The organism is Ferruginibacter sp., assembly GCF_031391665.1.
Taxonomy (GTDB): domain Bacteria; phylum Bacteroidota; class Bacteroidia; order Chitinophagales; family Chitinophagaceae; genus Ferruginibacter.
The window spans coordinates 1-57,671 of record NZ_JANMUN010000235.1 but is presented as its reverse complement, the minus strand read 5'-3'; the positions used below and the strand labels follow the sequence as shown (position 1 = coordinate 57,671).

Genomic DNA, 57,671 nt, shown 5'->3' with positions numbered 1-57,671 from the left:
CCAATTCCCCAACTGCAAAAATAGAATTCACTAATAACTTTAATGAGTTTACCAATAACAATACCGTGGTGGCTATTAATATTTGCCACATGCAGCAAAATGCGTTTTGCAATCATGCACACGGTATCCAGTTTTTTACACCTTCGTTTTTTTATCCCACCCGTAAAGGCATTACAAAATGGGGAGAAGAAGTAATACAATTAATGATAAATAAAAAAATACTGGTGGATATTAAACACATGAGTTTAAAAACCCGTTGGGAATTATATACCTGGTTTAAAGATTTTACCGATGATACAAAATTTATTCAGCCCATTATTTGTACGCATGCAGGCGTAACAGGTTTATCTATTGCACACCGGGCAAAATATTTATTGCATACCCCGGCAGATAGAGGTTCGGTGTACGAAGTAACTTATTTAAAACCCAAAAGCAAACACGATACAGAAACCTATTACAATTGCAGCAGCATTAATTTATATGATGAGGATATAGCAAACATATTTTTATCGGGAGGTATAGTTGGCCTTTCTTTCGATCAGCGCATTTTGGGTTTTGCAGATGAAAATGTATTGCTGAATGTTACTATACCGCATGATATGGAATACATCAGCAACCTGGAAGCCGATTTCTTTTTGGGGCCCAACCCCACTGCGTTACCGGCATGGACAGACGATAGCGAAGTATGGGCAAGCGAAGATTTTGAAAACTTAGATCCTTCACTTTATGTAGAAATGCACCGCCGCTTTTTAATAAACAATATTGTGCATATTTTATGGGTAGCCAATAATCATCCTTTAATAGATATAAAAAAAGCAATAAAACAAATTTGTATTGGTACCGATTTTGACGGATTAATAAACGCCATCGACTGCTGTAAAGATGCTGACGGTTTAATACAATTGAAGGAAGATATGAGAGATGGCTTAATTGATTTACTAAATAGTGAAGGATTAAATACTATTAATGTTGATACGCTGCTGGAAAATATTTTTTACAACAATGGAAAAAACTTTATGCTGGGCAGGTTAAAAGTGATGAAGGGATAGTGTAACTGTATTATTTACTTTTGGGAATTTTATAAACCAACACTCCTTTTATACTACTTGTGTTTTGTATTTACAAAACACCAACGATATAATTATAATATCAACTACTTTATTATAATTAATAAATATACCAAGCCTAAAAAAGGTGTTTTCACCCCCAAAAATTACCACTTTGTGGTATTGTTTACCTGCGCAAACTGTCTTCTCTTTGTATAACAAAAAATTGAACCCTTTCAAACTTATATATTTCGACAGATTTTTAAGGGCCCGTATTTAAGCCTAGCCTGAAAACTCGAGAATAACTTTAGTAGATTTTTCTCATGCTTGAACAAATCCTGTCCCGGTTCTCCGGGATGGGTTTTTTTATTTAGAAAAGTATGCACTAAAAAAATTATCAAAAAAATACTAAAATAATTAGTGTTGATAAAATAAAGTTATTATCTTTGAATCACCATTTACATTTACAACACAAAATCAGATACATCACATAAAAAAACAAAACACATGAGTAACGCAGCAGACAAAATGGAAAAAACAGAAAAATTTAAGGCGCTGAAATTAACGATGGATAAAATCGATAAAGATTTTGGCAAAGGCTCGGTAATGATGATGAACGAAAAGACCAACATGGAAATAGAAGTTATTTCCACCGGTTCTATTGGTTTAGATATGGCACTGGGTATTGGCGGTTTACCTAAAGGAAGAGTAGTGGAGATTTATGGCCCGGAAAGCAGTGGTAAAACAACATTGGCAATACATGTAATTGCCGAAGCACAAAAAAAAGGCGGCATGTGTGCATTTATTGATGCCGAGCATGCTTTTGACAGTGTATATGCAAAAAAATTAGGCGTTGATATTGATAATTTACTGATCTCTCAGCCGGATTATGGCGAGCAGGCTTTAGAAATTGCGGATCGTTTAATTCTTTCCGGTGCATTGGATGTGGTAGTGATAGATTCTGTTGCGGCATTGGTACCTAAAGCTGAACTGGAAGGCGAAATGGGCGACAGTAAAATGGGTTTACAGGCAAGGTTAATGAGTCAGGCTTTAAGAAAATTGACTGCTACCATTCATAAAACAAATAGTTGCTGCATATTTATTAATCAGCTTCGTGAAAAAATTGGTGTAATGTTTGGCAACCCCGAAACTACAACCGGTGGTAATGCGTTAAAATTTTATGCTTCAGTTCGTTTAGATATCCGCCGTATGACGCAAATTAAAGATGGCGACGAGGCAATAGGTAACCATGTAAAAGTAAAAGTGGTAAAAAACAAGGTGGCACCACCATTCCGCCTGGCAGAGTTTGATATTATTTATGGAGAGGGTATTAGTAAAGTGGGTGAAATTATTGACATGGGTGTTGAGCTGGGCATTGTACAAAAAAGTGGTAGCTGGTTCAGTTACAACAGCGATAAATTAGGCCAGGGAAGAGAATCGGTAAAACAATTAATGTTAGACAATCCGGAAATGGCGAGTGAAATAGAAGCCAAAATAAGAGAAAAGGTAAAAGAAATGCAAACTGCGTAGTTTTAGTTTTCACTTATTAGGGTTAGTAAGTATAAAGTCGTTATGTGTAAAAGCATAACGACTTTTTTGTTTGCCACGGATTGCACAGGTTAACACAGATTAAATGCATTTTACTTTAATAATGTAATGATTTGCCGAAAGCAAAAAAAATCCGTGTTAATCTGTGCAATCTGTGGCAAACCGACTTGGGCGTTAGCTCAAAGTATATCGAAAATCCTTTTTGACTTTTGTTTTAGCGGGCCGAAATAAAATTTCGGCGTACAAAATCGGCAAGTAGTATATTATTACTTTTGCATTATCAATCATGCTATCTAATAAAAAAACTACTGCCCACTTAGCGCTCCTGTTTACCAACCTGTTTTTTGCAATAAACTTAAGTGCTGCAAAACATTTAACCAATTTACAACTTGCAAAACCCTTTGGATTAAATGTGGTAAGGGTTGGCGTTAGCGTAATTTTATTCTGGCTATTATTTTTATTAAAACCAACTCCTGTAAAAATAGAAAAGCAGGACAGGATGCGTTTTGTATTATGTGCACTAACCGGAATTGCCATTAACCAGTTACTTTTTTTAAAAGGCCTTTCTTTAACCTATCCAATACATGCATCGCTGCTGATGCTTACTACACCTATTTTAATTGTATTTATTGCGGCATGGTTTTTAAAAGAAAAGATTGGTGTATTTAAAATTGCAGGATTAGTTTTGGGTATTACCGGTGCTGCAGTTTTAATTTTGGCAAAAGGCGGTACTGCAAATAAAAGCGAAGTTATCTGGGGCGACATATTAATTATTATAAACGCCATTTCTTACACTATTTATTTTATACTTGTAAAACCATTGATGCTTAAATACAGTCCGGTAATGATAATGCGATGGATATTTACCATTGGCCTGGTGATGATATTACCTTTTGGCTGGAATGAGTTTACAGCAATACAATGGAGTAATTTTACAGCTATTGATTTTACAACAATGGCTTTGGTTGGTTTTACAGGCACTTTTTTGGCGTATCTTTTTAATGTGTATGGTATAAAAATCCTCGGGGCTTCTGCAGCAGGTTTTTATATTTACACACAACCATTTTTTGCAACTTTTATTGCTATGATCTTTTTAAATGAAAAATTGGAGTTGTATAAAATTGCAGCAGCATTTTTGATATTTACAGGTGTTTATCTTGCAAATAAACCACCGAAAAATACCTGATTTTATAAATGCAAAATTTTTCCTGAAATTATCATTTTTTGACTTTTGTCAAATTTTATTAAAAGAATTACAAGTAGGTTTGTTGAAATAATAAGTATGACAAAATCATCAGTAGTTCTATCTGTAAATTAAAGTTTATGCTAAATGTTTATAGTAAGTCCGTAAGTAAATTATTAGCTAAAAGAGAAAAGTATATTCTCCTCTGTTTTATTTTTCCTTTAACACTTGCAAGTTGTGATAATAGCGAAGGATTATTTGGGCATAGCGAAACAAAAGAGCAAGCAAAAGCAAACGGATCAACTGTAATTGAATACGTGCCGGACAAAGTAACTTTTGATCTTTTGGATGGTACCCAAATGAAAATTGATACAGCGTGGACGGAAGTTAGTTTTACTTATCACAATGGCAATGAAATTCTTGATTCAGCATATGGATTTCATTTTGGAATTCCCTTTAAAATAAAGGATGAGAAGAGCTTTACTTTTAATTTTCAGCTTTTAGATACTACAAATCGGGTATTTACAAATGGTAGAGGAAGGAAAATATGTTATTTATGCCCAAGAACTTTACATGATACCATGAAAATAATTTTGGAACAAAAAACACCTGATACTTCCATAGGTTGGTTAAAACCTATAATAACTGACACTATAATTTTTACAAGAATTAACGTAAACGGACTGTAAAATTTAATCTTAATTTTATGAAGAGCGTAAATTAATTGTAAAAATGCCTGATTATATATTAGTTCAAACAGATGAAGAATATGATGCAGCAATAAAGCTGTTTAAAGAATATGCGGAATGGTTGAATATTGATCTCGGGTTTCAGCATTTTAACGAAGAGTTAAAAAATTTAAAAACAATGTATAATTCTACAAATGGTGGAATAATACTTTGCAAAGAGAAAGATGATTTTATTGCCTGTGTGGCAATAAGAAAAATTTCAAAAGATATTGCAGAATTGAAACGGATGTTTGTAAAACCAGCTCACCAGCATAAAGGCGTAGGGAAAATTTTGTTGGAAAAAGCTATAACTCTTGCTGTAAACTGTAATTACAAATACATAAGACTAGATACATTAAACCACATGACACCTGCAATAAATTTGTATAAAAAATATGGGTTTTATGAAATTGAGGCTTATTACAATAACCCGGTTAGCACTGCGGTTTATTTTGAAAAGAAATTGTAGCTAATTACAATTATTATACTGTTTAATCAGTTTTTTAAAACTGTAATCTCTGTAATCTAATAGCTCCCATGCAGTTTCTGATATCGTGTTACAATTACCCATGGCATTTTTAAGCTGATTAACATAACCCTTATCAATCTCAATATGAATTCTCGACTTTTCTCCACCGTAGCCAGCCCTGTTATTATAATAAGAGTCTAAACCACCGCTAAGAAAATATCTAACTACTAATTGTACGGGTAGAGCATCAGAAGGGGTTTTATAAAAATAATATTGTGTTTTTAAATCGTCTGTTCCAAAATATAAATTCATTTTCTCCGTAGTATAAATTTCTTTTAAAACCATTACAGTGTCTTTTTGTTTTATGGGCATATACCCAAGTTCAAGATCTGAGAGATTATCGCTGTATAAATTTAAGTTGCAATGTAAAACTATTGTTCCCTTAAATTTCTTATCATAAATCTTTCGTACATTATCTGCATTTATTTGGTTTTCACCATTTTTACCTGAAATCAAAAAAACACCATTCCTTAATTTAATTTCTCCATATAAGCTATCACCTGTATCAGTAACCAAATAATTTTTTGTTTGGCCTGAAACTGTAAAACTAATTAGTACAAATGAAAAAAGAAATACAATTCTCATAACGATAATTTTTTATAATCATTACAGTAAAAATTAAAGTAATCCGGTATGGTTGATAATTAACGGAATTTGCAGTCATTTGGTTGTGTTTAAGGAAAAATATTATTACTAAGCCCCATTTTTTGGATAATCAAAAAACAAAAATTCCTTTTTTTCTTTTTTAAAATCTTTCCAGCTGCTTATAGCTGATTGTATTGCAAATACAGCGCAAGTGGGCATATTATCAATCCGCACATCTGCAACTAAACCATTTACAAAATAACTAATACCGGGGTTGTGTGCAAAAACGGCAACGGTGTTAAAATTGTCGTCTAATTGTTTTATTACTTCGTAAAATACATCTGCAGGCGCATGGTAAAGGGAGCTGATGAAAATTATACCTTCTTCATTTTTTTTGTAAGTCTCACAAAATAATTCGGCTGTTTTTTTTGCCCTTTTGGCCGGGCTTGCAACAAATGCATCAATTGCAATATTCCTGTCTAACAATCTTTTTGCAACTAGAGGCGCATCTTTTTTGCCACGGTCATTCAGGGGCCGCTCAAAATCATTACCAAAAAAACTCTGATCGCTTTTGGCGTGGCGTATGATGAGTAATGTTTTCACTAAATTTATTTGTATAAAAATAAATTATTTTTTACATAAACACAGAAATAACAAAACATATCCAATTCTTTTGCCAAATTTGTACACTAAAACAGTAAAGGCAAATGTTCAAATCAACAATGTTGTTTTTTGGTTTCATTGTAGTAATGATATCACATGTCAATTCTCAAAACATAATTACAACACCTTCTGCAAAAAATATAAGTGCAATAAAATTTTTGGGGGAGTATGATATTCCTTTTAACCTGAAGTATAAAAACACCACTGTTGGCGGCTTATCCGGCATTGATTATGATGCACAAAATAAATTGTATTACATGATTTGTGATGACAGGAGCGAAAAAAATCCGGCAAGATTTTATACAGCTAAAATTTTTATAACCGCAAAAGGAATAGACAGCATGCGTTTTACAGGAGTTGTAAATATGCTGCAACCGAATAACACTGTTTATCCAAATAACAAACAAGATGCATGGCACACGCCAGACCCCGAAGCGATACGCTACAACCCTGTTACAAAACAATTGGTATGGAGCAGCGAGGGGGAACGAATTGTAAAAGCAGCCGATACGCTGCTGGAAAATCCTTCGGTAATTGCCATAACTGTAAAAGGAAAATTTAAAAATAATTTTCAATTGCCGGCTAATCTTACCATGCATCCAACTGAACAAGGGCCAAGGCAAAATGGTGTACTGGAAGGAATGAGCTTTGCAGATAATTATAAAACACTTTATGTAAATACAGAAGAGCCCCTGTATGAAGATGGCCAGCGTGCCGGGCTTGAAGATGTTGATACCTACATCCGCATTTTTAAATTTGATGTTGAAAGTAAAACCAACACTGCTCAGTATGCTTATAAATTAGAACCCATTGCATATGCTGCTAACCCGGCAAACGGATTTAAAATAAATGGTGTAACGGATATTTTAAGCGTTGGTAATAATAAGTTATTGGTTATGGAAAGATCCTTTTCTACCGGAAGATTGCCATCCACAATAAAACTTTTTATTACCACATTAGATACAGCTACAAATATTAAGGATGTGCAATCGCTTAAGGAAAACAATAATTTTGTACCGGTAACAAAAAAATTATTGTTGAACATGGATGATTTAGGTATTTATATTGATAATATTGAAGGGGTTACTTTTGGCCCTGTATTGCCTAATGGCCATAAATCTTTACTATTTATAGCAGATAATAATTTTTTTCCGTTTGAAAAAGCACAACTGTTATTATTTGAAGTGGTGGAATAAAAAGTGCTGAACAAGAAAAAAATAGTTGTTATATTTATTGCTCTAATAATCTTTATTAACTAAAACTTTTAGAATAAATTTTTTACAATGAAATTATCAGTAATAAAAAAAATACTACTGCTTTGCGCTTTCTTCTATTTGCCTTTTACCAGCATGGCCTGGGGCGTATTAGGGCATCGTATAATTGGACAAATTGCCGACAGCTATCTTACAAAAAGTACAAAAAAAGCAATTGCAGAAATTTTAGGAACAGAGTCGGTTGCTATGGCAAGCAACTGGCCCGATTTTATAAAGTCGGATCCAGCGTATAATTATTTATCTAACTGGCATTATATAAATTTAAAAAGTGGCCTTAGTTACGATAGCGTAAAGGCGTTTTTAGCTACAGATACTGCAACAGACGCTTACACCAAAATAAATTTTTTAGTTGCCGAATTAAAAAATAGAAATTTGGAAAAAGAAAAGAAAATACTTTATCTGCGGTTACTGATACATATTGTTGGCGACATACACCAGCCACTGCATGTGGGCAGGCTGGAAGATTTAGGCGGTAACAGGATAAGAGTTTTATGGTTTAGGGATTCTACAAATTTGCATACGCTGTGGGATACGCATCTTATAAATTTTCAGCAATTGAGTTATACAGAATATGCAACAGCCATTAATTTTACAAATAAAGATCAACGCAACAGTTTACAGCAACAGCCACTTACCGAATGGCTATTTGAATCGTACCAGATTGCAGATAAAATTTACGGAGATATAAAAACGCCCAATCAAAAATTAGAGTACGCCTATAATTTTAAATATGTGGATATACTAAACAACCAATTATTAAAAGGTGGTATAAGGCTGGCTGGTTTGTTGAATGAAATATTTCGGTAGGAATGCGCCTGTGGCGCATTCTATCTGAACGTGCCGTAAAGGCACCTTCCTATGTTAATAACCCCTTACATTTTTCCCTTCCATATAATTCATAAATGCTTTATTGCAAACCCTGTTGCCGCCGGGTGTAGGATAGTTGCCGGTAAAATACCAATCGCCGGTATTGGTGGGGCAGGCTTCATGCAAACTTTCAATGGTTTGGTAAATAACCTGTATAGGAATATCAATATCTTTTGGAGTAATTAATTCTGCAATTTTTTTGCTCATTTCTTTTAATGCAAATGGCTTATAAATTTCACGAACTACATTTTCGGTATGCAGCTGATTATTGCGCTGTAACTCTTTGCATCTTTCTAAAGTATCAGTTAAAATATGTTCCTGTTTAGTATCATGCAGTAATTCAATAGCGGCTCTAAAAGCAATAAAATCTCCCAGTTTGCTCATATCAATACCATAACAATCGGGGTAGCGTATTTGCGGAGCCGAAGAAACTATAATTATCTTTTTTGGCTGCAGCCGGCTTAGCATACGAATAATACTTTCTTTAAGTGTAGTACCTCTTACAATACTGTCATCAATAACGACCAGCGTATCTTCATTTTTTTTAACGGTGCCGTAAGTAATATCATATACGTGTTGCACCATTTCGTTTCGGCTGCTGTCTTCGGTAATAAAAGTACGGAGCTTAACATCTTTTATAGCAATTTTTTCAAACCGTATCTTACGGGTTATCATTTCGGTTAACTGCTCTTCATCAAAATCTTTTCCCCAGCTGGCAATGCGTTCTATTTTTATCTTGTTTAAATAATCTTCTGCTCCTTTTAATAAACCATAAAAAGCAGTTTCGGCTGTATTAGGTATAAAAGAGAAAATAGTATTTTTTAAATCGTACTTAATAACTTTTAAAATAACATCGCTTAAATTATAACCTAACGCAATTCGCTCCCTGTAGATTTTTTCATCGCTGCCACGGCTGAAATAAATACGCTCAAAACTGCAGGCCTTTCTTTCTTTTGGTTCTAAAATTTCTTCAATGGTATAACTGCCATCTGCTTTTACAATTAATGCATTGCCGGGCATTAATTCCTGCACTTCATTTTCACCCACATTAAAAGCAGTACGTATAGCAGCTCTTTCGCTTGCTGCAACAATTACATCATCATTTATATAATAGTAAGATGGACGGATGCCATGTGAATCTCTCATTACAAATGCATCGCCATTGCCAATTAATCCGCTAAAATTAAAACCACCGTCAAATAAAGGCACGGCTTTTTTTAAAACTTTAGCAATATCCATATGACCCGGAAATGCTTCATCAGCTTTTACAATAAAATGATGCACTACTTCCATCATGGCAGCAAGATCACTCTGGCGCTGAAACACACCCGGATCAATATTTACCAGTCCGAATAATTCTTCGGTATTAACTAAATTAAAATTGCCGGCCAGTGCTAAATTTCTTGCAGGTATGGTGTGGCGTTTTATAAATGGGTGACAAAACTCTGCATTGTTTTTCCCCTGTGTACCATATCTTAAATGCCCCAGCAAAACTTCTCCTAAAAAATTAACGTGGCCTTTCATCAAACCCGGGTGGTTTTTAATATCGGGCTGATACTTTTCTATTTCATTTATTTCTTTTCCAATCTGACTAAAAATATCGGCAATGGGCTGGTTGGCACAACTACGCAGGCGGTGTAAAAAAGGGTAACCAGGTTCGGTATTTAATTTTACGGTAGCAACACCTGCACCATCCTGGCCACGGTTATGCTGCTTTTCCATAAGCAGGTACAGCTTGTTAAGCCCATACATTACCGTACCATATTTTTGTTGAAAATGACTGAAGGGCTTGCGGAGGCGAATAAAAGCCAGGCCGCATTCGTGTTTAATTTCTTCGCTCATGATTAGGAGTGAGGCGCAAAGTTAATGCATTGCAAAACAGCGGCAAACTAAAATCAAAGCTGATGATGTGAAATAAAAATATTGCTTCAAATATTATTAAGATTGATAGCGTGTAAAAGAGAAGCTGTTATCCTCACCCTCGAGACAAGAGGGTCGCTGCCATTAAGGAGCACAAAAAAGCCTATGCAAAAAAATGCAAAGGCTTAAATAAATTAAAGCTGTAGGGGGAGGGATCGAACCTCCACGAGGCAGTTAGCTGCAGTACAAAGTTCGGTGGTCGACCCCGGTCGCATCGGTATTGCTACTAATACGGCTCTATGCTGCGTTTATCCTGTTATCCTCACCCTCGAGACAAGAGGGCATGTCTGCCAAAAATTTCATCACCCCACAATTTTTAAGAACTTGATAGTGCAAATCTACACTTTTAACCATTACTTTAAAAATAATTCATAAAAAATTTGGAAAATATAGAAATAATTCAAATATTTGTGTGTTATATTGAAATTAAACTAAAATAAAAATTAAAGATGGCTGCTAAATTGAATCTTGACAAATTAGATCTTCAGATTATCCACGAGATGATGGAAACTGCAGAAATATCTTATGCTGATCTTGGAAAAAAATTGTTTGTCAGCGGAGGTACCATACATGTGCGTATAAAAAAGTTGCAGGAGTTTGGTATTGTTAAAGGTACACGATTAAATGTAGATTTAAGACAACTGGGTTACGACATTACCGCATTTGTTGGTATTTACTTAGAGAAAAGTTCTTTATACGATAGTGTTGCAAAAGATTTAATGCAGATACCGGAAATTGTAAGGCTGAATTACATTACTGGTAATTACAGCATGTTTATAGAAATAGTTTGTAAAGATATTAACCAGCTGAGAAATGTTTTGCATGATGAATTGCAAAAAATAAAAGGGATTGAACGAACTGAAACTTTTATTTCTTTAGAAGAAGGCTTTAGCAGAAATGTGCAGGTGGCACCGAAGGAGTAAAGCAGCTCAGGCCCCTCCTATCCTCCCAGGAGGGGAGGGAAATGAAGAAGAATAAAGCGAAGATTAATTTTACAAAAAAAAATTTGTTGAAAAAAAAGCAAGCCTAAAATATTTTAGTGCTTAAAGTCCTCCCTTCCGGGGAGGATTTAGGAGGGGCTGGTTCTCACATCCACCGCATCCCTCAACCCATTGCCTAATAAATTAAAAGCAAGCACCAATAACATTATAGCAAATCCGGGTATTAAAGCCAGTAAAGGATTATGAGTAATAATGAAATTGTAATTCTCCTTTATCATTAAACCCCAGCTGGGCTGAGGCGGTTGTACACCAATACCCAAAAAACTTAAACCGGCTTCTACAATTATAGCAGTTGCAAAATTGCTGGCAGCAATAACTAAAATTGGCCCCAGTATATTGGGTAAAATATGTTTAGCAATTATTCTAAAATTGGTGTAACCCAAAGCTTTTGCCGCTTGTACAAACTCCAGTTCTTTTATGGCCATTACCTGCCCACGGACCAAACGGGCCACACTAACCCACATGGTTAGCCCAACAGCAATAAATATTTGCCAAAACCCTTTGCCCATAGCCAAAGTAATGGCAAAAACCAAAAGTAAAGTAGGAATACTCCAGGTAACATTTACCAGCCACATTACCACTTCATCTATCCAGGCTTTAAAATAACCTGCAATTGAACCTAAAATAATACCCAATGTTAAGGAGATAAGCACTGCAATTAAACCAACCGCTAAACTTACCCTTGTGCCAATAATTAAGCGGCTTAAAATATCACGGCCAAATTTATCGGTACCCAGCCAGTATTTTTTAACAATAATATTTTGTGTAGTAAAATTTTCCGGATGCTTATTAGTAAGCTGATTAACCGAAAAATATTGAACCACTGAAGTATCCTCATCAATAAATTTATTTATAAAAAGACTGTCGTTTTTTACAGCATAACCACTTACAGGAATTAAACGGTAATTATTTTTTTTGCCGGATAATAAAATAGTAAACCAATTTTCATAGCTGCTGTTTTTAAAATCTGGAACTTTTAAAAACTGTTGTGTATATCCCGGTTTCTTTGCCTGTATCTCCACATTTTGTAAATCGGCATTGGGAGAATTATCAGGAGCAACTAAATAACCAAACATTGCCAGAAGCACAGCAATGCAGATAATGAACAAACCAAACAAAGCGCTTTTATTTTTTTTAAGCCGCTTCCAGGTTTGCTGGTTATAAGAAAGAGATTGCTGCATAATGTAAAAGTAGCAAGAATAATAAGTAAACCCTAAACATCTAAACCATCAACTTCTGCACTAATTTAATTCCAGCACATCATTAGTCCATTCTCTTATTTCCTGGCAAAGTATTTCATAATCTTCCCAGCGTTTTCCAAAAGTGGGCAATAGCTCTTTTAATTTTAATTGCCAGTCATCACTTTCAAAACTTTCTTTAAAACAATTTTTTAAAACATTTATCATTACTGCAACTGCTGTTGAAGCACCGGGAGAAGCACCCAGTAAAGCGGCTAACGATCCATCGGCAGCACAAACTAATTCGGTTCCAAATTCCAATACGCCACCTTCTTTTTCATCTTTTTTAATTACCTGCACCCGCTGCCCTGCAATTACTAATTCCCAGTCTTCCATTTTTGCATGAGGATAATATTCTTTCAACGCATTCAACCTGTCTTCGGCAGATTGTGTAACCTGTTGAATTAAATATTTTGTAAGCGGCAAGTTGTGCCAGCCTGCAGAAAGCATCGGCACCATATTATGCCACTCCATACTTTTAGGTAAATCGAAATACGAACCATTTTTTAAAAACTTAGTACTAAAACCTGCAAAGGGGCCAAAGAGCAATTCTTTTTTTCCATTGATGATTCGTGTATCTAAATGCGGCACACTCATAGGTGGTGCATTTACACCGGCTTTGCCATAAACTTTTACATCATGCTGTTGAATAATATTTTCGTTGGTGCAACGCAACCATTGTCCACTAATGGGAAAACCGCCATAACCTTCTGCTTCTTCAATATCCGATTTTTGTAATAATGATAACGACCCGCCACCTGCGCCAATAAAAACAAAATCGGCATTCATTTTTATTTTATCATCATTCAATAAATTTTTTACAGATAATTTCCATTTTCTATCATCCTGTTTTTCCAAATCTCTTACCTCGTGATTTAAATACAACGTTACATTTTTTAAACTTTCTAAATGTGCAAACATGGCATCAGTGAGCAATCCAAAATTTACATCGGTACCCAAGTCCATTTTTGTAGCGGCAACATTTTCTGCAGGGTATCTTCCTTCCATAACCAAAGGCATCCAGTTTTGCAATTGCTTTGCATCGGTGGAAAACTGCATGCCATTGAATAAAATATTTTTTGTGAGCGCATCAAAACGATTTTTTAAAAAAAGTACATTCTCATCGCCCCAAACAAAACTTAAATGTGGTACATGATTGATAAAATTTTTTGGAGATGAAATATATTTTTGCTGCACCAGGTAAGCCCAAAACTGTTTCGACATTTCGAACTGCGATGCAATTTTTAAAGCTTTGCTGATATCTATTGTACCATCTTCTTTTACCGTGGTATAATTTAATTCGCAAAAGGCAGAGTGGCCGGTGCCGGCATTATTCCATGCATCGCTGCTTTCTTCGGCAGGTTTGTTCAACCTTTCAAAAATAGTGATTGAAACATCGGGCATTAATTCTTTTAAAAATATAGCCAGGGTTGCACTCATTATACCTGCGCCAATTAATACAACCTCAGCACCCATGTTATTCTTAAAATTCATCTTATTTATTTTACGTTTCTATCTTTCCATTTATAACTTCCGAATTTACCCAGCCAACCTGCAATAACCGTATAGAGAATATGGGAAGGCTGCATCAAAGGAAATAACCATAACAGCGTTTGTTTATTAAAGAATTTTGCAACAGGAAATAAAAAAAATAGTTCTGTAATTATTTTTAAAAACAGTAAAAACAACCATGCACCAAAAGTTGAATATTGAATGTTGAACATTGAATATTGAATATTCATTATCAAAGCCAAAATTGGTAATATCACCAACAACATGTTAAAAAAATAAACCACCAACAACACCCCAAAAATTCTTTTATCATCGTATTTATCCGCCTTGCTTGCCCATCGGATGCGTTGGTTAAAAAACTCTGCAATAGTTTTTACAGGTGCGGTATGTACAATTACGTCCTTGCTTTTTAAATAGGCTATACCATAAGGATATTGTTTATAAATTTTATGCATCAGCAGCATATCATCGCCGCTGGCGATATTATCAACACCTGAAAAACCATTTACTTGTACAAATGCTTTTTTGGTGTAAGCCAAATTTGCACCATTACACATGCTGTGCATTTTTTTATATACTGCTGCGCCGGTTATTCCCTGCAGCGTCATAAAATCTACCGCTTGGAACATTTCTATAAATCGAAAACTGCAATCAATTGCAACAGGCATTACAATAAACTCCGTTTTTTTTTCCTGATAAAATGCAGCAATAGTTTGCAACCAGTTTTGCGGTACAAAACAATCGGCATCGGTTGTAACTATTAAATCACCTGTTGATTGCTGTACAGCAATTTCAATAGCTTTCTTTTTGTAAGAATTTATTGCTGCAGGCGCAACAAAATCTTTTAAAGAAATGAGTTTTACATTTTGTGATGCGTAACTTAAAATTATTTCGGTGGTGGTATCGGTAGAGTGATCGTCAACTACCAATACTTCAAATAAATGTTTGGGGTAAGATTGGTTAACTATGGAATCAAGGCAATTTTTTATATTTTCCGCTTCGTTACGGGCTGGGATGACGATTGATATTTTTGTGGTTGGTTGAAAATCTGAAATTGAAAATTTATAATCAGAGATTGACATCCAGCTTTGACGGTAGTAAATAATAAGTGAAAAATAAATGCCGAATAATATTATTGAAATGAAGACTAAAGCCTGTTGCATATTGGTATGCCGTATCCCGCCAACTGCGGAACCGGTTACACAAAAATAAATTTTTACGGGTCAAAATAATTATTATCTTTGTTTAGTTGCATAAACAACTATATGCCCAACAACCAATTTAAAAAAGGCGAACTCTACAGCTTTATTACCGGCAAGGCAAGCACTGCAATTGGGCGGCGTTTGCAAAAAAATTTTAAGCAGGCTAATATTGAAATAACGATTGAGCAATGGAGTGTGTTATATCATTTATGGAAAACTGATGGCATGAGCCAGCAGCAATTATGCGATTTTACATTTAGAGATAAACCCAGTATTACAAGACTGGTGGATAACCTGGAGAAAATAAAATTAGTAAAGAGAAATGCATCGAAAGAAGACAGGCGGATAAATATGATTGTGTTAACCGATGAAGGAAGAGAGCTGGAAGAAAAATGTATGGAAGTTGCTAATACCACTTTAAACGAAGCTTTGCAGGGTGTTACCAATGGGCAAATTGAAATAGCGAAGGAAGTTTTGCAGATGGTGTATGATAACCTTGCCCCCTAAATCCCCCGAAGGGGGACTTGACCTTAGCGAAGATTGAAATGTAAAAAGAGCTATAAATAATAACACTCTAGTTCCCCTTTAGGGGTTAGGGTTTTAAAACAAATTTTATGAATACAACAACTTCAACCACTACACTCCTTAAAGGCGGCGAATGGTTAATTAAAGAAAGCAATGCTTTTGAAACTTTTACTCCCGAAGATTTTAACGAGGAGCAACTGATGGTAAAAGATATGTGCCTGCAGTTTTTAAATTCGGAAGTGCTGCCCATTGTGGACAGGATTGATAAAATGGAAGCAGGCCTGATGCCATCACTAATGGTAAAAGCAGGTGAGCAGGGTTTATTGGGTGCAAGTGTGCCCGAGGCTTTGGGCGGACTTGGAAAAGATTTTATTACTTCTACTTTAGTAAATGAAGGCCTTGGCGGTGGTTTTTCTTTTAGTGTGGCTATTGCTGCACACACCGGTATTGGTACATTACCCATATTATATTTTGGCACAGAGGAACAAAAGAAAAAATACATTCCAAAATTGGCCAGCGGCGAATGGAAAGGTGCTTATGGACTAACGGAGCCGAACAGCGGCAGCGATGCATTAGGTGCAAAAACAACTGCAGTGCTTAGTGCCGATGGGAAAAATTATATTTTAAACGGGCAAAAATGCTGGATCACTAACGGAGGTTTTGCAGATGTTTATACGGTGTTTGCAAAAATTGACGGTGATAAATTTTCTACGTTTATTATAGAAAAAGGAATGGAAGGTTTTACGCAGGGCCCCGAAGAACATAAGATGGGTATTAAAGGATCTTCAACGGTGCAATTATATTTTCAGGATTGTAAAGTGCCGGTTGAAAATTTATTGGGAGAAATTGGTAAAGGCCACATTATTGCATTCAACATTTTAAACATTGGCCGGTTAAAATTATGTGCTGCTGCTTTGGGCGGCGCAAAAATGTCGGTAACAGATTCTATTGTATATGCAAAAACAAGAGAGCAATTTAAAACAGCCATTGCAAATTTCGGTGCTATAAAATATAAACTGGCAGAAATGGCTGTACGCATTTTTGCAAGTGAAAGCGCTTTGTACCGCACCAGCAAATGGGTTGATGATAAAGAAATTGAAATGCAAAATGCTGGTAAACCTTTTAACGAAGCGTTATTAGGAGCCGCAGAAGAATTTGCAGTAGAATGTGCTATTTTAAAAGTACATGGCAGCGAAGTGCTGGATTATGTTGTAGATGAAGGGGTACAAATACATGGGGGCAATGGTTTTAGTGATGAATACTCGGCCAGCCGAGGTTACAGGGACAGCCGCATTAATCGTATTTACGAAGGCACCAACGAAATTAACCGTTTGCTTACCGTTGATATGATTTTAAAAAGAGCCATGAAAGGTAAATTAGATTTAATGGGGCCAGCCATGGCTGTTAGTAAAGAGCTAATGAGTATTCCTGAATTTGGTAATGATGATGAAAGTGCATTTGCAGCTGAGCGCAAGACAATTGTAAATATGAAAAAATGTATTTTAATGGTTGCAGGTGCTGCTGTGCAAAAACTAATGATGAAGCTGAATGACGAACAGGAAATACTGATGAATATTGCTGATATGGCTATTGAAACTTTTGAAGCCGAAAGTACTTTGTTACGTGTAATAAAAATGGCAGATAAACAGGGCGATGCTCCTGCGCAACTACAAATTGATATGATGCGCTGTTATTTAAATGACGCAGCAGATAAAGTTAACAAAGCCGGTAAAGAAGCAATTAATGCTTTTGCCGGGGGCGATGAGCAACGCATGATGCTGCTGGGTTTAAAACGTTTTACAAAAACTGCACCTTTTAACAGCAAAGATGCCAGGAGAAGAATTGCAGATAAGATGATTGCAGAGAATAAATATCCTTGGTAATATTTTAATAACTGATTACTTTTTAGTCATTGCCTAAAGCAATGACTTTTTTTTAGCAAATAATTTTGCACTTATACTTTAATTTCTGTTTAACTTTCAGTAATGAAAATTACCCTTACATTTCTGCTTTTATGTACTGCATGTATTGCATATTCTCAAACAGTTGATAAGCCTTTTATAAAATTGGTGGAGCCCGGCAAAGAAAAAAATGCAGTGCGATCGTCACGTAATTTTTTAATTGGCAGTACCTGTAAAAGCTGCAACCTTACCATAAATGGCAATCCTGTAAAAGTTTTTGCTACGGGTGCATTTGCTTACGAAGTAAATTTACAACCTGGTGATACCGCATTTAATTTAATTGCATTTGCAACACCCGATAAATCTGTCAATAGAAAAATTATTTACAACTACACTTTACCTGCGCCGCCGGATACGGTTAAGGTTTTAGATATTGCCAGCATAGAAACTTTTCCCGAAGGAAATTTACTGCTGCAACCCGGCGATAAAATAAAATTCAGGATAAAAGCTTTAAAAGGATGCACAGTTATTGCAGGAAAAAATATTAAGCTGTACGAAATGCCGGTTGCAATGCCCGGTATTTACCAGGGGGAATATGTAATAAAAGAAACAGATAGCTTTTTGATGGAAAAAATTCCGGTTACCATTGCAGATTCAACAGGTAAGACTGTAACTAAGCAAACTAAAAATACCATCTCCATGTTTTCTCCTTTTAATCCAACTATTGCTGTTACAAAAGGAAGATTGGCACATTTACTTTTTGGTTTGGGAGAAGACAGATTGGGCGGCGCAAAAATTGGTTATGTAGATTCGATGGTGCAATTAAATATTGTGGGCAAGGTGGATACCAAATATAAAGTGCAGCTAACAAAATACCGTACGGCATTTATTGATGATGATTTAATAAAATTTTTACCTAAAGGAAATTTTACACCTGAATCGCTTACCAGTAGTTTAAGAGCCTACGGCGATTCGCTGTATGATTATGTTACGGTAGGTTTGTTTGCAAGATTACCTTATCAGTCTTTTCAATTAATTAAACCTTCAAAAATTGTGATAGATATTTTTGGTGCAACTAACAATACCAACTGGATAACTCAATTGGAAAATGTAAAAGAAATAAAAAATGTTTATTACGAACAAAACGCCGAAGATATTTTCAGGGTTACAATAGAATTAAAACATCCGCAGCATTGGGGCCATCAAATTTATTACCGTGGCAATAATTTAATTATAAAAATAAAAAGACAACCAGAAAATTTATCATTGAATAAATTAACCATTGCTGTTGATGCTGGCCATGGCGGCAGCAATACCGGCGCAGGTGGGCCAACTGGTTCATCAGAAAAAATGCTTACGCTTGCTGTGGCACTTAAGCTGCAAAAAACTTTAGAACAACAGGGTGCAAAAGTTATCATGAGCAGAACAACGGATAAATTTTTTGATAACAAAGAACGAATCCTATTTTACAGGGATAGTATGCCCGATCTGTTGATCAGTATACATTTAAATTCTGCTGGCGACCCGATTAGGGTTAGCGGCACCAGCACTTTTTACCGCTATATTGGTTTTAGAAATTTAAGCCACGATATTTATAAACGTATGCTGGAACTGGGATTGAAAGAATATGGCAACACCGGCAGTTTTAATTTTATGCTTAACAGCCCTATTGAATACCCCAATGCATTAGTAGAAACTTTATTCATCAGCAACCCCGAAGACGAAATGAAAATACTGGACGAAAATTTTCAACAGCAAATTGCAGATAAGATTGTATTGGGGGTAAAGGATTTTTTGGAAGGATGTAAGAACGCAGATAATTTGTAACAGTTTTGTTTGTAACAACTTTGTTTGCTGCATTTTTATTCTTATAAAATATAAAAAAATTGCAATGAGGAAAAACAATTTTGGAAAGATGAGGAATATGCATATTGCCTCTACCATATTATTATTATCTTCTTCTCTGCAATTAGCTGCACAAAAAAGTGAAATTGTTTACAGAGAAAAAAATGATTCCACTCAAAATTATTACATGGCTTTATTACCCGACTCAACATCAAAAGGCCTTTTATTAATTATTGGTGGTTTTTGTGCATCACCGGCCGTTGTAATTAACGAAACAACACTTCCCGTAACTGCATGCAAAGCAGGTTATACGGTAATAATTCCTGCTTTATATAATTGCGACAGTATTAACAGCAATGCAATTGCTCAAAAAAGATTGATTGAAATAATTCCGGAACTAATAAAAAAGTATAACATTCCTGCAAATAAATTTATTATTGGCGGGCAATCTATGGGTGGCCACCAGGCTTTATTTTATGCAGAACAGGCTTTTAAACTGAATGATAAAAATATCATTAAACCTGATTTGGTTTTTGGTGTTGACCCACCATTAAATATGAAACGTTTGTGGAATAGTTTTATACATTCGGTACAACTTAATTTTTCGGATGTTGCTGTTGCAGAAGCTACCGAACAATTAAGAAGGTTTAAAATTTTATATGGAGGAAGCCCATCACAGAACCCCAAAAAATACGAAGCCTTTTCATCTTACTTTGCCGATGCAAAAGACGGAGGTAATGCAAAATATTTAAAAAATGTTCCGGTAAGGCTTTATTGCGATCCGGATATTAGCTGGATAATTGAAAAGAGAAGAGGCAGTGCTGAATTTATGAATATGTCAGATTTATCAGGCTGCATTTCTCAACTTAAAATTTTAGGCAACAATAATGCTGAGTTTATAAATTGTTTAGGTAAAGGTTTTAAACCTGACGGCACAAGGCATCCACATTTTTTTTCTATGCTGGATGCAGATGAATTTGTGCTATGGGCAAATAAAATGTTTTATAAAAAATAAATATCATTTCAGCAACTCCAGTACCTTCTGCATTGCATCCTGGTTAAAATTATTTTTAAAAGATAACATGATATCTCTTTTCTCTCTTGCAGTTAAATGAAAATTAAGTGCGGCACCCTGTTCTTCTTTTTCGGGTACATACATAAACGTTATGCGGTGCAATACGGAATCTAATTCGTCGTGCATGTAACTGTATTTTTCAGTTTCAGAATAATCCTGCAGCTTGAACCAGTTATGCTGCAGCATAGTGGCAGGTTTAACTAATACATCTGTCATGCCAACACTTTCAAAAGGCTGTTGCCAGTTATCTTTTGTACGATCCCTCATTTGCAGAATTAATATACCGCCGGTGTTTTGTGTTAACCAGTCTTTAAAATTTTCTATAAAACGAAGACTGGTTTCCTGGCCAAAATTATCACGTAAGCCTGCATCCATCACATCAATAACGGGCAGGCTTGGCAGCCAAACATTGGGTAACACATAAGGGAAAGTTGCATTCATCCTCAATACCGTAAGTAACCGGATATTTTGCGGATCTTGTTTTGCGAACAGCGCATTAAAATCAACGGCATCGGGGCTTACAGAGGTATCATTTGCATACAGCAACGGCTTCATCATAAAGCTTAAAGGCTGCGATGCAATCATCATTTTTCTTCCATCACGGGAAATAGTACTGTTAAAAATTATCAGCGGAACTTTTGCTGCTTTTTCATCTGCCGCAAAATCTTTTATTTGAGTATTAAATAACCCGGCACTGTTTTCATTTAATTTTTGTTCAAAGGCATAACCCCTGTCTTTTACATATTTATAATTGCCTACTGTAAATTTTTGTGCAGGAGAAAAAATATCTCTTGCCAGCATAGATGAAAAAACGGGGTTCAACAGATCTTCGGCAATATTATTGGTTAAGTTGGGATGATGCAGGTTTTGTTTTATAGCAGCAGTTAAATTATTTCGGTACAACTCACGGTAATAGGTGGCCGCAAGCATACCGCCACTGGCACCACTTATGAGCATGGTGTGCTGCATTAATTTTCCATTGGTAATACTGTCTAACTGCTGCAGCGTATTCATTACAAAAGTGCCGCTGCGTAAACCGCCGCCGCTAACATTAATAAAAATCATTACCGGCTTTGGGCTGGTTTGTTTCTTTTTCCAGTTTTCTAAAACTTCAAGCATAACGGCTTTATCTGCAGCAATTTTACCTGGGGTACATAATTGCAATAATGATTGTTTACCATAAACCGGCCTTTCATCTTTATTGGTATAATTTAAACCGTATGCTTTGTTGCGGGGGTCAATAATATCGTTTTCGTATAAAATATCTACAAAAAAAATAAGTACAATCATAAAAGGTAAACTCCAGCTTTGTAAAAAATAAGTAAGGGCACCAATAAAAGCCGTCATTACTGCAAAAAAAATAAAAATACTTGCGGCTGCCGGTACCTGAAAAATTTTACCATCTAAAAAAAAGCCAATGACAGCTAAAAAAATAAAAGCCAGTACAATACTTATTATTGCAGAAATATGATGGCGCTTAAATATCATATCCAAAAAATCCTGGCTGTAGTGCGATACGTTCCTCGCTTTTCTAAGACGAAATCTTCCCGTAAAATAATAACCCACCTTCATTCCAAATCCTTCTTTTTGCGGATTTTCGGTAGGATTATATGACTGGTTAAATTCTTTTGGATTGCCGATAATGGGAACAATACTCCGGAGTATTGTTTTTTCGGCACCAAAAAAATATGCAAATGAAACGGCGAGCAATAGAATAAAACCACCAAGCATGCCGGCTATAACTATGGCAATTTCTCCCGCATTCATCAACTCTTTATTTTGATTAAAAGGTATTAATCTTATAAGATAAAATATAATAAATAACAGTGGCAGTACTGCATTATTAATGCAATATTTTAAAAATGGTTTTGATGTGGTGGCTAAAAATTTACAGCGTTTGCTGTGCAGAATAAAAGTGGTAATATTCCAGCTCATCATAAAAACACCCATAGCAATACCCACAATTGCAGCACCCAATGCATTTACATTACCTAAATATTCCGGTGCAAAAAATAAGGCATCGGCGCCAAAGTTTTTCATAAAGCCGCTGTTGATAGTGCTGCCCAGCACATACCAAAACACCAGCAACACCTGGTATTTTCTAAAATGAAGAATAAAAAGTTGTACAGGGAAAGAATAAAAAATATTATTCAACAACTGTTTCATATATGAGGCAGTTTTTAAATGTACTGAAAAACAAACGCACCAGTAAACAGGTTTGTTGTTATCGTATTAAAAAATAATTCTTTAATAATTATATCAGCTTGTCCGGTGTAATGGGCAATTGCCGAATTCTTTTTCCAGTAGCATTAAATACTGCATTAGCAATAGCTGCAGCTGAGCCAATTAATCCCACTTCGCCCAAACCTTTGGAGCCCATAGCATTTAAATACGGGTCGGGTTTGTTTACGAAAGTCACATCAATTTCGGGTACATCTGCATTAACAGGAATGTGATAGCCTGCAAAATCGTTGGCAATTATTCTTCCATAACGATGATCAATTTGCTGCTCTTCCATTAATGCATGGCCAATACCCCAAACCACCGCACCTTTTATTTGACTGGCAGCAGTCTTTTCACTTACAATTTTTCCTGCATCAACACAACTAACAAAACGTTTTACACGTACCACACCTGTATATGCATGTACATGCACTTCGGCAAAATGCACTGCATAGGAATTAAAAGAATATTTTTTACTTTCATCGCCGCTTTCAGAAGCTTGGGTAATATCAATTTCGGTTACATTTTTGTTACGCAGCAATTGTGTGTAAGAAATTATAACAGATGGATTATTTTTTAAAGAAAGATTTTCATCTTTAAAAATTACGTCTTCAAATTTTACTTCCTTAAAACTGGTTTCTGTTTCAGTTGCTATGGTAAACAATTTTTTTGCAATCGCTACGCAAACATCATTAACAGCAGAGCCTACCGACGCTAAAGTAAAACTTCCGCCCTGCGCAGGCGCATCGGGTAAAGTGGAATTACCTAACTGAAATTTTATTTTTTCTTTGGCAATACCTAAAACATTATTTGCAATGGCCACCATTGCTGTTGCAGTACCAGGGCCCATATCGCTGGTAGCACTTTGCAGTAATAAATTTCCATTGCTGTCTAATTTACCTCTTGCACTTGCTTTTAAACGCCATGCACCCCATGTGCCCACGCCCATGCCATAACCCACCCACCAATCGCCATTTTTTGTACTTCGTGGTTCCTGCTTTCTTTTTTCCCAACCAAATTTTGTGGCGGCTGTTTGATAACACTCTTTTAAAAAATTACTCGACCAGGGCAAGCCACTGTCAATATCTTTTTCGGCATAATTTTTTAACCGCAATGCTACCGGATCCATTTTTAATGCATGCGCCAGTTCATCCATTGCAGATTCTAATGCAAAAGAACCGGTGGCTTCTCCCGGTGCCCTCATCCAAATGGGTGTAGCAAGATTTAAGGAAAGGGTTTTATATTTTGTTTGCAGGTTAGTAAAATTGTAAAGTGTTCTGGTAATGCCGGTACTGTTTTCGCCAAACGCTTCGTAAGCAGAAGTATTGGTGATGGCTTCGTGAACTGCACCAGTAATTGTTCCATCTGCAGCTGCACCCATGGCCACCCTTTGCCATGCCTGCGGACGGTAGCCCACCATAGTAAAAGCCTGTGGTCTTGTAATAGTCACTTTAACCGGGCGGCCTAATTTTTTTGCGGCAATAATCGCCGCAAATGTATGTGGCCACACTCTAAGGCCACTGCCAAAACCGCCGCCAATAAACTCCGCCTGTATTTTTACATTTTCTTTTTTAAGATTAAAGGCATTTGCAATAGTACCCTGCACATCTTTCACTGCATGGTTTTTATCATACACGGTCAGTTTATCATCGCCTTCCCACACAGCAATGCTGGCATGCATTTCTATAGTGCTGTGTACTTCTACTGGTTGTGCATATTCCTGCTCAATTTTTATGGTGCCGTTTTTCCATGCATTGGCATCGCCTCTTGTTTTATCTTCTTCGTATTTTGTAGTTTTTTCTTTTTCAACTGCTGCAGTAAAGTTGGTAACGTGTGCTGCTTTGCTGTAAGTAATTTTTACAAGCCCTGCTGCATATTGCGCCTGCTCTAAATGACCGGCTACAACTAACGCCACTGGCTGGCCGTTACTAAATATTTCATTGCTGTAAAAGATGCGTAAGCCCAGTTGTGCTTCTTTGGCTTTCTTTTCATCACTAAACTTTTCAAGGGCAATAGTATTTTCGTGGGTGATAATATCAATTACACCGGGGGCATTTTTTGCTTCTTTTACATCTATTGATTGTATTGTTCCCTTTGCAATAGTGCTGCCCACCAATACGCCGTACACCAAATTTTCAATTACATATTCTGCAGCAAACTTTGCAGTGCCGGTAACTTTTTGTTTGCCATCAACCCTGTCATCGGCTGTTGGCGTATGTAAATTATCATTATCAAAAAAGCCCATGGTAATTTTTTTAGAGATTAATAATTTTATGCCATTGCATTTTTCAATGCCAGCTCAATACCATTCTGCAGCATTTTTATTTTAAAACCATTGTGTTGTAAAGGCTTTGCGTTTTTAATGGCAATTGCTGCAGCCTGTTTAAATATTTCTTCGGATGGTGTTTTACCTGTTAAAAATTGTTCTGCTTCATACAAACGCCAGGGCTTGTGAGCTACGCCGCCTGCTGCAATTGTTGCAGCTTTAATTTTTCCACCTTCAATATACAAACCAACTGCAACAGAAACCAGTGCGAATGCATAAGAAGCCCTGTCACGTATTTTTAGGTAATGAAAATTTTTATTGAAATTATTTTTAGGGATAACAATTTTTGTAATTAAACTTCCTTTTGCAAGGTTGTTATCTTTATCGGGTGTGTTGCCCGGCAGGCGGTGAAAATCTTTAAAAGGAATACTGCTTTCTTTGACATCGGTTTGTACCACAACTTTTGCATCTAATGCAGCCAGTGCAATACAAAAATCGCTGGGGTGAACTGCTACACAATTTTCGGATGCACCAAAAATTGCCGACATCCTGTTTAATCCTTCCTTAGCACCACAACCACTTCCCGGCTGCCTTTTATTGCAGGGCATAGCAACATCATAAAAATAAGGACATCTTGTTCTTTGTAAAATATTACCACTGGCGGTGGCCATATTTCTTATTTGCGCCGAAGCGCCAGCCAGCAATGCTTTTGCAACTAAAGGATAATTATTAATAATTTCTGCATGCTCTGCAACAAAACTATTTAATGCTAATGCGCCAATACTAATGCTGGCAGTATCTGTCTTAATTTCTTTTATAGCAATTTGATTAATATCAATAACGTTGCCGGGCAAAGCAATTTCTTTCTTCATCAGATCCAACAGGTTAGTACCTCCTGCAATAAATTGTGACGCTGCATTTTTTTTGTAGCCTGTTTGTGCAGTTTTTATATCCGCCGCTTTTAAAAATATAAATGGTTTCATTGTGCAACTTCTTTTATAGCGTTAGCAATTCCGTTGTAAGCACCGCAGCGGCAAAGGTTGCCACTCATAAATTCTTTTATTTCTTCTTCATTTTTAGCATGACCTTCCGCAATACATGCCACCGCCGACATTATTTGCCCCGGTGTGCAGTAGCCGCACTGAAAACCATCGCATTTAATAAATGCTTTTTGCATCGGGTGCAGTTCATCTCCATTAGCCAGGCCTTCTATTGTAGTAATTTTATTTCCGTTTTGCATTACAGCTAATGTTAAGCAGGCGTTTATTCTTTTACCATTTATATGTACAGTACATGCGCCGCATTGCCCGTGATCGCAACCTTTTTTTGTGCCGGTTAAATGCAATTCCTCTCTTAATAAATCCAGCAATGTTGTTCGGGTATCTACTTTAAATTTTTTTTGTACGCCATTAATTTCAATTGATAAAGGCATTTGCTCCAGCTGGTAAGCATATTTTTCATCCAGCCTTTGTTTAGCAGCAGTATCTATCGCAGCAGGTATAACAGCTACAGCAGTTAGTGCTGCAGATTTTTTTAAAAAATCACGGCGGGAAGAACCGACCGGCAATTCTTTTTCTTCTCGATTAATCATACAAGGAGGTTAAGAGAATAAATAAAAGATTATCTCTTTCAAATATACAAATTTGATTTGCTAAAAAGCATTACTATTTTGTAACAGGAAAATTTAGCTGGTAAATATTTTTAAACCTACTTGCTGCCTGGTTTTATTTGCAGTAAAACCGCAACAGTTTGGGTAAGGGCTAATGCAGCAAGTAATAAATGAATGGGTTGTGCTACGGCAGGCATGTTGGCATAAAATAAAACTACACCTGTTATCATACTGAGCACAATAATTGCAGCCAGTACAAATATTTTATTTTTTATCGCCTGGATATTTCTGCAATGCCAGGCTATAAACAAAGCACTTACTAAAATCAGCCACGAAAAACTGCGGTGAATTAAAAATGCTACCGGACTTTGTGCCAGCCAGGTTTCTCTTTGTTCGTAATGCAGTGTTTTTGAAACATCATCAACATACATGCGTACCATTGTGCCCAATACACTTTGGCAAAACAAGAGTATTAAAAAAATAAATAGTAATTGTCTTACTTTATTGTCAACTCGTATTGAAAATAATTTTTTATTAAGAGAAAGTAATAACGCCAGTTGAACCTGCACTAATATTATTGCAAATAATAAATGAACAGAAATGCTTGCATGAGCAAGGTTTAATTTTACTACAACTGCGCCAAACAAACCGGTAAGTATTACAGTAACTAAAAAAGCAATGGCTAATTTGTAAGGCTTATTAAACTCTTTTCTTTTAAAAAATAACATTGCAAACTGAACCAGTCCAAAAAAACCTAAAAGCACTCCCAATAAACGGTTGATATATTCTATCCAGGTGTGCAGTGCATTAAAAGTGTGATCAATATCCTGTTTGCGTAAATATTTTTCAAAGTCGGCAGGCAGTTCGCTGGCATTGGTAGGCGGTATCCATTTGCCAAAACATTTTGGCCAGTCGGGGCAGCCCATACCGCTTTGTGTAGTGCGTACTACGCCACCGGCAATTATTACTAAAAAACAAAGAATAAAAGTGGCGAGTGCCCAGCGTTTGATATTACTCATAAATAGATGCCACAAATTTACTGCAGTAAAAATTGTTATCGGTAAACAATTAGTTTTTTATTCTTTTAGCAGATATTTGTTTAACAAAGATGCTGTTATCCCACTATCAAACTAAACTTACCGAAGCCGGCCTTGACGAAGCCGGACGTGGTTGCTATGCCGGGCCTGTGTTTGCGGCTGCAGTAATTTTACCTGCCGATTTTTTTCATCCTTTATTAAACGACAGTAAACAGCTTAAAGAAAAAGAAAGGGATTTGTTAAGGCCCGTAATTGAAAAAGAGAGTATTGCCTTTGCTGTAGCCTCAATTGATAATAATGAGATTGACAAGATAAATATTTTACAGGCAAGTTTTAAAGCCATGCATCTTTCTTTAGATAATTTAACAACAGTGCCGGAGTTTTTATTAATTGATGGCAACCGTTTTAAATCCTACAAAAAAATAAATCATCAGTGTATAATTAAAGGCGATGGTAAATATGCATCTATTGCAGCCGCAAGTATTTTAGCAAAAACCTACCGGGATGAATTTATGCAACAAGCCCATACCGCATTTCCTTTTTACGGCTGGGATAAAAATAAAGGCTACGGTACAGCGTTACACCGAAAGGCTATTGATGAAAATGGATTATGTGTACTGCACCGTAAAAGTTTTAATATTTTGCCCTACTCAAAAGAACAGGTAACGCTGTTATAATAAATACACCGGAGAATTAAAATACTATCCTAATAATTTTTTCGTTACTACCAGATAAAAATAATTTTATCTCCCATTAAACTTTTATTATCACCCACCGTCTATGTATGTATAAAACGTATTTATTCACCTTTATTTAAAAACTTAAAACAAATTTTATGAAAGCAACAGTATTAGCCGCAGCAGTAGTATTAGGTGCATTTTTTACAAGTGCAACTGCACAGGTAAAACCAAGTACAAAAAGCCAGCACCACCGCATTAAGCAAGGTGTAAAAAGTGGCGAGTTAACCAAAGCAGAAACAAAAAATTTGGTAAAAGATCAAAGAGAAATTCGCCAGGATGTAAAAGCTGCAAAAGCTGATGGTACAGTAACCGGCGCCGAAAGAAAAGACATTCGCCAGGATAAAAGACAGGCCAGCCGTAAAATCTACCGCAAAAAACACAATAAAAGAGATAGAAATTAATTTTTACCAGCTCAGATAGATAGAAAAAAAATTCCACCGTACAAAGTGGGATTTTTTTTATGCTTCCCACTCACCCAAACCCTGGCGTATAATTTCCCAGTTATCTGTTGTGCAATCCACAACAGTAGAACCTATCATGCCGCCACTGCCACCATCAATTACAAAATCAACCATGGCGCCAAATTTTTCCTGCATCACTTCGGGGTCTGTAAATTCTTCCACCATATCGCCGGGTAGCGAAGCACTTAAAATTGGGTTACCCAATGCATCTAAAATATGGCGGCAAATATTATTATCCGGTATCCTTAAACCCACAGTGCTTTTTTTACTCTGTAAAATTTTAGGTACCTGCTTACTGGCAGGTAAAATAAAAGTATAGGGGCCGGGCAAATAATTTTTAAGCATGCGGTAAAGCGGTGTATCAATACTTTTTGTGTAATCGCTAAGGTGGCTTAAATCCCTGCAAATAAAACTCAGCTGTGCCTTTTGCGGATCAATATTTTTTATTTTGCAAATCCGCTCTACGGCTTTGTGCTGCATAATATCGCAGCCCAGCCCGTAAATAGTATCGGTGGGATAAATAATTACGCCACCATCTTTAAGGCATTCGGCAACCTGCTTTATTAATCTAGGTTGCGGATCATCAGGATGTATTTGTATAAGCATATGCCCCTATCCCCTGAAGGGGACTGATTATGTTTTATTAAAATTTTGTTAAGCCTTATCGTTTCTTATACTAAAATTATAGAAAGATTTAAAGTCAGTAATAGTTATTTATTAATCAATATTATTTAATCTTCTTTATTGTTCTGCTTATACCTCCCTTTTGGGGAGGATAGGAGGGGCTTTTTATAAATTTACTGCCAATCATCTTATATTAATCTATTACTTTTGCACTTAAAATTATTTTACCCAAACATCTAACACTAACATTTAATTTATGGCACTTATTACCGTTGGCACCATGGCTTTTGATGCCATTGAAACCCCTTTTGGAAAAATAGATAAAATTGTTGGCGGCTCAGCAACTTATGTAGCTTATGCAGCCTGCAATTTTGTTACCCCTATACAGCAGATATCTATTGTAGGGTACGATTTTCCGCAGGAGGAAATGGACGAAATGAAAAGCCGTGGCATACAATTAGACGGTGTGGAAATTGTACCGGATAAAAAATCTTTTTTCTGGAGCGGTAAATATCATATTGATATGAACACCCGTGATACGCTGGTAACAGATTTAAATGTACTGGCCGATTTTAACCCTGTTGTTCCTGAAAGTTTTCAGGGAGCAGAGTTTTTAATGCTGGGCAACCTGATGCCTAAGTTACAAATGAGTGTGATTGACCAGTTAAGGGTGAGGCCTAAATTAATTGTAATGGACACCATGAATTTTTGGATGGATATTGCGATGGATGATTTAAAAGCAGTGTTGAAAAAAATTGATGTGCTTTTAGTAAACGATGGTGAGGCAAGGCAACTTAGCGGCGAATTATCTTTAGTAAAAGCAGCCCGTGAAATATTAAAGATGGGCCCTAAATATTTAATTATAAAAAAAGGTGAGCATGGTGCTTTGCTGTTTCACGAAAATCATGTGTTCTTCGCCCCGGCCCTGCCGTTAGAAGAAGTATTTGACCCCACCGGCGCAGGAGATACTTTTGCAGGAGGTTTTATTGGCCACCTTGCAAAAACAAAAGACATTAGTTTCGACAATATGAAAACTGCTATTATTATCGGCAGTGCTATGGCAAGTTTTTGTGTAGAAAAATTTGGCCCCGAAAGATTAAAAGAAATTACTAAAGAAGATATTGATACCAGGTTAAGTGAGTTTGTACAATTGGTAAATTTTGACATTGATTTGGTGTAACACATTATCAATACAAAAGTGAATTAAAGTATTTTAAACAAAAAATATGCTGGAAATAATTGCATTAATATTTATTGCAAAAGACATTAATAAAATAGCTATTCAAAAAGGTCTTAAGCCACTTGCATGGAAAATTTATGCCATTGCCTGCTGGTTTGTTTTAGAAATTATTGGTATTGCACTAGGGGTATTTGTTTTTAAACAAGTTGATCTTATTGAATTAATGTTTTTAGGATTGGTTTTTGCATTTGGAGGTTTTTTAATAATCCGTGCAATTTTATCAAATAAACCCGATAATACTTCCAGTGAAGATATTAACAGGATTGGTGTAGATGATTTAAGACCTTAAATTTATTCCCTATAAAATATTTTTCTTCTCTATGATAAAAAAAAATATTTTGCTGCTGGTATTAATTACTGTGTTTTGTAATTGCAGCTATGCACAACTTCGTATAGACAGTTTAGTTAACCAGTTAGGCGAAAAATATCCGCAGGAAAAAATTTACCTGCACCTGGATAAAAGTTATTATAATGCCGGCGAAACAATCTGGTTTAAAGCTTACTTAGCCGCTGATAACTTAATTAAACCATTAAGTAAAACGGTATATGCAGAGTTAATTGATGACAAAGGTTTTATTCTTCAAAAAAAAATAATGCCGGTTTATGCATCAGGCGCTGCCAGTAATTTTGATTTACCCGATACAATAAATTCTCCAAAACTATACATCAGGGCTTACACTTCGTGGATGCTGAATTTTGATTCTACTTTATTGTATGTAAAGCCGGTTCAAATAATTTCTTCTTCTGCTGCTGCAAAAAAATTACCGTCGCCAGTGGTTACATACAGTTTAACTCTTTTTCCTGAAGGGGGCGATATGGTGGAAGATATTGGTTGCCGCATTGCATTTAAAGCCACCGATCAGGAAGGTATTCCATTTTTTGTTAGCGGTAATATTGTAAACGAAAGTGGAAAAAAAATTAACTCTTTTACTGCTGCACATGATGGCATGGGCTTTTTTTTAATTATGCCTGTTGCAGGAGAAAAGTATAAAGCCATTTGGAAAGATAAAAAAGGGGTGCAGCATGAAACTGCTTTACCAGAAGCAAAAAAACAAAGTGTGTCGCTAAGCATTAGCAATACAACCGATACCATGCGTTATACTTTAAAGCGGCCACAAAATGCTGATGAAGTTTTTACTGCTTACACTGTAGTTGCGCAAATGCAGCACCAAATGATGTACAGTGCAAAAATAAATATGAAGAACAGAACAGAAGTTACTGCACCTATAGCAACCGAAAGTTTTGGCGACGGTGTTTTACAACTCACTGTTTTTAATGCCGCACAAATACCTGTTGCAGAACGGTTGGTATTTATAAATCATAACAATTATTATTTTGCTACCGACCTGCATGCGGTAGAAAAAAATATTACTAAACATGGCCACAACGCTTTGCAAATAGATGTTGGCGATACGTTACTCAGCAATTTATCCATTGCAGTTACAGATGCAGGCATTAACCCCATAACCGAGAATGAAGAAAATATTTTTTCAAATTTATTAGTTACCAGCGATTTAAAAGGCTACGTTTATAACCCTGCTTATTATTTTTCAAATGATGCAGATTCTGTAAAGCAACATTTGGATTTAGTGATGATGACCAATGGCTGGAGAAGATTTAAATGGGAAAATTTATTAGCGAAACAATGGCCTAAATTAAATTTTCCGGTAGATAATTATATTTCATTAAGAGGAAATATTTATGGTTTATCTAAAACCCAGCTTGCCGGAAAAGATTTAACAGCTTTGATTAAAACCAAAAATAAGAACAGTGAATTTTTGAGTATCCCCATTACTGCCGACGGGCAATTCAGGATAACAGGCATGTATTTGTTTGATACAGCAAAATTGTATTATCAAATTAATAATGATAAAGACAAAAAATTAACTTCAAGCGCCAGCTTTAAATTTGTAAATGAAATTGCGGCGGCTGCTTCGCCTTCTTCAAATTTACTTTCGTCGCTTTATTTTAATTTAAAAAGAGATAGTTCTTATTTGCAAAAAAACGCAAAGCTGGCAGCATTGCAGCGTTCGTTTTTAGAAAGTAATAAAACAAAAACATTAGATGCAGTAAGAGTTGTGGGCAAAACAAAATCGTTAAAACAAAAATTAGAAGAAGAATATACCTCCGGTTTTTTTGCCGGTGGCGATGGCTATACATTTGCGGTAGATGATGATCCGTTTGCAAAAACCGCCATTAGTATATTGGATTATTTAAGAGGCAAAGTTGCAGGTTTACAAATTGGCAGCGATGGCCAAAGCGCTACCTGGCGTGGCAGCAGCACCAGTATTTTTTTAGATGAAAATAATACTGATATTAGTTTGCTGCAATCGATACCAATGAGTAATGTGGCTTTAATAAAAGTTTTTCGTCCCCCGTTTTTTGGAGCATCAGGTGGTGGTGCCGGTGGTGCCATTGCAATTTATACAAAAAAGGGTGCCGATAATTCTGCTGTAAAAGGGTTGGACTTTACCAATATTTATGGTTACTCTGCCATTAAAGAATTTTACATGCCCGACTATGAAAAAACTACCACTCCAGATTTGCCCGACTACCGCAGCACACTTTACTGGAGCCCGTTTTTAATATTTGATAAAAAAACAAGGCGCATAAAAATTCCTTTTTATAACAGCGATAACTGTAAAAAAATAAGAGTGGTAATAGAAGGCATTAATCAGTTTGGACAGTTAACCAGAGAAGAAAAATTATTTGAATAGATTTTTAAATCAATAAAAAAAACCGAAGTCATAAGCTTCGGTTTTTTATTTGCAAATAAATTTTTATTCTGCTATGCCTTCCAGCGCAAGAAAAAATGCAAACTCTCTTGCCCGGTCTTTCAATGCTTTAAATCTTCCACTTGCTCCACCGTGGCCTGCTTCCATATTGGTATAGAGTAATAATTTATTATTATCAGTTTTCATTTCTCTAAGTTTAGCTACCCATTTTGCAGGTTCAAAATATTGTACCTGGCTATCATGCAGGCCGGTTGTTACCAGCATGTTGGGGTAGGCTTTCTTTTCTACATTATCGTAAGGGGAATAAGTCTTCATATAAAAATAACTTTCCTTATTGGCAGGGTTGCCCCACTCATCGTATTCGTTTGTGGTTAGAGGAATAGATGCATCACTCATTGTATTTATTACATCTACAAAAGGTACGGCAGCAATTACGCCATGCCATAAATCGGGCCGCATGTTTACCACTGCACCCATTAATAAACCGCCTGCACTTCCCCCGCTTGTATATAAATGTTCTTTAGTTGTAAATTTATTAGCCAGTAAAAATTCGGCACAATCAATAAAATCGGTAAATGTGTTTTTCTTTTTCATCATCTTACCATCTTCGTACCAGTAACGCCCCATCTCCTGCCCTCCACGTATATGTGCAATGGCAAAAGCAAAACCACGGTCGAGTAAACTTAATCTTGCTGCACTAAAGCTGGCATCCATACTTGCACCATAACTTCCGTAGCCATATAAATGTAATGGTTGCGTACCATCTTTTTTAAATCCTTTTTTGTACACTACAGATATAGGAATTTTTGTACCATCTTTTGCAGTAGCAAATAAACGTTCGGTAACATAATCGCTTACTGTATAGCCACCCACCACTTCCTGCTGCTTCATTAATTTTTTTTCTTTACTGCCCATGTTATAATCAAATACTGATGATGGCGTGGTTAAAGAAGTGTAATTAAACCGTACCACATCCGAATTATAATCGGGTGTATAAGCAAGGTTAGCTGTGTAAGCAGGTTCATCAAAATCAAGGTAATGGCTTTCGTTATTTTTTGTGTTGATGATATGCACCTGTGTTAAACCATTTTTTCTTTCGGATACAGCTGCAAAGTTTTTAAACACATCAATACCCTGAATTAAAATACTGTCGTTATGCGGCAGCATAGCTGCCCAGTTGCTGCTGTCGGTTTTATCTTCGGTGCAGGTTACTACTTTAAAATTCTTTGCATTTAAATTAGTGCGGATATAAAATTTGTCATTGGCATGATCCACATCATACAACACTTCTTTCATCCGTGGTTGAAATACTTTAAAGGCATCATCGGGTTTATTGGCATCAATATATTTGTATTCAGAAGACAGCGTTGCGCTTGAACCTATCAAAATATATTTATCCGATTTTGTTTTACCCACGCCAATATAATTACTGGGATCTTTTTCTTCGTATACTGTTTTATCACTTGATGCATCAGTACCCAGTTTATGTTTTTTTATTTTTTCAGATAAAAGAGTAATTAAATTTTTTGCGGTATAAAAAAATGTTTGGTTATCATTTGCCCATATCGCTTCGCCTTCTGTATTTGCAATTACATCTTTATAAACCTCTCCGGTTTCTAAATTTTTTACATAAATATTATACTGCCTTCTTGATAAAGTATCAATACCATAAGCCATTAATTTATTATCCATACTTATACTAAACCCAGTGGCAGAAAAATAATTATGTCCTTCTGCCATTTTATTTACATCAAGCAATACTTCTTCTTTTGCATCCAGCGTTCCTTTTTTTCTGCAATACACAAAATAATCTTTCCCTTCTTCCACCCTGCTGTAATAATAATAACCATTTTTAAAAACCGGTACACTTTCATCTTTCTCTTTTATCCTTGCTTTCATTTCGGTGTACAATTTTTCCTGCAGGGTTTTAGTGCCCGACATCATAGTATCGTAATATTTATTCTCGGCTGTTAAATACTCCACCACTTTATTACTGTCGGGCCCTTTTTTAAAAAAGTCATTCAGCCAGTAATAATTATCAATTCTTGTATCGCCATGTGCAGTTAATTCTTTAGGTTTTTTTTCGCAAACCGGTGCAGCAATACTGTCGGGCCATTTGTAAGCAGTTTGTTTCATTTCTGTTTGGTTGTTGCATGATGAAATGATTACAGCAGTTGTTGCAATAATCATTAGAGGTTTAAGTTGCATTAGGTTTAGTTTATGATGATGGAATTAATTTTTTATAGTACCCGTCTTCGGCGAGCTAACGCCTTGCCAGCACAATCGTATTCTTAAACTGCTTTTTCTTTCCTTCCAAATTAAAAATTTCGGTATAAATAATATAAATACCCACAGGCAGTTTTTGATTTTTTTCTCCCAATCCATCCCAGCGAAAATTACCTTTGCTGCCACATAAAGCATTACGATGTAAATTTCTAACCACTCTTCCTGCAGCATCAAATATAATAATATTGGCAACATAACCTGGCGAAGGAAAACTGTAATCAATGGTTGCAAAATCATCCATACCATCATTATCAGGCGAAACAATTTCTGGTGTAATTTTTATTTCTCCCTGAACGCCATCATTAATTTTGTATTGAGAATTTTTGTATGTAGGTGTGCCGTAACCAACACTTGTTGCTGCACTATGCCAGTTATCGGATTGTTGCGTGGGTGCGTTGTAATCAATTCTTTCCAACGCAACACCTTCCCGATTATCAATTAATTTAAAATGCCATTTTTCATCATACTCCAATTCATCAGTAACATTGCCCTGTGCATTTAAAATAATTACATTGCCTTTATCATCGTTAAAAGATGGCATGGAGGCAACAGTTACAAAGGCATCCATATTTTTTGTGATGAAATCTCTTTTAATAATTGCTGCATCTTCTGTTATCACCATAAAATCTTGTGGAAAAAATAAATAATTTTCTGCACTCAATGGTTTAATGCTGCTGATTACACCGGCAGTATTTCTGTTAGCAATATAAGTTTGTTTAAGGTCAAAAATTTTATTGCTGCGGTTATAAATTTCTACATAATCTGTTCCATTGCTTTTTGGGTTGAATAAAATTTCGTTGATAATAATATTTAAACTGTCTGCAATTTCTGTTAAGCCCACCCTTGCCATATTTTTTGCAGTAATCGCATTGCCTGCACAATCTGAAATAGCAGTTGATGTAACGGTATAAACTTTATTATGGCTTAGCGGCGCATTTAATTTTAGATTGACTTTATCAAATGCAGGTGAAACAGTAATGGCTTGTTGAGGTATAGCAATGCCATCGCTGATGGAATAATTATTTGCTGTGGCAGCTTTTAAACTATCCAATGGTTCATCAAAAACCAAAACAATATTTACACTATCTGTTGCAAATGCCCGTAATAATTGTGGAGCTGTTGCATCTGCATTTATTGCATCAACCGAATTTTTTTTACCTGGTGTACCACCTTTTAAATCAATACTTGCTTTCCAGTTGCTGAAACCGCTGCAGGGATTTTTAGTGTCGATCATTTCTATTGTCCATCCGCCATCTTTTTTTAATACATTCTGGTACCAGGCATCGGTATAATTTACGGTATGTATAATTTTATTTTGTGGACTGCGTAAATAAATAATATCGCCTGTGTTATCTAAAGATGGAAAACTTGTAACGGATATTGCTGGTCCGTATGCACTCATTGCGGCTACGGCGCTTGCTGTACAAACAATAACAAAACTATCGGGCAATAAATTGTAAGAGGGCATCGGTCCGCTGGTTCCTGTTGCATCAGCAATGCGCCAGCCGGATAAATTAATAGCAGTTGCAGTGGTGTTTCGCAATTCTATCCATTCGTTATTGGGTAAATTTATTTGCGGTGTTGGGTCGGCCATTATTTCTTCAATTACTATATCAAAACGGTTGACTACTTGAGCTTTACCAAAAAATACTGCAACACAAAAAACAATAAGCAAACAATATTTTTTAAGCATTTAAACCTGTTTTAATATTTATAAATATAAATAATTTGGATGGAATTATACTTTGTGTTTACTTTGTGCCATCAATGAACGCAATAAAACACATAAAACATTCTAAAAAATCTTTTTGCAAAGAGAAGGTGTGATTGTTTTATTTTAAAATAAGTACAGGCCTTCCTAAAACGGGAAGGCTTTTTTTTAACCAAAAAAATCTCTTTAAAAAAGAGAATCGGGGGGAACAAAATATGAAAGTTGCAGTAGTAGGTGCCACTGGTTTAGTAGGCACAAAAATGTTACAGGTATTAGCAGAAAGAAATTTTCCGGTGGATGAATTAATTCCGGTTGCATCGGAAAGATCCATTGGTAAAGAAGTGGAGTTTAAAGGGAAAAAATACAAAATTGTTGGTTATGCCGATGCTATTGCAGCAAAACCGGATGTAGCTATTTTTTCTGCTGGAGGAGGAACATCACTGGAACTGGCACCACAGTTTGCAGCTGCAGGTATTACTGTTATTGATAACTCCAGTGCATGGCGCATGGATGCTACAAAAAAATTAGTGGTACCGGAAGTAAATGCCAATGTATTAACTGCAGCTGACAAGATTATTGCTAACCCAAATTGTTCAACTATTCAAATGGTGGTGGTGTTAAAACCATTGCATGATAAATATAAAATTAAAAGAGTGGTGGTAAGTACTTACCAAAGTGTTACCGGCACCGGTGTAAAAGCGGTAGAACAGTTGATGAACGAAAGAAAAGGCGTACAGGGAGAAATGGCTTATAAATATCCCATTGATTTAAATGCCATTCCGCAGATTGATGTGTTTTTAGATAATGGTTATACTAAGGAAGAAATGAAGATGACCAATGAAACCGTAAAAATTATTGGTGATGCCAGTATAAAAGTAACTGCCACAACGGTTCGTATTCCTGTAATGGGCGGACACAGCGAAAGTGTGAATATTGAATTTGAAAATGATTTTGATTTAAATGAACTTAAAGATTTGTTAAGTAAAGCCCCTGGTGTAGTGGTGCAGGATGATATCGCTAACTTTATTTATCCTATGCCATTAACGGCACACGAAAAAGATGACACTTTTGTAGGCAGGATACGCAGGGATGAAACACAGCCCAACACGTTAAACTGCTGGATTGTAAGTGATAATTTACGCAAAGGTGCAGCTACCAATGCGGTGCAAATTGCGGAATATTTGATGGCAAATAATTTACTCAACAAAGAATGATAAAAACGTTTCTAATATTGCTCAGTTTTTTAATTGCCCATAATATTAATGCACAGCAAAACATTACTGTGCATTTTTTATATGGTTCCAAGCCGGCTAAGGGCTTTAAGCATGAAGAAAAAAAATGGTTTGGCGGTAAAAAAGGCGGCCATGTAACTATTGAGGCAGGTGATAGCATTATTGGTTTTCAGCCGGGAGGGAATTGCCATGTGTTTGGTAAAAAGAAAAATGCCAATGGTTATTTTAATGCTAAACAAAAAGAGATTTTTATTAAAGACACCGTTGCATTAAAATATACCTCCATCATTATTCCACTTAATGAAGATGGCTATTCAAAAATAAAAAATACACTAAATAATTATCTTAAAAAAAGCCCGTACGATTATGCCTTTTTGGGTATGCGCTGTGCAGCGGCTACTTATGATATTTTAGAAGAAACCGGTGTAGTTAAAAAAAGAACCCGGATGGGTAAATGGGTATCGTTTTTTTATCCGCAATTATTAAGAAGAAGAATACTTAAAGCAGCTGCTGAAAATAATTATGCAGTAGTAAAAACTAAGGGCAGAGCAAGCAGGGTTTGGGAAAAAGAGTAAATTTTTACTGCCAGTAAATATCTTTTGTTTTAGAAGAAAATGTACTCCCATTTGCAAATGTTGTTTTAAAATTTATTTGATGCCCTAAAGTATTACCCGGTTTTGTAGTAGTGTAAAAACTTAAACTGCTTAATTCTCTCTGGTTAAGATTAATTAAAGTAACCATAGAGTCGATAGAAAGAAAAACTCCTGTTGGTGGGTTATACTTGTCGTATGTTTTAAAGAAATTATTTAATGATGTACCGGCAGGTATTCCTTTATAAACATTATCACTTGTAATTTCTACAAGGGCCAATTTACTTTTAAGCCCACTAGCACCACAATTATCATTGCATTTGCAGGCACTTGCAGTATTTATTAAAAAAGAAAAATTGTTTTTACCTGACACTACACAATTAGTATAAAATAAACAGTCCAAATACAAGCTATCCATGTTAACAGATGTACCTGTATCTACTACTATCTTATTAGAACCATAAGGTTTTAATAAAACGTTTATTGCTTCGTAAAATTTTTTATTTGTTGGCTTACAATCGCAGCAGGCGATGTACATAATATTTGTAAGCAAAAACGCAACCGGTAAAATCAATATCTTTTTCAAATTCATATTACTCATTTTTAAGAAGGTACTTTATTGAAGCAAAACGCTGCTTAAAAAAACAGCGGCAAAATATTTGCCGCTGAAATTATTTTTATACGCTTAGGTAAAAGTTCAATAAAGATATTCAGTACAAGAGTGCGACGCCAATGAAGCTAGTTAAAGAAAAAATGCCGGGCTCAAAAAAATATACAACTTTAGTGCTATTGGTTCGCCAGTATAAAAATGTTGTAACAATCTAAGTTCCCCTTTAGAGGACAGGGACTAATTTATCACCCACGTCTCACTTCCCTTCAGCAATTTATCCAGATCACCTTTGCCTCTTTTTGCAATTACATCATCAATCTGCATTTGCATACTGTCTTCGTAACAGGCCCTGTCGGTTTCGTAAAAAACACCAAATGGCCTTGGTAAATGCCCGGCTAATTTAGGATCGTCGAACATGCGGATCAAAATCTGTGCTTTGTAAAAATCTTTATCATCATGCACCCACAACTCATCGGTGCTGGCACCTTCGGGCAAATCAACAATCACGGGTTTAAAACCATCTAACTTAATACCTTTATTTTGTGTGGCGCCAAAAATTAATGGCTTGCCCTGTTCTAAAAATAATACTTCGTCGGCCTTGCTGCTTTTTTCGGTAAATGTTTCAAAAGCGCCGTCATTAAAAATATTGCAGTTTTGATAGATCTCTAAAAAAGAAGCGCCTTTGTGTGCCTGGCTACGCAGCAACATCGCTTGCAAATGTTTAGGATCCCTGTCCATTGTACGTGCAATAAAACTTGCATCGGCACCCATGGCTAATGCTAAAGGATTAAAGGGATGATCGATACTTCCGAAAGGTGTTGATTTAGTTATTTTATTTTGTTCGGAGGTAGGCGAATACTGCCCTTTGGTTAAACCATAAATCTGGTTATTGAATAATAAAATATTGATGTCGAAATTGCGGCGCAGCAAATGAATGGTATGGTTACCACCAATGCTTAAACTGTCGCCATCTCCTGTTACTACCCACACACTCAGCTCGGGCCTGGCTGCTTTTAAACCGCTGGCCACCGCTGTTGCCCTGCCATGAATACTGTGCATGCCATACGTATTCATATAATACGGAAAGCGGCTGCTGCAACCAATGCCGCTGACAATTACAATATTTTCTTTGGGTATGCCCAGTGTTGGCATTACCTTTTGTACTTGTGCTAAAATGGAATAATCACCGCAACCGGGGCACCAGCGAACTTCCTGGTCGGTTACAAAATCTTTTGCGGTTAACGGGGCGGGTGTTGGGGTTAAAACTGTATCAGGCATAAAATAGTGAATTGAGGGCTAAAGTTAGTTAAAAAAAATGTTCAATAATCAATTTTCAATGTTCAATATTCAAGTTTAGCACCCTGCTAACATTGTAATTTTTTTATCTATAGTGAGTTATTCTTTTTTGGGGTGGAAATAGTTTTTGCAAGTATGACTAATACGATACAGATTTCATGCAGATTAGGAATTGGTATTCCGTCCACGCAATTTGTATAAAAAACCCATGTTAGCGAGTTTTGCTATAGCAAAGATTTTATGTCACTATGTAACAAATATTCCTTGAGTCTTTCAAAAGATTTATGTTCTTCACTTGTAGAATCGTTTTCCCGAATGTCAATTTGCTTTTCAAAAATCTCAAGAAGGTAGTTGATGTTTAGTTTGTCAAAATACTTTGCTAATAAGATACCTGCAATAGATTTAAATTCGTCTTGATTATAATCACTTTCTAAGCTTTCATACTTTTTAAAGTGGTTAAAGTAACTCGGAACATATAACTCGTAGGCCTGAATGAATTTTTCAGCAGCCTTATTTATTGATAAATCTGTATAGATTAATGTATTCTCATCATAAAGATTCCAAGTGTGTTCATAATTTTTTTCCCAGCGTGTATGAATTGCCAAGCCTGCAGGCATATACATTAGTTTTTTATAAGACTTAGGTCTTCCAAGTATATTGGCATGTGTTTTTGCAAGCTTCTCAAAAAAAAGCCACCAAGAAAATGTCACATTTGTTAATGCGCCAATTCTAAACCACAATTGGATTACATTATGCCCTTTGTCAAATGGTTTTTCAAAGGACTTTTGGCTTTTCTTAAATGTGTAGCCTTCTTTAAAGAGGTATTCTGAAATAACCTGAATAAATCTTTCACTAGGCCTTAAGGAATTATCTGTTAATATCAAGTTTCTATATTGTTTTAAGGATTGTGTCCACTAAAATTGCATTTAACTCTTCAGTTTCTTTATACACGCCATTTAATTTAGTAACCAGTTTTATCATCTTCTTTTTATCATCCTCTTTAAAGTCGTTCTGTATTCTTTCTATTCTTTTAATACTATTACTATTTTATGTATAAAGTCCTTTGTTGATTCTGTTGCATGTGCCAGGCTTTATCTTACTAAAAATAGAACAAATCCTGTAATCAGCATAAGGTTCAACTTGAATATTGAGCATTGAAATTTGATTATTGAACATTTGCACTCAATTCCTCCCAGTACTCTGCCGCTCTCCGTGTATGCGGTATTACAATGGTGCCGCCAACAATATTTGCTACCGCAAACACTTCATACATTTGTTCGGTGGTTACTTTTAATTCGTGTGCTTTACCCAAATGATATTTTATACAATCGTCGCAACGCAATACCATGCTGGCCACAAGGCCCAGCAATTCTTTGGTGGTTACATCCAATGCGCCGGCGGCGTAAGTGTTGGTATCTAAATTCCACAGGCGTTTTATTACCAAATTATCTTTTGCTAAAATAACCTCGTTCATTTTAGTGCGGTAACCGTTAAATTCATTTACTAAATTGCTCATAATTATTATTTATTGGTTGAAATGCAAATTTAGTTTTAAGCAGGCTTACGATATTGCCCAAACTGTTTTAATTTGGCGATTGTATAAAAAAATCTATGATGGAGTTTTTTAAAAAGTACAGGAAAGAAGCGGCTATGCTTGCAGGCGTTTTACTGTGTTTAATTTTCTTTTTTGCAAATCCTTTTGCCCTGGTTTTTAAAGCCAAATTAGTTTTGTGCATTGCGGTATTAATGATAAGCTGGTGGGTTTTAGATGCCATGCCGCTGCCGGTAGTAGCATTAGTGCCCATTGTTTTATTTCCTTTACTTAACATCAGCACCCTTAAAGAAGTAACAAAATCATATGCCGACAGTATCATCTTTCTTTTTATGGGAGGTTTTTTTATTGGTATTGCCATCGAAAAATGGAATTTGCATAAACGTATTGCACTGGGCATAATTAACATAACCGGCACCAATGGAAACCGCATTATTTTAGGTTTTATTATTGCCACAGGTTTTTTAAGTATGTGGCTCAGCAATACCGCCACTACAATGATGATGTTCCCTATTGCCATGTCGGTGATTCATGTAATAAGCTCTCACAATAAAGAAAGTACAGGAGTTAAAAATTTTTCACTGGTGTTAATGTTGTGCATTGCTTATGCATCCAATTTTGCATTGGGTACTATTATTGGTACGCCGCCCAATGTAGCTTATGTAAATTATATTCACGAAAAGTTTAACTACACCGTAGGTTTTACCGACTGGATGATTGTATTTACACCGTTAACTTTTGTTTTATTATTTATGTTGTACTGGGTAATGGTAAAATTTCTTTTTCCTAATGGCATTAAGCATAGTGTGGAAGGCAAAAGTTATATCAGATCGGAATTAAAAAGTTTAGGCAAGTTATCGGCACCGGAAAAAAGGGTGCTTCTTGTTTTTGCAGTTACAGTTATATTATGGATCACCAAAGATATCATCAACACCATACAAAAAACTGTTGAGCTGGATGATACCATTATTGCCATGATGGGAGCCATCAGTTTATTCATTATCCCTTCGGGAAATAAAAAAACAACAAGAGAAGAACGTTTGCTGGACTGGCCCGATACTACCAAAATGGCCTGGGGAATTTTACTATTATTTGGTGGCGGTATTGCTTTGGCAAAAGCTTTAGAAGATGCAAAACTGATGGATCAACTGGGTACCTACATTGCCTCTTACGCTATAGATAATGTTTTTTTAATGATACTTATTGTTACCACTATTTCTGTTTTTTTAAGTGAAGTAATGAGCAATGTAGCGCAGGTAATTGTAATGGCGCCGGTTATTACTTCTGTTGCAGTGGCATTACATTTAGATCCTTTATTACTCGGCATCCCCATGACGCTGGGTGCAAGTTGCGCCAGCATGTTACCCATGGGTACACCGCCTAATGCCATTGTTTTTGCCAGCGGCCATATAAAAATAAAAGACATGATTAAAGCAGGATTTGTTTTAAATATCATCTGCATTATTTTAATTACCCTGTTTTGCTGGCTGCTGCAACCTGTTATTATGCATTTGATGTAAATGGAATGGGTACCGTCAACCGCAGCTGGGAATATATTACGAATTCAATACCGTTTTATATGCGGCAGAACAATGTTGGCGGTCTATTTACGTTATTATAAAGTAACAGTATTTTTATAATAAGGGTAGCTGTACAATAAAGATAAATTGAGGCAAATGCTTTATTTTTATCCCGAAAAAAACAACCAATGAACAACAATACCCTGCAAATTATTAACCAGCTGTTTGAGATGCAGTATAAAATAAAAGACCTGGGGCAATCAGCAACATTTGAAAGAAATTTTAACCGATTGAATGCGGCATTTGAAGAAGAAGGATTTTTAATACAGGATCCTACAAACGAAATGTACAACGATGCCCGAACAGATTGTGAAGCCAGTATTGTAGGCAGCGTAGCCGGCAAAATGAAAATTACCAAAACCCTAAAACCCATCATTTATAAAAAAGACGGCAGCACTGTACAACTGGTACAAAAAGCTGTAGTGCTTGTAGCAAAAAATTAAATCAGCAATGAAATCCGTAAACTTCGGTATTGATTTAGGTACCACCAACTCCCTTATTACCAAATACGAAAACAGCAAAGTGCATGTTTATAAAAACCCTGTGGGCCAAAAAGAAACACTGGCATCTGTTGTAGCGTACCGCCCCGACAGAATTTTAATTGGTGATAAAGCAAGAGAATATTTAGCTAAAGATGCAGTAAATGTTTTTGGTGGCTTTAAACGCAAAATGGGTACCGATGAAAAATATTATGTTGTAAATATTGATGAGAATGTTACGCCGGTTGAACTCTCCACACTAATACTTAAAGAATTAAAAAAATTTGTACCGCCAACAGAAAATATTGAAGCGGCTGTAATAACCATTCCTGCATCGTTCGACAGTATGCAGAGCAATGCCACTTTAAAAGCCGGGCAGGATGCAGGTTTTAAAGAAGTTTTTTTATTGCAGGAACCTATTGCCGCATGTCTTGCTTTTTTTAATGAAACTGCTGTAAAAGAAAAACCTGATGGCTACAGGTTGGTGTACGATTTAGGTGGCGGTACTTTTGATGTGGCTTTAATAAAATCTAACCAGGATGAATTAAAAATTGCAGACCACGAAGGCAATAATTTTTTAGGCGGAATGGATTTTGATTTTGCTATTATCGATCAAATTATTATTCCGAAAATAATTAAACAAACCGGCATACAAAATTTTGAAGAAGAGTTTCGTGTAAAATATGGCAAATACGAAATGCTGTATTACCAGGTGATGTATTATGCCGAAGAAGCTAAAAAGGAATTATCACAATCACCTGCAACCGTTATAGAATTTTCTGCTTTGCTGGGTGATAAGGATTTTGATTTTTATATAGAGATCACCAGGGCACAGGTAGATGAAATATTTTTACCGCTTGTAAACGAAACGATAAAACTGCTGCATAAAGTTTTGGAAAAAAACCGGCTTACTTCAAATGATATTGCCGAAATAATTTTAGTAGGCGGCAGCACATTTTTACCGCAGGTACGGGAGCAACTTTCTTTACAAACAGGCATTGCTTTAAATTATGCAATAGACCCTACAACATCTGTTGCTATTGGTGCTGCATATTATGCTGCCAATAAATATTACGAACCTGCTGCAACAATAATTTCTACCGAAGAAAAAATAGTTGATGATCTATTAGCCACGGTTGATTTTGATACAACCGATATGCAAATTGCAGTTAACTACAGCAGGTCATCCAGAGATAAAGAAGAAGTTTTATTGATTACCTGCAGCGGCGATTACGAAAATAAAACCTGCCGCATTACCAGGGCCGACGGTGGTTTTGATACCGGCTTTGTAAATTTAAAATCGAAGAAGACCGAATTTTTACCCCTGATACCGGGCATGAATAATTTATTTGTTTTAAATGTATATGACAATAACAGCAACGAAATTATAAGTCTTAAAAAAGAGATCAGCATTACGCAGGGTATGTATAATATCGACGGGCAACCATTGCCGCATGATATTTGTATTGAAGTGGATGATGTAGAAAATAAAACTACCAAGATGGAAGCCATCTTTGAACGCAATTCGCTGCTGCCGCAAAAAAGAACCTTGTACAGGGAAATTTCTAAAACAATAAAAAAAGGCAGCAAGGATACCATCATCATTAATATTTTAGAAGGCGATAAAAATTCAAGACCATCCTCTAACCTTACTATTGGATGCATTGAAATATCGGGTAAAGATCTGCAAACTGACCTGGTGAAAGGATCGGATATTGAAATACAAATTCATTTAACAGATTCCAGGGTTTTAAATACGGTAGTGTATTTAGTAATGACTCAGCAGGAGTTTAAAAATGTTTTTTCCATTTCGGAAAAACAAATAAATACAGCCCGTTTAAAAGAACAATACCTTTTGCTGGAAAATGAATTGATGGATACCGTTAGAACATTTCAATATAACGAAGATGCGGTGTGGGAAATAAAAGCCACAGCGCTTTTAGAAGACTTGCAAACAGTAAAAGAAAAATTATTTAAGTTAAAAGATAAAGACAAGTCAGACGAAAAATATATTATTGCCGAAAAAATTACCCGTGCTTCGCAAGATTATGATAAGCTAGGTGGCAACGAAAGAATAGCAGGATTGATTGAAGAATATTTCCACGCCAAGGAAGGCATACTGAATGTAATTAATACAGCCGATTTTGAAAAAGAAGAATTAAAAAAGCAGTTTTCAAAAATTGAACAATCAGAAAGTTCGTTTATAAACTCTAAAAATGTTTCGGTAATAGAAAATAAATTACGCCAGTTAAATGAAGTGTACTGGAAGGCATTAAGCAATACTACCAGTTTTTTAATTACCCGTTTTATAGAATATAAAAGTTGTGATGCAGATGAATTTAAAGATTATAATGCCGCAAAATCAATAATGAAAATGGCAGATGCCGCTTTAGAAAAAGAGCGCTACCCCGAATTCCGCCGGCATGTGTTTAGTATTTCTGCATTGATAAGAACGGCTAAATTTAATAATCATATCGACTTTAAAGGAACCGGCATTGGCTAATAAACAATACATATCTCCCATACGCTTATTGCAGCATTGTTCTATTGATACCGAAGGTGAAATAAATTTACCCCGGATAAAAAAACAATTGAATGCTGAATTTGGTTTTACCAAAACCGGCTTTATTGAAGTGGATGGTTACACGTACAATAAAAACGATGTACTGGAAGAAATTGACCAGCCAGATTTTACCGAGCGGTTAAAATACCATCAACGCATTTGGGAAAGCAAAAACATACTTTCCATTTTAGAAGACAATACAATTTCGCTGTATGATATTAAATACGACTTTGATAAATTTCAAAACGATAAAGCATTTGACGAATTTTTCTCTCCCTGGTTTGCAGCACCGTTCAATCATATTTCCCGAAGTTTTTTAAATGAAGGGAAATTATATGATCTGTCCACCTTACTTTTATTTGAAGAATTTTTGCAACCTGCAGACAGGGAAGAAGCTTTTAAATCCATCCGTATATTTTTAGATGATAACATTCACCTGTTTAAAAATATCAGTGTCGCAAATTATAACAGCTTTCGGCCAAAACTCAAACACTGGTATTCTTCGGGCTGGGATGAATTTGTAAATAATTTACCCGACGATTTTTATGATTATAAAAACGCTATTGCTTTTGATTTGATCAATCTCACTGTAAAAATTCAAAAAACAAATAAGAAGGATTGCAAAGCCATAAGCTCGGGCTTAATTCACTTACAGGGTTTATCAAACAACTTAAGAGAAACTATTTTAAATAACGATTCGGTATTTAACGCCAAAGTGGGTTCTGGTAATTACAGCTGGATGATATGGGTGGGAATTATTTTAGTAAAAGTACTCAGTACAGGCGGGTGTAATTAATGCTTAAAAAAAACTATCAAAATAATTATTGTCAGGATAGTTTATTATCTCAACCCGGCATTAATAACCTGAAAGCATTTTCAATAATTTCTATTTCAAAATTTTCTGCAGTTGCTGCAGGGTCGCCATCAATATGCAGTGGCGCTAATTTTGGGTTTTGTATAAGTATTTTTTTGGTTTGAAAATACCCAATATCTGTACGGTGATATTTTTTGTCTTCATAAGGCCTTACTTCTCCTTTGCGAATTTGTTTTATAATATTCCACAGCATCCGCATCTTGCTCATTTTATTTACAATCACAATATCCAGCAAACCATCATGCAAACTTGCCTGTGGTGCAATGGTAAAATTATTACCAAACTGGTTGCTGTTAGCAACGCTGATGAAAAAGGCTTCGGTAGTAAAAGGGTTACCATCTACAGATAAACCAAAGGGATAAGTTTTTGCAGCAAAGAAATTTTTGGTGGATTGTTTTACATAAGTGGCCAGCCCACGTTTTTGCTGTTTAGCAAAATCATGTGCTACCTGGGCATCAAAACCCAAACCGCACAGCATACAACTGAATTTTTTATTGATATAAAAACTATCAATGAAAACAGCATTGCCATTAAAAATAATTTGCAATGCTTTATTTATTTGCTTGGGGATTTTTGCAGCAAATGCCAAACCATTACCGCTGCCCATGGGAATAATGCCAATATTTACAGCAACACCCAGCAATGAACCTGCAATTTGATTTACAGTACCATCGCCACCGCAAATAATTATATCAGTAATTTTTTCTGTTGTAATTTTTTGCTGCAGAAAACTGTAATTGCCTTCGGCATTGGTATGCAAAATTTCGAAAGGAATATTTTTCTCGGCAGTACTTTTTTTGATAATTTCTAAAAGCAGGATTTTTCCTTTTGTGCCCGATATGGGATTGATAAAATAAATAAATTTTCTGTTCATGTAATTATTTTACCGAAATGGTTCCCATATAAATTCTTTTGCTGGGCATCATCATTTTATCATCAGCAGGCTCAAGCATTAAATATAATTTTATGGATTTACCTTTTGAGAAAAGCGATTTAAGTTTATTATTTTTAAAAACAAACTGGCCTTTTACACCTGCAGTTTGCGCCGCACTTGCAACAGCTATATCATCGTTACCAGCTGCCTCAAGTGTTTTTTTATACATGGCATTATTCACCTGCTCGCCATTTATTAAAACAGTTAGGCGGCTCATTTTTTTTATATCTGCTTTTTTTATTGAGCTGCCAGCCGCTGTTTCATCAGATTTTATGGTGTACTCTGCCTTTTTAATTCCGTTGATGCTAACAGTAACAGTGCTTTGTGTATATGCTTGTGTAAACATAAACAGTAGCGGTAAAAGTAAAATGATTTTCATAATAATTTGTTGTTGTACAAAGTTACTTAACAGCAGTTGCAATTAACGTGCCGCCGGTGTTTAGGAAAGTTAAAATAGAACAATAACATTTAACAGTAATTACCAGCGTAACAACGCACTTGCCCATGTAAAGCCACTGCCAAATGCAGCAAGGCAAATTAAATCGCCTTCTTTAACCTTGCCCATTTCCCATGCTTCGCATAATGCAATGGGTATTGATGCTGCGGTGGTGTTACCAAACTTTTGAATATTATTATGTACCTGTCCATCTGATAATTTTAATTTTTGCTGTACATATTGTGCAATGCGTAAGTTAGCCTGGTGCGGTATCAGTAAATTTATATCAGTGGTTTGTAAACCGTTTGCTGCAAGCGATTCCATAATTACTTCTGGAAATTTTACAATGGCTTTTTTAAAAACCGCAGGTCCATCCATGTTAGGAAAATTTTGTGCATTGTCAATCATATCATGGCTCATAAACATTTCTCCCATTTCAGCATCATCAAAATCGGCTACTTTATTGGGCAGCCAGTGGTTGGCATGCGTACCGGGATTAAACATTGATAATATTTCCGCACTTTCTCCATCGCTGTGTAAATGTGTACTTAAAATTCCCTGCCCTTCTTTTGTGGTGGGCTGCAATACTACAGCGCCAGCACCATCACCAAAAATTACAGAAATATTTCTTCCTCTTGTACTAAAATCTAAACCAAAGGAATGTTTTTCGCTGCCCACTACTAAAATGTTTTTGTACATGCCGGTTTTTATAAACTGATCGGCAATAGAAAGCGCATACACAAAACCGCTGCATTGATTGCGTACATCCAGTGCGCCAATTTCTTTCATCTTCATGGCACGCTGCAATAAAACTCCGCAACCCGGAAAATAATAATCGGGGCAGATGGTGGCAAAAATTATAAAGTCAATATCCTGTGGTGTAATACCGGCACGTTCAATTGCAATGGCTGCTGCTTCCACACCCATTGTTGTAGTGGTTTCTCCGGTGCGGTGTGCATAGCGGCGTTCCTGTATGCCGGTACGTTCCTGGATCCATTCGTCGCTGGTATCCATATATTTTTTAAGATCGTTATTGGTAAAAACATTTTTTGGTACATAGTAACCAATACCTGCAATTTTACTTTGTGGCATACAATCGTTTATTTGTGGAAGAGCAATTTACGGAAAAGCAAGCAAAAGCCCCCTCCGCCCCCTGAAGGCGGAACCATGTGGAGATATAAGCGAAGATTGATAAAGAAAATTAAAAAATTCTGTAATGGTCAATAAAGAAAAAATGTACAAGAGTGCGACGCCAATGAAGTTGAACAAAGAAATATTGCCGGGCTCAAAAAAAGAAAACTAATTCACCTTTACCATTTCTTTTAAACAAAAATCATCATCATACATAGCATGCACACGGGTTTTGTAATGAAACTCCACCGAATTTCTTAATTCAGTATTATTCAGAATCATTTTAGATGTAAAATGTTCTACCAATGGCAATAATGAAAGTAAGCCATCTTTAAATTTTAATTCGGCAATATAGTTGGTGCCTTTAATGGTAATATTTAAAAATTGCCGGCCTGCAGCCGTACTCATAAAAGCGGTGCCGCTCACAGAATCTTTAACCAAAACTTTAAAAGGCTTTAACTCATTTAAGTAACCGGTAAAAGCAATATTATATTCGGTATCATTTTTTTTACTGAGAATTAATTTAACCGGTTCTTCTTTACCATTAGGTTTTTTTACAAAAGTTGCCCAGCTGCCTAATATTTCTTCTTCTACATAAATAGAAGGACTTTCATCTAACTTATAGGGCGAACTGTAAGGGCAGGAACAAAGTAACACACTTAAAAAAAACAATAGCGTTATGGAAAATATTGTTTTCATTTTTTACAGAAGACAGTTAGTTAGTTGCAGAATTCATACAAAATTCGTTTTTTATTTTGAGACTTGCTTTTAAAATTGGAATTATGTAAAAGATGCAGCACTATTTAGCAGCAACCGGGTTTATTTATTTTTTAACAATGCACCCAGCCAGCCGCCCACTTCCATAAACCATGCAATACCTAAGTGAATTATTAAACCTCCCCAAATACTGCCGGTATTATAACTAATAATACCTAAAAGTATACCGCCCCAAAAACTGCTGATGGCTTCTGCCATTGGTTTGCCCAAATGGATGGTGCAATAAAAACATGCCACAGGTATTATACAATGAGGGCCGCAAATTTTTACAAGAGATAAAATTAAAAACCCACGGAAGAAAAATTCAATACTCACAAAATCGAAACCATAACACAACTCGTACAATACATAGCGCCATTTTTGATGGCCCATTTGCAGGTTGGTTAAAAATTTTGCTTTGGGATACATACTTAAAAAATCTTTTTGTGTACTTGCAATCACCAGCAAGGGAATCATAATGAGCAGCATGATAAGGTAAGGCTTAATACTGTCTAAAGCCCTTGTGCCATAAAAAGGCTGGTTACTTTTGTCTTTTATAAGCCAGATAATAAACACAGGAATTAATAAAACAAATACACGAACTACCCAATTAATGCAGCGTAACCAAAACTGCAACTCGTCGACGCTCCATATTTTTTTTATTGCAGGTTGATGAAAATTGAAATTTACACGAAAAGAAAAAAAAGCAGGCGCTAAAAAAAGTATTATCCAAAACCAGTAATTTTTAAAGTAGCTGCAATCTTTACAAAAAAATAATTGCAAAAAAAATGCTGTGGCAAAAGGTATAAAATATAAAAGCCAGTAACCTGCAAAATTGCTGAACCATGTTTTACCACCTGCAGCAAAGCGGTTTTCTAAAGAGTGCCAGTAGTTTAAATAAATAACAGTGCCCAGCAACAGCAATATCAATAAAAAATAATACAGATTAAATTCCTTATTGTAAAACTCCCTGATGTATTTAAAAACTGATGACAATTATTTTATTTTTTATAAAGATAGCCCACACAATTTTAATGCATAAAAAAACCCCTGCATGCAGCAGAGGTTAAATATTAAAAAGGAAAGGTTTATTTATATGCGGTCCATATTCTTGTTTCTTTATTAAACATCCAGTACATGCCATTGGTAAAACAAAAATTAAAAGATGGATATACTTCAACAGCATCGGGCAGCTTTAAAACGGTGCTTAAAAAGCCTTCCTTAAAATCGTATAATTCAATTTGTTTTTTCTCCATATTTAAAACACCCAGCTCGGCATTTTTTACAGCAGTAAAAACAACTGTAGTGCCATTGTAATCTTTTGGTGTTTCTTCATTCCATTCAAACTTTTCGCCAATGTCATCTTTTTTTGTCATGCCAAATTTTAAACCAATAGCTTCATCCGAAGATCCATCAGCAACATATAACGAAACCTGGTTGCCATTTAAAAACAATACTTCTTTTCTTACAGGATGATAAGTGCCTACGCTTTGTTCGTTGGGCTGCAGCATTGCTGCCGAGTCAATATCAAAACCTGTTACAGCACCTTTAGGATCGATATTGTAGTGAAACCAACCATTATCATTATACCCGTTACCACAAATTGTTTTTTTTGCAGGGTTGTACCACAATCCCCTTACATCAATTTTAGCAATTAAATTGTCTGATGATAAACGCTTGCCTTTTACATCAAAAACTGCTAATGGATAAGCCGCATTACCAGCCATGGAAGAATAATATTTTTTTTGTAAAGGATGCCAAACTACAGCAGCACCGTTGGTGCCGGGCATATCATCCTCAATAGTTTTGGGCATTTTAAGCTCCATTACCTTTTTTAATGTACGTATGGTTTGGGCTGTAACACCATTTGAAAAACAAAAAATAGCAGTTAAAATCAGCAGGTATTTTTTCATTATAAATTTTATTGCAAGTAAGTAAATAATTTTACCAATTGCAATACCGTTTGCAGGGTATTTTACCAATCCATTTTTCTGTGCATCCAGGTTAACAGCCTTTTCATATCAACATTATTTAACTGCCGGTTCATTTTATTGATATAATAATCAGAGATAACCCAGTTCATCGGAAATTCTTCTTTGGTTTTTGTACTGTCGGTTAAAGGCCGGTATAAATTTACGGCCATGTACCCGGTATCTTTCGGGTTTTGATAAACGCCTTCTAAATATTTTATCAGCCGCCAGTCGTTAACAGATGTTTGTGTGCCGTAAGCGCCAATTAATGTAAGTACCGGTGCAGCCAGGTCATTTATTATGGGATGAATTTTATTTATTTCTCCTCCTCCACTCCATCCATTTTGTGCATGGATAATATAAAATTTTATTTTGCTGAGCCATGGTTTTACTGTTTCATTTATTCTTATATAGTCTTTTAAGCCAATGATCATTTCGTTTACAATACCTGCTCCAGAATTATCGAAGTAACCTCCATCAACATAATAGCTGCTGTCTATACGGCCTGCCGGGCTTAAGTAAGGAAACCTTGCACCCATAACCACAGCAGTGCTTAATTTCATATCCTTACCGGGCTTTAATGTTTGTAAAATATCAATGCGGCTGCCAAAAGTTTTATAATCTAATGCCACGCTGCTTATTACCGATGGCCGGCCATCCTGCATACGTGTGGCATTAACACAAATCATGGGCAGGTTTTCGTTACCGGTAGTAAACGGAATTAAATCAGAAAGCCGGGTAAGAAATTTTGAATGTAAAAAAGAATTTTCTCCTTCTTCCATAGCATGCTCCAGTGCTGCAGCCCTGTCGTTAATAAATGGTAAAGGAATTATTGGCCGCAAAAAATCGGGCCCCAGCGTTCTTGCAACTGTGTAAGTTAAAAAATCCGACTTTAAATAATCCTGTGCACTCTCTGTAAAAGTTTGCCCGGAATTTGCCAATGCTTCCCTGTATTTTAAAAGGGCTAAAAAAGTGCCATTACCTACGCTGCCACCCGAAGCGCCGGATAAACAAAAAAGGTGCTGCGAAAATTTTCCTTTGGTAGTGTCTTCTAATTTACTAAGTACTGACGCTGTCCAGTAGCCGCTACGTGATGCACCGCCATCTGCCAGTACAAAAAATACGGGATAGGTTGAATCCTGTTCAATTTCAATTTTTCTTTTATCCGCCCATTTATCAAAATAGTTATATAAAGTGGGGCGGCTGCTGAATGCCTGCACATTTTCTTCTTTATACTTAACTAATTTAGCCCAGTGAGGTTCAAATATTTTTCCAAAAATTACTACAACCACCCATAATGCCATATGCAAATTAACTTTTAGCACTACCGAAGCAAATGTTATAAAACTAAAAAAACCTATCAGTACACCAAAAGAATTCAATACAGAAGCAAAGCTACCCAGCAATAATGAAAAATTGTAACTGATGATAGAGGTGAAATAAACAGCAAGAGAAAGAGCGGTAATAATATTGTACGCAATAAAAAACCATTTTTCTTTTTGAGGAATGTTAGCGTTGTATAAGATCCGTTCCCACATACCAATAGTAAATACATTGCCTTTATGTTTTTCTGCCTGCTGCCATAATTCTATAGATGAATAATCAAGCGGCATTTCAAAAACATCTTTCCCTTTTTCTTTAAATGGCATGCGCCCCCGGCGGATTATAACAATAAATAAAAAGAGTACCTGTAACATTATGATTGAAAAAACAAGCACCCACGAACCTATATAGGGGTTTAATATTACTGAGTTCAACATTAATAAACCACCAGTTAAACAACCAATTAAAATATAAATTTTTTTGAACTTTAATTTTTCTTCTTTTTCTTTTTCTTCCAGCACTTCCTGGGTTTCGGTGTCTATATCTTTATCTATTCTTAGTTTTCCATCTCTTAGTTTTTTAAATTTTTTGTATAAAAAAGTATAAGCCACAAAAGACAGTATTAATAACAGCCAGTCTACATATCCTGGCAGTGAAAACGAGAGGTAAGCATCTTTTGGTAAACGCAATAATGCGATCCAGATAACACTAAAGCCTAAAAAACCAATAACCCTTGGCATATGAAACCCCAGCTGTTCATTTTTTTCGTACAGTATTTTTTTGCGGTAAATTAAAATGCGGCTGCTGTACCAGGATACCAATGTAAAAAACATAATGGCCAGTAAAACTATCCCACCCATGAACTTTTTTTCCAGCATGTCTATCATAACATCTCTGCCCTGCGATAATTGCCAAAAGCAAATAAAAGTTGCAATTAAAAAAATTACTGCAGGGAAAAGATACCAGGTAATTTGTAAAAAAGCGGTAAAAATCCGCAATGGCTTTCTAAGTATTCTCCAGCAAAACCTGAAGAAATGCCATACGGGAATTAATAAATTCCAAAATTGATGTAATAACCTGGACATAGCATAAAGTTTAAGCAGTTAAGATACTCAAACAATAAAAGCTTTGCAATACCATAAAGTGGTAATGGTATTATTATTTTACTGCGGCGTTTAAAGTTTTCCATAACAGGTCTTTTAACTCCTGTAAACCGGTGCCGGTTAAAGAAGAAATAAAAACATGCGGAATTTTTTTTGGTAATTCTTTTGCAACAGCTGTTTTTAATTCTTCATCCAGCATATCGCTTTTGCTTATTGCAATTACAAAATCTTTTTGCAGCATTTCGGGGTTGTACTCCTTCAGTTCATTATATAAAATGTCGTATTCTTTTTTATGGTCTTTACTGTCGGCAGGTATTAAAAATAGTAGAATAGAATTGCGTTCGATGTGGCGTAAAAAACGATGGCCTAATCCTTTACCTTCGGCAGCGCCTTCAATAATACCGGGTAAATCTGCAATGCAAAAACTTTTTCCATCACGGTATTCCACCATACCCAATTGCGGTACAATTGTAGTAAAAGCATAGTCAGCAATTTTTGGTTTGGCTGCAGTAATGCGGCTTAACAAAGTAGATTTACCTGCATTGGGAAAACCCACCAAACCAACATCGGCTAAAACTTTTAATTCTAAAACTTTCCAGCCTTCTTCACCATCTTCGCCGGGTTGTGCATATTCGGGTGACTGGTTGGTTGCCGTTTTAAAATTGCTGTTACCCAATCCGCCACGGCCGCCTTTTGCAAGAATTACTTCCTGCCCGTCTTCTAAAATTTCTGCAACAACCATATTGGTTTCTTCATCTTTTGCAACAGTACCCAGCGGTACTTCTATATAAATATCTTTACCGGTTAAGCCACTGCTGTTATTTTTGCTGCCATTCTCGCCATCGTCGGCCAGTACATTTTTAAAATATCGCAGGTGCAATAAAGTCCATAACTGGCTGTTACCTTTTAAAATTACATGGGCGCCACGGCCGCCATCGCCACCATCGGGCCCACCCATGGCCGTAAGTTTGTTACGCATAAAATGCTTGCTGCCGGCGCCACCATGACCGCTGCGGCAAAATACCCTTATCTGATCTACAAAGTTTGATTTTTCTGACACGTAAAATATTTAAAGCGCAAAGGTCTGTAAAATTTAAAGAAAAACGGTTTATAAAAAACCAAAATACAGCATACAACTTTTTTAAATGTAAATTATTCTTTGGTTTGATTCCATGTTTTATAATCAGCCATTTCAATTTTATATTTCTCCGGTATCTCTTTTAACGGTTCACACACTTTCAAGCTTTCAAATAAATCTTTAGGTAATTGCTGGTATAATTTTGTGCCTTCAGTTTTCCACGCCATCATAGCATCACTCACCTCTTTAATTTTTTTTGCAGGATTGCCCACTATTAAACTGCGGCGCTCAAATTTTTCATCAGCTTTTATAAAACTTAATGCACCCACAATACATTCATCATCCAAAAAAACATTATCCAATATAACCGCATTCATACCTACTAAACAATTTTTACCAATGGTGGCGCCATGTATTACTGCGCCGTGGCCAATATGGGCACCTTCTTTTAAATTAACCGTAACACCCGGAAACATATGTACCGTACAATTCTCCTGTACATTACAACCATCTTCAATTATTATTTGCCCCCAATCGCCACGAATAGCAGCACCCGGCCCAATGTAACAATGCTTACCAATAATTACATT

The 57,671-nt window shown here is 35.9% G+C and carries 50 protein-coding genes (1 of these 50 running past the window's edge); 23 read left to right on the top strand and 27 right to left on the bottom strand.

The window, feature by feature from the left end:
• The 5 genes from ACY651_RS17905 to ACY651_RS17885 all read left to right on the top strand — a co-directional run.
• Positions 1–1,049, top strand: the 3' portion of a protein-coding gene (locus ACY651_RS17905) for a membrane dipeptidase (protein WP_462254872.1). 496 nt of this gene lie to the left of the window's left edge; the window shows 1,049 of its 1,545 coding nt (coding positions 497–1,545); its start codon lies beyond the left edge, outside the window; the stop codon is at positions 1,047–1,049.
• A gap of 504 nt (positions 1,050–1,553) precedes the next feature.
• Positions 1,554–2,576 carry a recombinase RecA gene (gene recA, locus ACY651_RS17900; protein ID WP_462220773.1) on the top strand — a complete coding sequence of 341 codons (1,023 nt, stop codon included), beginning with the start codon at positions 1,554–1,556 and terminating at the stop codon, positions 2,574–2,576.
• 304 nt (positions 2,577–2,880) lie between these two features.
• On the top strand, positions 2,881–3,780 hold the full coding sequence (locus tag ACY651_RS17895) for a DMT family transporter (protein WP_462254871.1): 900 nt from the start codon (positions 2,881–2,883) through the stop codon (positions 3,778–3,780).
• 137 nt (positions 3,781–3,917) lie between these two features.
• Positions 3,918–4,466, top strand: a complete 549-nt coding sequence (locus ACY651_RS17890; protein ID WP_462254870.1) for a hypothetical protein — start codon at positions 3,918–3,920, stop codon at positions 4,464–4,466.
• A gap of 43 nt (positions 4,467–4,509) precedes the next feature.
• Entirely contained in the window at positions 4,510–4,974 is a 465-nt protein-coding gene (locus tag ACY651_RS17885) for a GNAT family N-acetyltransferase (RefSeq protein ID WP_462254869.1), read from the top strand.
• On the opposite strand, the gene ACY651_RS17880 is transcribed toward ACY651_RS17885, so the two are convergent.
• Both ACY651_RS17880 and ACY651_RS17875 read right to left on the bottom strand, forming a co-directional pair.
• Entirely contained in the window at positions 4,975–5,619 is a 645-nt protein-coding gene (locus ACY651_RS17880; protein ID WP_462254868.1) for a hypothetical protein, read from the bottom strand.
• 108 nt (positions 5,620–5,727) lie between these two features.
• Complete coding sequence (locus tag ACY651_RS17875) at positions 5,728–6,222, bottom strand: SixA phosphatase family protein (RefSeq protein ID WP_462254867.1); 495 nt, start codon at positions 6,220–6,222, stop codon at positions 5,728–5,730.
• A 146-nt stretch (positions 6,223–6,368) separates the two neighbouring features.
• Between ACY651_RS17875 and ACY651_RS17870 the strand changes: the two genes are divergently transcribed.
• Positions 6,369–7,478, top strand: a complete 1,110-nt coding sequence (locus ACY651_RS17870) for an esterase-like activity of phytase family protein (RefSeq protein WP_462254865.1) — start codon at positions 6,369–6,371, stop codon at positions 7,476–7,478.
• A gap of 87 nt (positions 7,479–7,565) precedes the next feature.
• A complete protein-coding gene (locus ACY651_RS17865; protein ID WP_462254864.1) occupies positions 7,566–8,363 on the top strand; it encodes a S1/P1 nuclease in 798 nt (265 codons plus the stop codon).
• 54 nt (positions 8,364–8,417) lie between these two features.
• Here ACY651_RS17865 and ACY651_RS17860 read toward each other — a convergent pair whose 3' ends face one another.
• Positions 8,418–10,265, bottom strand: coding sequence for an amidophosphoribosyltransferase (locus ACY651_RS17860; protein WP_462254863.1), 1,848 nt, complete (start codon positions 10,263–10,265; stop codon positions 8,418–8,420).
• Between the two features lie 527 nt (positions 10,266–10,792).
• Here ACY651_RS17860 and ACY651_RS17855 point away from each other — a divergent pair.
• Positions 10,793–11,266, top strand: coding sequence for an Lrp/AsnC ligand binding domain-containing protein (locus ACY651_RS17855; protein WP_462221286.1), 474 nt, complete (start codon positions 10,793–10,795; stop codon positions 11,264–11,266).
• Between the two features lie 146 nt (positions 11,267–11,412).
• Here the strand turns inward: ACY651_RS17855 and ACY651_RS17850 are convergent, their stop codons facing one another.
• The 3 genes from ACY651_RS17850 to ACY651_RS17840 are packed head-to-tail and all read right to left on the bottom strand — an operon-like array spanning position 11,413 to position 15,176.
• Positions 11,413–12,525 (bottom strand): ABC transporter permease, encoded by a 1,113-nt coding sequence (locus tag ACY651_RS17850; protein ID WP_462254861.1) that lies wholly within the window; start codon positions 12,523–12,525, stop codon positions 11,413–11,415.
• A gap of 60 nt (positions 12,526–12,585) precedes the next feature.
• Positions 12,586–14,076 (bottom strand): malate dehydrogenase (quinone), encoded by a 1,491-nt coding sequence (gene mqo / locus ACY651_RS17845; RefSeq protein ID WP_462254860.1) that lies wholly within the window; start codon positions 14,074–14,076, stop codon positions 12,586–12,588.
• Positions 14,077–14,081: 5 nt separating this feature from the next.
• On the bottom strand, positions 14,082–15,176 hold the full coding sequence (locus ACY651_RS17840) for a glycosyltransferase (protein WP_462254859.1): 1,095 nt from the start codon (positions 15,174–15,176) through the stop codon (positions 14,082–14,084).
• Between the two features lie 183 nt (positions 15,177–15,359).
• Between ACY651_RS17840 and ACY651_RS17835 the strand changes: the two genes are divergently transcribed.
• The 4 genes from ACY651_RS17835 (at position 15,360) to ACY651_RS17820 (ending at position 20,582) form a co-directional block, all read left to right on the top strand.
• Complete coding sequence (locus ACY651_RS17835) at positions 15,360–15,803, top strand: MarR family winged helix-turn-helix transcriptional regulator (protein ID WP_462254858.1); 444 nt, start codon at positions 15,360–15,362, stop codon at positions 15,801–15,803.
• Between the two features lie 107 nt (positions 15,804–15,910).
• Positions 15,911–17,704, top strand: coding sequence for an acyl-CoA dehydrogenase family protein (locus tag ACY651_RS17830; RefSeq protein ID WP_462254857.1), 1,794 nt, complete (start codon positions 15,911–15,913; stop codon positions 17,702–17,704).
• A 102-nt stretch (positions 17,705–17,806) separates the two neighbouring features.
• Entirely contained in the window at positions 17,807–19,549 is a 1,743-nt protein-coding gene (locus tag ACY651_RS17825) for an N-acetylmuramoyl-L-alanine amidase (RefSeq protein ID WP_462254856.1), read from the top strand.
• A 64-nt stretch (positions 19,550–19,613) separates the two neighbouring features.
• On the top strand, positions 19,614–20,582 hold the full coding sequence (locus tag ACY651_RS17820) for a hypothetical protein (RefSeq protein ID WP_462254855.1): 969 nt from the start codon (positions 19,614–19,616) through the stop codon (positions 20,580–20,582).
• A gap of 3 nt (positions 20,583–20,585) precedes the next feature.
• Here ACY651_RS17820 and ACY651_RS17815 read toward each other — a convergent pair whose 3' ends face one another.
• The 5 genes from ACY651_RS17815 to ACY651_RS17795 form a co-directional block, all read right to left on the bottom strand.
• Positions 20,586–22,808, bottom strand: a complete 2,223-nt coding sequence (locus ACY651_RS17815) for a hypothetical protein (RefSeq protein WP_462254854.1) — start codon at positions 22,806–22,808, stop codon at positions 20,586–20,588.
• An 88-nt stretch (positions 22,809–22,896) separates the two neighbouring features.
• The gene (locus ACY651_RS17810) at positions 22,897–25,110 is read right to left on the bottom strand and encodes a xanthine dehydrogenase family protein molybdopterin-binding subunit (protein ID WP_462254853.1); all 2,214 of its coding nucleotides are present in this window, start codon (positions 25,108–25,110) and stop codon (positions 22,897–22,899) included.
• A 26-nt stretch (positions 25,111–25,136) separates the two neighbouring features.
• On the bottom strand, positions 25,137–26,114 hold the full coding sequence (locus ACY651_RS17805) for an FAD binding domain-containing protein (protein ID WP_462254852.1): 978 nt from the start codon (positions 26,112–26,114) through the stop codon (positions 25,137–25,139).
• Entirely contained in the window at positions 26,111–26,722 is a 612-nt protein-coding gene (locus ACY651_RS17800) for a 2Fe-2S iron-sulfur cluster-binding protein (RefSeq protein ID WP_462254851.1), read from the bottom strand. Before ACY651_RS17800 ends, ACY651_RS17805 begins: the two co-directional genes overlap by 4 nt.
• 116 nt (positions 26,723–26,838) lie before the next feature.
• The gene (locus ACY651_RS17795) at positions 26,839–27,759 is read right to left on the bottom strand and encodes a COX15/CtaA family protein (RefSeq protein WP_462254850.1); all 921 of its coding nucleotides are present in this window, start codon (positions 27,757–27,759) and stop codon (positions 26,839–26,841) included.
• Positions 27,760–27,848: 89 nt separating this feature from the next.
• On the opposite strand from ACY651_RS17795, the gene ACY651_RS17790 reads away from it, so the two are divergent.
• Positions 27,849–28,454, top strand: a complete 606-nt coding sequence (locus ACY651_RS17790; RefSeq protein WP_462254848.1) for a ribonuclease HII — start codon at positions 27,849–27,851, stop codon at positions 28,452–28,454.
• Between the two features lie 158 nt (positions 28,455–28,612).
• Positions 28,613–28,918: a hypothetical protein gene (locus ACY651_RS17785; protein WP_462254847.1), complete on the top strand. Its 306-nt coding sequence runs from the start codon at positions 28,613–28,615 to the stop codon at positions 28,916–28,918.
• 57 nt (positions 28,919–28,975) lie between these two features.
• Here the strand turns inward: ACY651_RS17785 and ACY651_RS17780 are convergent, their stop codons facing one another.
• Complete coding sequence (locus ACY651_RS17780) at positions 28,976–29,584, bottom strand: L-threonylcarbamoyladenylate synthase (protein ID WP_462254846.1); 609 nt, start codon at positions 29,582–29,584, stop codon at positions 28,976–28,978.
• 274 nt (positions 29,585–29,858) lie between these two features.
• Here ACY651_RS17780 and ACY651_RS17775 point away from each other — a divergent pair, with 274 nt between their 5' ends.
• From ACY651_RS17775 to ACY651_RS17765, 3 genes are read left to right on the top strand one after another with little or no spacing between them, the layout of a single operon-like run.
• Positions 29,859–30,782, top strand: coding sequence for a PfkB family carbohydrate kinase (locus ACY651_RS17775; protein ID WP_462254845.1), 924 nt, complete (start codon positions 29,859–29,861; stop codon positions 30,780–30,782).
• A gap of 46 nt (positions 30,783–30,828) precedes the next feature.
• Positions 30,829–31,131 carry a hypothetical protein gene (locus tag ACY651_RS17770; RefSeq protein WP_462254844.1) on the top strand — a complete coding sequence of 101 codons (303 nt, stop codon included), beginning with the start codon at positions 30,829–30,831 and terminating at the stop codon, positions 31,129–31,131.
• A gap of 31 nt (positions 31,132–31,162) precedes the next feature.
• Positions 31,163–33,559: a hypothetical protein gene (locus ACY651_RS17765; RefSeq protein ID WP_462254842.1), complete on the top strand. Its 2,397-nt coding sequence runs from the start codon at positions 31,163–31,165 to the stop codon at positions 33,557–33,559.
• Positions 33,560–33,622: 63 nt separating this feature from the next.
• Here ACY651_RS17765 and ACY651_RS17760 read toward each other — a convergent pair whose 3' ends face one another.
• Complete coding sequence (locus ACY651_RS17760; protein WP_462254841.1) at positions 33,623–35,785, bottom strand: S9 family peptidase; 2,163 nt, start codon at positions 35,783–35,785, stop codon at positions 33,623–33,625.
• A 55-nt stretch (positions 35,786–35,840) separates the two neighbouring features.
• Positions 35,841–37,556 (bottom strand): lamin tail domain-containing protein, encoded by a 1,716-nt coding sequence (locus ACY651_RS17755; protein ID WP_462254840.1) that lies wholly within the window; start codon positions 37,554–37,556, stop codon positions 35,841–35,843.
• A gap of 233 nt (positions 37,557–37,789) precedes the next feature.
• On the opposite strand from ACY651_RS17755, the gene ACY651_RS17750 reads away from it, so the two are divergent.
• Together ACY651_RS17750 and ACY651_RS17745 are read left to right on the top strand one after the other, a co-directional pair.
• Positions 37,790–38,788: an aspartate-semialdehyde dehydrogenase gene (locus ACY651_RS17750; RefSeq protein WP_462254839.1), complete on the top strand. Its 999-nt coding sequence runs from the start codon at positions 37,790–37,792 to the stop codon at positions 38,786–38,788.
• Positions 38,785–39,381 (top strand): hypothetical protein, encoded by a 597-nt coding sequence (locus ACY651_RS17745; protein ID WP_462254838.1) that lies wholly within the window; start codon positions 38,785–38,787, stop codon positions 39,379–39,381. Before ACY651_RS17750 ends, ACY651_RS17745 begins: the two co-directional genes overlap by 4 nt.
• 4 nt (positions 39,382–39,385) lie before the next feature.
• On the opposite strand, the gene ACY651_RS17740 is transcribed toward ACY651_RS17745, so the two are convergent.
• The 4 genes from ACY651_RS17740 to ACY651_RS17725 form a co-directional block, all read right to left on the bottom strand.
• Positions 39,386–39,982 carry a hypothetical protein gene (locus ACY651_RS17740; RefSeq protein ID WP_462254837.1) on the bottom strand — a complete coding sequence of 199 codons (597 nt, stop codon included), beginning with the start codon at positions 39,980–39,982 and terminating at the stop codon, positions 39,386–39,388.
• A gap of 261 nt (positions 39,983–40,243) precedes the next feature.
• Complete coding sequence (locus ACY651_RS17735) at positions 40,244–41,284, bottom strand: 2-oxoacid:ferredoxin oxidoreductase subunit beta (RefSeq protein ID WP_462254836.1); 1,041 nt, start codon at positions 41,282–41,284, stop codon at positions 40,244–40,246.
• Between the two features lie 242 nt (positions 41,285–41,526).
• Entirely contained in the window at positions 41,527–42,186 is a 660-nt protein-coding gene (locus tag ACY651_RS17730; protein ID WP_462254835.1) for a hypothetical protein, read from the bottom strand.
• Positions 42,187–42,467: 281 nt separating this feature from the next.
• On the bottom strand, positions 42,468–42,818 hold the full coding sequence (locus tag ACY651_RS17725) for a carboxymuconolactone decarboxylase family protein (protein ID WP_462254834.1): 351 nt from the start codon (positions 42,816–42,818) through the stop codon (positions 42,468–42,470).
• 95 nt (positions 42,819–42,913) lie between these two features.
• On the opposite strand from ACY651_RS17725, the gene ACY651_RS17720 reads away from it, so the two are divergent.
• From ACY651_RS17720 to ACY651_RS17705, 4 genes are all read left to right on the top strand, one after another.
• On the top strand, positions 42,914–44,374 hold the full coding sequence (locus ACY651_RS17720) for an SLC13 family permease (RefSeq protein ID WP_462254833.1): 1,461 nt from the start codon (positions 42,914–42,916) through the stop codon (positions 44,372–44,374).
• A gap of 188 nt (positions 44,375–44,562) precedes the next feature.
• Positions 44,563–44,877: a hypothetical protein gene (locus ACY651_RS17715; protein WP_462222227.1), complete on the top strand. Its 315-nt coding sequence runs from the start codon at positions 44,563–44,565 to the stop codon at positions 44,875–44,877.
• Positions 44,878–44,884: 7 nt separating this feature from the next.
• Positions 44,885–47,416 carry an Hsp70 family protein gene (locus ACY651_RS17710; protein ID WP_462254832.1) on the top strand — a complete coding sequence of 844 codons (2,532 nt, stop codon included), beginning with the start codon at positions 44,885–44,887 and terminating at the stop codon, positions 47,414–47,416.
• Positions 47,409–48,272, top strand: a complete 864-nt coding sequence (locus ACY651_RS17705) for a hypothetical protein (RefSeq protein ID WP_462254831.1) — start codon at positions 47,409–47,411, stop codon at positions 48,270–48,272. Before ACY651_RS17710 ends, ACY651_RS17705 begins: the two co-directional genes overlap by 8 nt.
• 49 nt (positions 48,273–48,321) lie before the next feature.
• Here the strand turns inward: ACY651_RS17705 and ACY651_RS17700 are convergent, their stop codons facing one another.
• The 9 genes from ACY651_RS17700 to ACY651_RS17660 all read right to left on the bottom strand — a co-directional run.
• Positions 48,322–49,224: a diacylglycerol/lipid kinase family protein gene (locus tag ACY651_RS17700; RefSeq protein ID WP_462254830.1), complete on the bottom strand. Its 903-nt coding sequence runs from the start codon at positions 49,222–49,224 to the stop codon at positions 48,322–48,324.
• 4 nt (positions 49,225–49,228) lie between these two features.
• Positions 49,229–49,663 carry a hypothetical protein gene (locus ACY651_RS17695; protein WP_462254829.1) on the bottom strand — a complete coding sequence of 145 codons (435 nt, stop codon included), beginning with the start codon at positions 49,661–49,663 and terminating at the stop codon, positions 49,229–49,231.
• 99 nt (positions 49,664–49,762) lie between these two features.
• A complete protein-coding gene (locus ACY651_RS17690; protein WP_462254828.1) occupies positions 49,763–50,812 on the bottom strand; it encodes a 3-oxoacyl-ACP synthase III family protein in 1,050 nt (349 codons plus the stop codon).
• 207 nt (positions 50,813–51,019) lie between these two features.
• Positions 51,020–51,550, bottom strand: a complete 531-nt coding sequence (locus ACY651_RS17685) for a hypothetical protein (protein ID WP_462254827.1) — start codon at positions 51,548–51,550, stop codon at positions 51,020–51,022.
• Between the two features lie 120 nt (positions 51,551–51,670).
• The gene (locus ACY651_RS17680) at positions 51,671–52,603 is read right to left on the bottom strand and encodes a CPBP family intramembrane glutamic endopeptidase (protein ID WP_462254826.1); all 933 of its coding nucleotides are present in this window, start codon (positions 52,601–52,603) and stop codon (positions 51,671–51,673) included.
• A 92-nt stretch (positions 52,604–52,695) separates the two neighbouring features.
• Complete coding sequence (locus ACY651_RS17675; RefSeq protein ID WP_462254825.1) at positions 52,696–53,520, bottom strand: hypothetical protein; 825 nt, start codon at positions 53,518–53,520, stop codon at positions 52,696–52,698.
• A gap of 62 nt (positions 53,521–53,582) precedes the next feature.
• Positions 53,583–55,985 carry a patatin-like phospholipase family protein gene (locus ACY651_RS17670; RefSeq protein WP_462254824.1) on the bottom strand — a complete coding sequence of 801 codons (2,403 nt, stop codon included), beginning with the start codon at positions 55,983–55,985 and terminating at the stop codon, positions 53,583–53,585.
• Between the two features lie 73 nt (positions 55,986–56,058).
• Complete coding sequence (gene obgE / locus ACY651_RS17665; RefSeq protein ID WP_462254823.1) at positions 56,059–57,063, bottom strand: GTPase ObgE; 1,005 nt, start codon at positions 57,061–57,063, stop codon at positions 56,059–56,061.
• A 92-nt stretch (positions 57,064–57,155) separates the two neighbouring features.
• On the bottom strand, positions 57,156–57,671 hold a 516-nt coding region (locus ACY651_RS17660), incomplete at its 5' end, for an acyltransferase (RefSeq protein WP_462254822.1).

Coding starts and splice junctions, on each gene's coding strand:
- recA (WP_462220773.1), top strand. CDS start 1,554: ATGAGTAACGCAGCAGACAAAATGGAAAAAACAGAAAAATTTAAGGCG.
- ACY651_RS17895 (WP_462254871.1), top strand. CDS start 2,881: ATGCTATCTAATAAAAAAACTACTGCCCACTTAGCGCTCCTGTTTACC.
- ACY651_RS17890 (WP_462254870.1), top strand. CDS start 3,918: ATGCTAAATGTTTATAGTAAGTCCGTAAGTAAATTATTAGCTAAAAGA.
- ACY651_RS17885 (WP_462254869.1), top strand. CDS start 4,510: ATGCCTGATTATATATTAGTTCAAACAGATGAAGAATATGATGCAGCA.
- ACY651_RS17880 (WP_462254868.1), bottom strand. CDS start 5,619: ATGAGAATTGTATTTCTTTTTTCATTTGTACTAATTAGTTTTACAGTT.
- ACY651_RS17870 (WP_462254865.1), top strand. CDS start 6,369: ATGATATCACATGTCAATTCTCAAAACATAATTACAACACCTTCTGCA.
- ACY651_RS17865 (WP_462254864.1), top strand. CDS start 7,566: ATGAAATTATCAGTAATAAAAAAAATACTACTGCTTTGCGCTTTCTTC.
- ACY651_RS17860 (WP_462254863.1), bottom strand. CDS start 10,265: ATGAGCGAAGAAATTAAACACGAATGCGGCCTGGCTTTTATTCGCCTC.
- ACY651_RS17855 (WP_462221286.1), top strand. CDS start 10,793: ATGGCTGCTAAATTGAATCTTGACAAATTAGATCTTCAGATTATCCAC.
- ACY651_RS17850 (WP_462254861.1), bottom strand. CDS start 12,525: ATGCAGCAATCTCTTTCTTATAACCAGCAAACCTGGAAGCGGCTTAAA.
- mqo (WP_462254860.1), bottom strand. CDS start 14,076: ATGAATTTTAAGAATAACATGGGTGCTGAGGTTGTATTAATTGGCGCA.
- ACY651_RS17840 (WP_462254859.1), bottom strand. CDS start 15,176: ATGTCAATCTCTGATTATAAATTTTCAATTTCAGATTTTCAACCAACC.
- ACY651_RS17835 (WP_462254858.1), top strand. CDS start 15,360: ATGCCCAACAACCAATTTAAAAAAGGCGAACTCTACAGCTTTATTACC.
- ACY651_RS17830 (WP_462254857.1), top strand. CDS start 15,911: ATGAATACAACAACTTCAACCACTACACTCCTTAAAGGCGGCGAATGG.
- ACY651_RS17825 (WP_462254856.1), top strand. CDS start 17,807: ATGAAAATTACCCTTACATTTCTGCTTTTATGTACTGCATGTATTGCA.
- ACY651_RS17820 (WP_462254855.1), top strand. CDS start 19,614: ATGAGGAAAAACAATTTTGGAAAGATGAGGAATATGCATATTGCCTCT.
- ACY651_RS17815 (WP_462254854.1), bottom strand. CDS start 22,808: ATGAAACAGTTGTTGAATAATATTTTTTATTCTTTCCCTGTACAACTT.
- ACY651_RS17810 (WP_462254853.1), bottom strand. CDS start 25,110: ATGGGCTTTTTTGATAATGATAATTTACATACGCCAACAGCCGATGAC.
- ACY651_RS17805 (WP_462254852.1), bottom strand. CDS start 26,114: ATGAAACCATTTATATTTTTAAAAGCGGCGGATATAAAAACTGCACAA.
- ACY651_RS17800 (WP_462254851.1), bottom strand. CDS start 26,722: ATGATTAATCGAGAAGAAAAAGAATTGCCGGTCGGTTCTTCCCGCCGT.
- ACY651_RS17795 (WP_462254850.1), bottom strand. CDS start 27,759: ATGAGTAATATCAAACGCTGGGCACTCGCCACTTTTATTCTTTGTTTT.
- ACY651_RS17790 (WP_462254848.1), top strand. CDS start 27,849: ATGCTGTTATCCCACTATCAAACTAAACTTACCGAAGCCGGCCTTGAC.
- ACY651_RS17785 (WP_462254847.1), top strand. CDS start 28,613: ATGAAAGCAACAGTATTAGCCGCAGCAGTAGTATTAGGTGCATTTTTT.
- ACY651_RS17780 (WP_462254846.1), bottom strand. CDS start 29,584: ATGCTTATACAAATACATCCTGATGATCCGCAACCTAGATTAATAAAG.
- ACY651_RS17775 (WP_462254845.1), top strand. CDS start 29,859: ATGGCACTTATTACCGTTGGCACCATGGCTTTTGATGCCATTGAAACC.
- ACY651_RS17770 (WP_462254844.1), top strand. CDS start 30,829: ATGCTGGAAATAATTGCATTAATATTTATTGCAAAAGACATTAATAAA.
- ACY651_RS17765 (WP_462254842.1), top strand. CDS start 31,163: ATGATAAAAAAAAATATTTTGCTGCTGGTATTAATTACTGTGTTTTGT.
- ACY651_RS17760 (WP_462254841.1), bottom strand. CDS start 35,785: ATGCAACTTAAACCTCTAATGATTATTGCAACAACTGCTGTAATCATT.
- ACY651_RS17755 (WP_462254840.1), bottom strand. CDS start 37,556: ATGCTTAAAAAATATTGTTTGCTTATTGTTTTTTGTGTTGCAGTATTT.
- ACY651_RS17750 (WP_462254839.1), top strand. CDS start 37,790: ATGAAAGTTGCAGTAGTAGGTGCCACTGGTTTAGTAGGCACAAAAATG.
- ACY651_RS17745 (WP_462254838.1), top strand. CDS start 38,785: ATGATAAAAACGTTTCTAATATTGCTCAGTTTTTTAATTGCCCATAAT.
- ACY651_RS17735 (WP_462254836.1), bottom strand. CDS start 41,284: ATGCCTGATACAGTTTTAACCCCAACACCCGCCCCGTTAACCGCAAAA.
- ACY651_RS17725 (WP_462254834.1), bottom strand. CDS start 42,818: ATGAGCAATTTAGTAAATGAATTTAACGGTTACCGCACTAAAATGAAC.
- ACY651_RS17720 (WP_462254833.1), top strand. CDS start 42,914: ATGATGGAGTTTTTTAAAAAGTACAGGAAAGAAGCGGCTATGCTTGCA.
- ACY651_RS17715 (WP_462222227.1), top strand. CDS start 44,563: ATGAACAACAATACCCTGCAAATTATTAACCAGCTGTTTGAGATGCAG.
- ACY651_RS17710 (WP_462254832.1), top strand. CDS start 44,885: ATGAAATCCGTAAACTTCGGTATTGATTTAGGTACCACCAACTCCCTT.
- ACY651_RS17700 (WP_462254830.1), bottom strand. CDS start 49,224: ATGAACAGAAAATTTATTTATTTTATCAATCCCATATCGGGCACAAAA.
- ACY651_RS17695 (WP_462254829.1), bottom strand. CDS start 49,663: ATGAAAATCATTTTACTTTTACCGCTACTGTTTATGTTTACACAAGCA.
- ACY651_RS17690 (WP_462254828.1), bottom strand. CDS start 50,812: ATGCCACAAAGTAAAATTGCAGGTATTGGTTACTATGTACCAAAAAAT.
- ACY651_RS17685 (WP_462254827.1), bottom strand. CDS start 51,550: ATGAAAACAATATTTTCCATAACGCTATTGTTTTTTTTAAGTGTGTTA.
- ACY651_RS17675 (WP_462254825.1), bottom strand. CDS start 53,520: ATGAAAAAATACCTGCTGATTTTAACTGCTATTTTTTGTTTTTCAAAT.
- ACY651_RS17670 (WP_462254824.1), bottom strand. CDS start 55,985: ATGTCCAGGTTATTACATCAATTTTGGAATTTATTAATTCCCGTATGG.